Here is a 41,185-nt window from a genome sequence, read left to right on the forward strand (position 1 = left end):
GATCCGCTTGCGCATGCCGTCCATCGTGAAGCCGCGCGGGTCCTGCTTGCCCGGCTGCCACTCCTTGTGGCCGATGACCGACCGCTCGCTCCAGCCGTAGTGACGGCAGATCGCGGCGGACACCTTCTCGATGGCCTCCTTCTGCGCCTCGGGCCAGGTGTCCTTGCCGTCACCGAGGTTGATGCACTCGAAGCCGTAGAAGTGCCGGTTTCCGTCGGTGTCGGCCTCGTTGTCGTGCGGCAGCTTCGACTCGTTGACCACGGCGCGCAGGACGTCGCTGTCGCCCAGCCCCGCATGATTGGCGCGGCCGTTGCCGACGAGGTGGATCTCGCCCTTCTTGTCGATGACGCCGTGACACAGCGGCCCCGGCAGGCCCGAGTAGCCGTTGTAACAGATGTTCACGGAGGCGTCCGTGCCCGAGGTGACGGTGTGGTGGATCATCACGCCGTTCACCGGGCCCCACGGACCCTTCGTATTGCGGTTGTGCGTACGCCAGTTGCGCACCTCGTGGACCGTCAGACCCTCCTTACGCAGGATCTCCACCAGCTTGGACGCGCTCAGAGGTGTGGCCATCACTCGTCTCCTTCCACGGCGGACTCCGCCTCTGCGGTGGTCTGCGACCTCCCGTGCGAGGGGTCTTCGGCCGCGAGCTCCTCACGGTGTGCCTGTTCCTCCGCCGCGAGGGTCGCCTCGTCCGCGGCCGGGATGCTGGTCGCGAGCGGGCCGAAGGCGAGGCGCAGGTCGACGGCGCTCTCCTCGCCCTTGACCAGGGCCAGCGGGGCGAAGTGGCGGGCGATGCCGGCGGCCCCCTGGAGCAGCGGACGGCGCGCCGCGTCCACCGGCCATTCGACGCTGCCGGTGGCGGTGCGGGCGGGGACGAGCCAGTGGTCACCGGTGCGGTAGGTGCCGCCCTTGGCGAAGTACACCTCGACACCGTCCTCCAGGGGCAGCCACTCCCCTTCCGCGACGGGGACGGCGCCGCCCTTCAGGGCCGCGGTACGGCCCTTGCGCTTCGGGCCCTCGCGGTGGTCCCAGCGGCGCACGAACGGGTGCAGGTGGGGAAGCCTGCCGACGCCCGGCTCGGGCTCGGCGGACAGGCGGACCCGGCGGCCGGGCAGGTCGAGTTCCTCGACGCGCAGCAGGGGCAGGGCTTCCAGGCGGGAGGCGTAGGCGGTGTCCGTGAACTCGACGAGGTCGCCGACGTCCAGGTCGAGCTTGTCGTCGTGACCGAGGGACGCCAACTGCACCCAGGCGCCGTCCAGTTCGTCGACCGGGAAGACGACCGAGCCGTTCTCGCGGGACCACTTGAAGGTGGCGTCCTTCGCCTCGCCGCCGGCATGGACCTCGACCCGGTACAGCTGGTTCTCCGGACCGCGGTAGCGGGCGTCGGGCCTGACCAGGCACGGGTCCTCGTCGGCGTGGTCGGGCCGCTCGCTGCGGGCGGCCAGCCGGGCGGTGGCCGCCGCCTGGCCCTGCGCCCACTTGTCGAAGGCCGCGCGGACGACCTCCTTCGACGGGTCGGCGTCCTCGATCGCCAGCGTCGCGAGGGACAGCGGCAGCACCTGCCAGACCACCTTGACGCGGGCCGCGGTGTCCGGCATCGCCGCGCCGAGGGCGACCTCGCGCAGCGCCGGGTCCTCGGCCGCGTTCACCGACCGCTCCCACACGTTCAGGTAGACCACGAACGGCGACTGCGCGGGCGAGGGCAGCCGGTCGCCGGGCTTCTCCGGGTCGCGGAAGGCGTCGGGCTGGTCCCAGTAGGTCCAGTACGAGGGCGGGGTGGCCGTGTCCGCCGCATCCTCGGCGCTCTCGGCGTCCTCGTCCGGCACGGGCGTGCCGGGCGCCGGGCGGTCCGCGTCGAGCAGGATGCCGTCGACGTAGTAACGGCCGCCGTGGATGTAGAGGGTGTCGATGTCGTGCTTGCCGCCCACGTACTCGATGCGGAAGCCCGCTGCGTCGCGCGGCCCGCCGTAGCGGCCGATCAGGTCCGCGGCGAGGGTGCGGGCCTGGTGGAGCTGGATCGCGGTCTGCTCGTTGGCGTCGGCGTCGAGCTGGACACGGCCCTGCTGGGTGACGACCGCGGAGTAGTGCCGCTCGGGGTGGAAGGTGAGACGGGAGAGATCAGCGTGCATGAAGGGGGTCCCCCTGGTTCAGGAAAGTGCGGGTGGGTCGTACGGCGGCACTGCTCATGTCACGAAGAAGATTCCGGCGTCCGTGCCCGCGGGCGTGTACTCCGCGAGCCGTGCGCGCAGACCGTCCTCGCGCTGCGGCCGGTACAGGTCGTGGAAGGCGCCCATCTCGGCACCGTCGTCCGCGCCGCGCCGGATCTCCTCGGGGGAGCCGTCGGCCAACTGCCCGTACCAGGGCGTCCCGTAGCGCACGGCGGCGAACAACGGCTGTACGCCGGGGGTGAGATCGGGCTGGCAGCGGTGCCGTCGTGGCGTGCGCGAGCTGGCGGGGACGTACGAGTACCGCAGGCAGCCGATGCCGCGCCGGGCCACCTGCAGCCTGCCCGTGAAGACCGAGTTCTCGGCGATCTCCACCGCGTGCGTGTGGACTTCGCCGATGACGGTCGCGCGGTGCGCGTGCAGCACGGCGTGGGCGAGGCGGCAGTCCGGGGCGGACAGGGCCTCGCGGTCGTGGCCGGTGGCGTCCAGGATGCTGTCGCGGAGGTGGATGTCGAGGGGGTCCTCGCCGACCTCGTCACCGATGACCTCGATGGTGCCGAGAACGCTGTGCTCGATCTGGAGGCAGGCGGTGGTGCGGTCCAGGACGATGCTGGGCTCGTCGGGCGAGTGCGGCTCGCACTCGGGCTCCAGTGACCAGCCGGGTACGAGGGTGGTGTGCCGTACGACGACGGCTCCCATCGGCCCGGTGACGTTGATGCCGCGCCCGGCGACCAGCAGCCCGTCGAGGACGATGCGCGGCCGCTCGTACGGGGCGCAGTCGTCCGCCACGGCACGGATGTTGAGGGCGTCGGGCCGGTTGCTGTACCAGTCGAGCAGGCGCAGCACCGGCCGCGTGCCCTCGGCCGCCCGGAGCTCCAGCCGGTCCCCGGGGTCGAGGTCGAAGTCCAGCTGCTCCTGGTAGGCGCCGCTGTGCGTGATCTCGATGATGCCGTCGGGGCCGGTGCGCTCCGCACGGCGGTCGTGCTGCCAGGCCCGGTACGCGTCCATGATCTGCCGGTACGGCTGTCCGGGGCCGACCCGGTAGAAGGCGGCGTCGGGCCGGCCCACGCGGTCGGGCCGCTCGTACTCGCCGCCGCCCATGTCGGCGCCGGACGCGTAGTGGTAGTCCACCCACACGCCCTGCCGGGGCGCCGAGCGCGCACCGAACGCGATCCGCCCGAGCTCCGGGTCGACGGCGATCTGACCGCGCTTCGGCCGGTAGCGCCAGTCGGACAGATCGGTGACCACGATGTCGGACGGCGGTACGGGCTTGTCCTCGCCGTCGCGCCGGATGACGAAGCTCTTGCCGGGGCCGTAGTAGTCGAGGAGACGGTCGTGGAGCAGGCGGCGGGTGATGAACGCGGGGACGTTGTCGACCGTGGCGATGTGGGTCGGCGACGGCTCCGGGACCGGCTCGGTGACCAGGGGACTGTCGTGGCCGAGGATCGAGAACGTGTAGAGGTTGCGGGCACGGTCGATGCAGTACGCGGGAGAGGACGTCAGCGCGTACGCCTTGAGCCGCCAGACGAAGAGGCCGACACCCGACGGGGTCCAACCACCCTGCCTCCTGGCCGAGTTGGCGCGGCGGATGTCGACGGTGCGGGCGGTGCTGTCGAACGGGCCGCCGGCGAGCGCGAGCGCCGAGCCGTCCCGGAGGTCGAGGAGGCGGCCCCTCTGCCCGGCCGTGTCCCGGTACAGCTTCACCGACTGGTGGTGAGCGACCAGCCGCGACAGCTCGACAGCCCGCGCGGGCCAGCCCGCGACCTGCTCGGAGATCTCCTCCAGCAGGTGCAGCGTCCCCTTGCGGCGGCGGGCCGCGACGGTCGCCGCCACGTCCGCGCGCGGCGCGACGGCCTCGGCCAGCGCGGCACGCCCGCCCTCGTGCAGCCCTGCGGTGAGGACGCGTTCGTAGCCCGGCAGGGTGCGGTATCCGACCAGGTCGCCGAGGTACGGCAGCACCCAGGGGGCCGCCGTCTCGACGAACAGGTCCTCGTAGCCCTGCTCGACGCCGTCGCGGACCCGGTCGAGCTGCTCGGCGACGACCGCGAGCAGCGCGCGCAGCGGCTCGCCCTCCTCGGCGTCGCGCAGGAGGTGCCAGCGGGGCAGCAGGGCGGCGAGGCCGTCGGGTTCCCGGTTCGCTGTGTGGGCTGTCGAGTCGAACTGGACATCCGCTGAATGCGCGGTCATCACTTGACCTCCGTCAGGATCAGGGTGTCCGCGGCTCGCGGGGACAGCAGGGCGAGCTGGGCGGGGCGGATGCCTCGGAAGACGAACACCGACCGGCCCTTCGCCAGGCGCCGGGTGTCGGTGATGTCGGGGTTGAGGCGCAGGAGTTCGGCGAGCGGAATGCCGTAGCGTGCGCAGACCGCCGACAGGGTTTCGCCGTCGGCGTCACGGACGGTGTGGATCTTCTCGTCGTACGTCGCCTCGTGCGCCAGAACACTCGACCGCGGCGGGCCGGGGTCGGCGAGCAGCTCGGCGAGCTCTTGTGGGGTGGCGGACGCGGGGACGCCGTTGAAGACGTCGACGTCGACGTAGTCGACGCCCGGCACGGTGTGGGCCGCCGCGAGGAGGTCGGAGAGCCGGGCCGGCTGCCCCAACTCGCCTCCCTCGTAACCGAGTCGGCGCAGCAACACCTGCCGCAGCCGCGGTTCGACGAACTCCCAGGCGTGGTCCGGAGCGACCTTCACCCTGGCGGCGACGAGCAGCAGGACCAGTTCGCGTACGTCCACACGGACGGGCAGGTTGGCGTCGCCGTACTCGGTGAGCGCCGCGCGCAGGGCGCGCAGGGTGTCCGATTCCTGGCTGTCGCCGTCCAGGGGCACGTCGTCGGTGCCCGCGACCGTCACGTGCAGCACGCGCCGTCGTCCGTCGAAGAGTTCGCGTGCGGCGGCCCGGCCGATGCCTGCCCGGGAGCGGGCGAAGTCCTCGTAGTCGGCCGCCGAGACGAGCCGGTCGAGGGCGGAGACGGCCAGCGGGATCGTCCGGCGGGTCAGGCCCGGACCGTCCGCGTCGGCGCCGCCCGTCGCCGGGCGGGGGTTCGTGACCGCGGTGACGCCGAGCGGGCGGGTGAGGGGCTGGGTGAGCCGGTCGGCAGGGACGTCGGCGGCCTTGCCGGTGCCGAAGCGGTAGCGGGCGTGGACGTTCTCGTGACCGCTGGGCAGCCGGGCCCCGTGCACGCCGTCGCCGAAGGTGACCGTCGTCCGGCCGTCGGAGGCGGTGCCGGTGATGTAGATCCGATCGCGCGGGCCGCGGCCGGCGAGGCTGTCGACCTCGTGCCACAGGACGCCGTCGATCCGGATCTCCAGCACCGGTGTGGCGCCGAGGGGGTTGTCGTCGGCGAGCCAGGTCAGCGGGGACTGCCACAGGGCGAACGTCTGGTTGACGCGGTCCGAGTCGCCGCTGCCGATGGCCTCCTCCCGGCTCTCGCCGTGGGTGGCCTCGACGACGTTTCCGAGGATGCGGACCGTCTCGCGGCGGTAGCGGTGGGCGAGGTCGGTGGTCAGGGTGAGGTGGGTGTGGACGCGGTCCCCCGGCAGGTGCGGGTCCACGGTCGCGTCGGCGGCGGCGATCGTGACGACCTCGGTGGCGGTGACGCCGACCGTCCCGGGGATGTCGCTGCGCTCGCCGGTCACGACGAGGGTGCGGCCGGCGCCCAACCCGTCGTACAGCTCGGCGAGTTCGATCCCGTTGCCGTGGACCTCCTCGCCGAGCGGCTCGTCGGCCAGGCGCAGCGGCGCGCCCGCCGCGTGCACGGTCGTGTCGCGGATGTGCGACAGCAGGACGTCGAACTCGTCCAGCCAGGGGTCGGCGAGGGTGAGTTCGGTGCCGCGGCCGGTGATCCCGTAGTTGGCGTACGCCGCCGTACGCACAGCCACGACCTGGGTGGTGACGAAGGCGAGCGCGGCGTCGCCGGGTATGCCGTCCTCGGCACCCTTGGCGGGGCGCTGGATCGCGACCCAGCTGCCGACCGTGATGCCGGTGTGCACGGCGTCGAGCTGCAGCACGCGCCGGTTGACGGGCGCGGGCTTGTCGGCGATGACGATCTCGACCTTGGGCTCGCTGCTGCCCACCCCGTAGCGCAGGCTCACCTCGTACTCACCGTGGGTGAACTGCTCGGTGGCGCCCGGACGCAGGGAGATCTCCTGCGTGGCGCCGTTGTTGATGCCGACGTGGATCAGGCCGTCCTCGTCCGGACGGGACACGAACAGGGTGCATTCGGGCAGACCGTCGCGCAGGCGCGCGGTCACGCCGGGCTCCTGGGAGTCGGCCGGACCAGGGGTCCCCCCGCTCGATCGGGTTCGGGAGTGGGGGAGGTTGAGCCAGCTCAGCTCGCGGTCCTGGGGGGAGCGCGTCGACAGGTCGACCTGGCCGGGGCCGAGCGCGAAGGTGATCTGCCCGGGGATGGGCAGGGGTACGGCCCGCTGGTCGGAGCCGTTGCCCTCGATGTACTGGAACTCCGCCCGGACCGGCGTCTTGCCCGCGGTGTCGTGGACGACCCTCAGGCTGGTCAGCACGGCCCCGGTGAGCGGCCAGTCAGCGCTGCGGATGACCCGGCCCTTGTCGTCCTGGACGGGCTTGAGCGGGGCCGTGGCGCCGAAGGGGGCCGCGGTGACCCGCATCGCGAGCAGGTCGCGCAGGAACTGCGCGCTGCCGGGGGCGACGGCCGCCCTGCGCCAGGCCGGGTACAGGCTGCCGAGGCCGGGGTTGAGCGCTGCGATCAGGCGGGCGGTGTCGGTGCCGGGCCGCCGGCTGCCGGTACCGGCGCCGACGGGTTCGGTCGGCGCCGGGGTGCGCAGGGCGGGAAACACGGCCGTCAGCGCCTTGAAGGCAGCGGTGCGCGGATCGCCCCCAAGGGGCGCGGGCCGTGTCGATATGCGGCTTTGCCGCGTGGGCGCGACCAGCCCCGACGGCGCCGCAGACGGAAGACCACCCTTCGCGGCACTCTCATCAGTCTGAGCGGGAGCCAACTCCATTGCCCGCTCACCGAGTTCGTGCAGCACCGCCTGCAGCTGCTCGAACCATCCCGCCACGTCCCCCCACGGAGTGGCCAGCACCTGCGCCTCACCGAGGCGGGCGACGGGCTCCGCGAGGCAGGCCGCGAGACTCTCGGGTGTCTTCACGTCGTCCAGCGCCGCACGGAGCGGGGTCAGCACCTGGTCCTCGAAGTCCTCGATCAGCCGGCTCACCGGCCGCGGGTTCGGGACCTCCGGCGTAGGCGGCTCCTCCCCCGGCTCACCGGGAGCCGCGGGCTCGGCGATCCACCGCCGCACCTCGTCGACCAGCTCCTTCAGCGTGGGCGGTGCCGACTTCTGCAGGGAGATCGCCGTGATGTCGTCGTCCCGGTCGACGCGCACGGCTGCGACGGGCAGCAACTTCCTCTCTCCGCCCGCCTGTTCGCCGAAGACGAAGAGCAACTGGTCGCCGGTCTGCAGGGAGTTCACGGTGCCTTCGACGAAGAGTTCGGAGCGGCGCTCCAGATCCTGTGGGGTGACCAGGGACGGCCGGCGCCTGCGCACCTTCAGCTCGTTCCAGTCCCAGCGGGCCATCAGGTCCCGGCCGGTCTCGAAGGTCACGGACTCCTCGTCGGCGGAGGCGGGCACGCCGTGGGTGCGCGCGCCGCGCGGGATCAGCACGGGCAGCGTCTCGGCGCGCGGGTCGCGTTCGAGGGTGTACGCGAGGTGGGTGGCGGCGGCGACGCCCGGCCGCGGGCGGTGGCCGACGAGCCGGCCCAGCAGGACCAGCGACCGGTGCTCGCCCGCCGTGCGCAGGTAGGCCTCGTCGGCGATCCGTTCCGAGTGGAACGTGAGCAGGTCGCCGAGGACGGCGGTGGCGTCGAGGAGGCCGATCGCCGGGTCGTCGGGGGTACGGACGGTCAGTCCGCCGAGCGCCGGGTACGCCGGTGAGGCGAGCCGGTCGAGCAGGGCGGCCAGGAAGGAGCCGTACTCGCCGACGCGGTAGTCGAGGGCGGTGCGGCCGGGCGGGTTGTGCAGCGGGGCGGGCGCGAGACGCTCGTCGTGGCCGCCGCACGCGCCGCCACAGGAACAGGCCTGGCTCATCGGGCACCTCCCAGGGATATCGCCAGGTGGCCGTTCTCCGGCCGGTCCGGGTCGTTGTCGCACGTGGCGATCTCCAGCGGGCCGAGCCTCAGCACGCCGTCCTCCCTCTCTCCTCGATCCTGCTCGAACAGTCGCCGCAGACGGTCGACCTGGACGTTCTGCACGCCCGGCACGGCCGCGGCGACGGCGACCAGACGGCTCAGGCGGACGGGTTCACCGAAGGTCAGCGCGTCCGGGTGGAAGAACCCGAGCCGTCCGCCGGAGAGGCGGCCGCTGCCGAGGACCCGGTACAGCTCGGCCAGCACCTGCCCGTGCTGATGGCCGGGCGCGGCGCACACGCTCAGCGCGATGTCGAGCGGCACCAGGCGGGCGGGGCCGACCACGAGGTCGTGGCCGATGCGCCGGTACGCCTCCAGGGACTGCTCGACCCGGGTGAGCAGCTCGGCCGACGGCTGTGCGCTGCCGTACGCGTCGATCGCGACGTGGGCCTCCTGGACACTGCCGGTCCAGCGGATCTCCGCCGCCGCCCGCTGGACACCCGGCAGGGCGCGGGCGAGGTCCGCGTAGTCCTCGGCGGTGACCGCGCGCAGGCGGGTGCGGCGCAGGTCGAGCGGGGCCAACTGGCGTGCCTGCTCGACGGGTTCGGGCTCGACCCCGCCGGTGGCGGGCAGCGGGTTGCGGACCACGGTGGCCCGCGGGTGTTCACAGTCGCTGTGGACGACCAGGTGGTTGATGGCCTCCGCGCCGACGTTGCCGGCGATGCCCCCGCCGAGCCGGTGGTGCAGGGCGAGCCGGCTGCCCGGCGTCGGCCTGGCGCCGTGCCGGCCGTCGCCGAAGCGCAGGGCGACGCGGCCGTCGTCCTCCAGCTCCCCGACGAAGTGCCGGTCGCGGGGCCCGCTGTGGAGCAGGTCGCGGCGGGGCGTCCAGGTCAGATCGCCGTCCTCGACGTGTACGGCGGGCAGCGCCTTACGCGGGTCCTGGCCGAGCGCGGCGGCCGCGGACCCCCGCAGCACGGGCTCGTCGGGGTGCAGTCCTGCCGCGTACGCCGGGCCCCAGCTGTGCGCGATCTCCCAGGCGATGTGCCCGTCGAGGACCGCGCCCGCACGGGCCCGGGACGCGAGGATCTCCGCACGACGCAGCTTCGCGTCGAGCAACTCGTCGCTTCTGTGCAGGAGTTCGCGCAGGGCGCGGACGGGATGCGTACGGAGTTCGAGCCGCTCCAGGACCTTCAGGCCGTAGAGGACGGCGAGTTCTTCGACCTCCTCGTTCCCGAGCCCGTCGCGGTCGCGGGCGCTGCGCCACAGCTCGACGAGCCGCTGTCGCACCCGCCCCGCGATCGCGGCGATCCGCTCGGCCTGCCCGGCGGCCACGACCTGCGCGTCCGGGAACGGCACCGCCTGCACGACCGGGGAGCGGCCGAGTACGGGGCGGAAGCGGGGCGCGATGCCGGGGTAGACGGATTGCGCGAGCAGGGTGCGCAGAGCGGCCGTCTGGGCGTACGCCGTGCCGGGTGTCACACGCTCGTGCCGCTGCCCGGCGCGCTCCAGACCGATTCCGGCGCGGACGGTCGCCGCCTCACCCACCACCTCGAACAGTTCGCGGACGTCGTCCGGTACGAGTGCCTGCCCGTTCGCCGCCCGGTCCGTGAGGGAGTTGATGAGCCGGGCCGGTGCGTTGCCCTCGTTCCGGTCGCCGCAGCCGAAGGCGGGCTCGTCGCAGGGCGCGACGACGGCCGGGCCGGGCGGCACGGTGGCCGTCTGCGGGAGTCCGGTGAGGGTGCGGCCGTGGTCGACGAGGACGACGTTGCCGCGGGCCAGGCTCACGTCCTCGACGGGCAGGCAGTCGCGGCCGCCGCGCGTGGTGAGGCAGAGCGGGAAGCGCAGAGCGTCCTCGGCGGCCCAGGTGACCTCCAGGACCGGCTGGTCCTCGATGCGGTCGACGCCCGGGGTGACGGAGGTGAGGCGCACGGCCTGGCGGTGGCGGGGATCGGCGTCGCCGGGGGTGCCGGTGCGCGGGCCCTTCACCTCCTCCAGGACCAGCACGTCTCCGGGGCTGAGGGCGAGCCGGCGCTCCCGGCAGGTCTCCGGGTCGTCCCACTCGTCGCGCAGGGTGGCGGAGGTGGCGCCCGCGGGCAGGGTGCACACCTCGCCGCCCCAGGTCCACAGGCGGATCCTGTTGTGCGCGGCCTTGAGTTCCAACGGGTCGGCGGTGACGACCGGTTCGAAGACCTCCACCGAGCCGCGCTCGTCCAGGTCACCGAGGTCGCTCTCGTCGATGACCGTGCCCGGTTCGGGCCGGTCGTGCGGGTCGAGGGTGCGCACGTCGACGGAGGCGAAGCGGAACGTGCCCGGGGCGAGGGTGGTGTCACCGGCGGTCTGCACGGTGACGTACGCCCGTGCGGTGCAGCCGTCGTTCATGGCGTAGTCGATGAGCCGGACGTGTCGCCGTACGGAGACCCGGCGGCGCGCGGTGTCCAGGTAGGCCTCGGTGGCCACCGCGTCCTGCTGGTAGCTGATCTGGTCGCCGGTGTACGCGAGCAGCTCGACGAGCGTGACGCCCAGGTCGGCGGGGTTGCGCTCGACCCAGTCCGGGGTGGTGAGCGCGAGCCGGTCAAGGAGCAGCTTGCGGATGGTGTCGTAGTCGCGGGCCGTGTAGTCGACGACGGGCGCGTCCGGGAAGTCCGCCTCCTGGGGCTCGGGCTCCTTGCAGTCGAAGGGGGTCGGGCAGTCGGGCCGGAAGGAGAAGGCCGCGCGGTGGTAGCGCTGGTCGAAACCGCGGAAGGGCTCGGTGCCTGGCCGCCCGTACGGGTCGGCCTCGACGAGCGAGAACACGTACTCCGAGGTGTCTCCGGCCCGGTCGAGGGTGACGTAGAGCCGGTCGTCGAGCTCCGGGTCCTCCTCGCGCTCGATGCTGACGTCGACGACTGTGATGTCGGTGAGTCCGGTGATCCGGCGGCCGCCGTCGATCCGGACGTTCTCCGGCCCGAGGCCGTGCGGCGCCTTGCCGAGAAACATGACGGTGAGCAGCAGCCCGTCGTCACTGACCTCGACGGAGTCGACTCCGTTGAGCTGAGCGGCTCTTACCTTGACGCGGCGGGAGGTGGTGGTAGCGGTGGTCACGCCGCCCTCCCTTCGAAGACGTCGTCCGCACGGGTTCCGGTGGCGTGCAGGACGTACGACAGGTGGACCCGTACGGCGTCGTCGGCGCTCTCCACGTCGAGGGCCACCACGTCGATGAGGTCGCCGAGCCAGCGCTGGAGCGAGGCCTGCACGGACAGTTCGAGTGTGCTGACGAGTTCGGGGCTGTTCGGGGTGAAGACGAGATCGAGGAGCCCGCAGCCGAAGTCGGGGCGCATCACCCGTTCGCCGGGGCTGGTGAACAGCAGCTGCTCGATCAGGTCGTGGACGTGCTCGCCGTGGGCGGCGTGCGCGGTGCGTCCCCGGCGGTCGGCACGGAAGGGGAACGCGATGTCGCTGCGCGGGCGGGTTCCGCGGCTCGTCGGGCTCATCGGACGGTCACCTTTCGCTGTGCGGCCTGGACGACGGGCGGCCCCTGCGGCACGAACGCCGCGGTGAAGCACTGGGCCGCCGAGGTGTCGAGCAGCACGGGTGCGCCGTCGACCGTGATGCCGGTGCCGTCGGCGGTCCAGCGGACCGAGACGCAGGGCGTGTGCACACCGGCGACGGTGTGCGGGCAGCCGGTGACGATGTACGCGTGCGTGGCCGACGCGACGGCCACGCCCCCGATGCGTACGCCGCCGGAGGGTGTGGTGGCGGCGGTGACCCGGCCGCCGTGCGGGCAGCCGATCACGGCGCCGGCATCGAGCAGACTCCCGGACACTTGGTGCTTCCCCCGTCTTCTATCGCTTCGAGAGCACGGTCAACTGGCCCTCGTTGATGGTTACTTCGTTGCCGCGGAGCACGACTTCGGCGCCTGCGCCGGTCGCGATGACCACGGCCTCCTTGGTGATACGGATGTACGCGCCGCCTTGGGCCTGGAGCAGGATTCCCTGCTCGGCGCCGGCGGTGTCGTTCATGACGAGCTTGTGCGCGGCCGGTGTCTGTACGACGACCGGCTTGCTGGGCGAGTTCGCCGCCAGCTCACGCCGCGCATCGGGCGGCAGTTCCTCGGCGGCGCCGTACCAACACCCGGTCCAGACCGGGAAGCTGGGGTCTCCCTGCTCGAACTCCACCCACACGCCGGCGCCCGGCGGCGGCACCACGAACTGCCCGGCCTCGGGCCCGGTGAACGGCAGGCACGGAAGCGCCCAGGTGGACGCCTCGTCACCGAGGACGTCCGGGACCTCGACCGTGATACGGCCGATGCGCAGCGGATCGTTGTTGTCCACGACCCGCCCGCGGAACTTGCCGAGGTAGCGATTGCCGTCTGCCGCCATGCTGAACTGCTCCTGATCAAGGGGTTGTCGTTACGGACGGACGTAGTTGCTGCGCGCCTCGAGCCCCTCCCTGGAGAGGGTGAAGTTCTGCTGGAACGACCCCGGGCGCAGGTTGTGCGTGACGGACTTGACGTAGTAGTCGCCGTCGTAGGCCCGCCCGGAGCCGCGCACGCCGACCAGCTGTCGGGGTTGCAGGATGTACCCGTGCCGGTTCACGTCGAGCGAGCCGGACCCGGAGACGACGTCGGCGGAGACGGCGGCACGGGCGAGGAGTTCGGCCTCGGCCTGCTCGCGCTGCTGCTTGGCCGTCCCGGACAGGGTCCTGCGCTTGAGGGCCGGGGTGGGCCGGCGCCCGAGGGGCGGCCGCAGGGGGCTGATCGGTGGCTGCGGAAGAAGAGTCGACTGCCGGGTCCCCGGATCCTGCCACCGCGCCTGCGGCTCTTCCCGCGCCGTCCCGTCGTAGGCGAACGTCAGCTGGTCCACGGTGCTGTTGGCGTCCATATTGACGTTGAGTGCGTGCTGACGGATGCCGAGCCGGACCTCGGGGCCCCAACGGGCCGAGGACTGGCCGGGGTTGGGCCCCGGCTCCAGGTAGAAGGTGTAGCCGTTGGCGCGGGCGAGATCGGTGACGTACTGGAGGTCGGTACCGGTCTGGTAGTGGACGCGCAGGTCCTGGTGCGGGGGCTGGGCGATCTTCTCGGCGTAGACGTCGGGCCGGATGCCGTAGTCGGAGTACCGGCGCAGGATGGCCAGCACCCGCTCGGAGGGCGGGAGATTGGGGTACCGGGCGGTGCGCTCCTCCAGGTCCATCAGCAGCGTCAGGTCCTCACCGGTGACGGTGAGGGTGGAGTGTCCGGGCTGGTTGCTGGCACCGACTTCCTGCCGCACGACGAGTCCGTCGAAGAGCACGTCCGGGGTACCCCGGACGCTGACCGTGACGATGATCCGGGTCTTCGGGTCGAAGAACCCCTCGGGCAGCAGCCGCTGGTTGATGATCCCGGTCTTGGTGAGGTCGAAGGCGATCTGAAAGCCGCTGCGCTCCCCCGCAGTGGCCGTGATCTGCGCCGACAGCAAAGCCTCGGTCACCTCGGCCGGCACCGGCCGGGCGAGCTTGGGCCCCATGAGGAGCGTGATGTGGACGGGGCCCTGCCCCACGGGCTGCTCAGACACGCCGGTCCCCCAGCGGCAGCGCGCCCGGCTCCGGTATGTCGACGACCCGTCCGGCCTCGTCCGTCAACTCCCGTGGATCGAGTACGGGGTTGGCGTCGGCGATGCGCCACCACTGACCGACGTCGCCGAAGAAGCGCTGGGCGAGCAGATCGGGGCGCTGGCCGGCGCCGACGACATGCTCCCGGGTCTCCTGCGTGTCCAGCGGCGGCAGCAACCGGCGCTTCGCGTAACGGACTTCGGTGCCGTCCGCGAGCCGGTGCACCCCGATCTCGGCGTCGTGGTAGCGGCTGCTGCGCGGGTACGGGTGCGCGCCCGGTATCGCTCCCAGCGCACTCTCATAGGACTCGATGTCAGCCATGGCGGTGTTCCTCAGCCCCTTCCGCTCAGTACGTCTGCTCCCGGCAGCCCGAGGGCCCCGAGACTGCCGCCCCGCGCGGCGGCGGCGAGCCGTTCCTTCTGCGCAAGGTGCGCCATGTACAGATCGGCCCCGCGGTGCCCTGCGGGCAGGTCGCTGACGGTGAGGATCTTCATGCCGATGCCGAGGGACGCCCGGATCGGGTTGAGATTCACGTCGAACGCGGACTCGTTGACGGACAGTTCGGTGAGCCGCACGGGCATGACCCGCTTGCTCCCCCACGTGAACAGCGTCAGCGGCATCTCGATCGGGCTGATCTCGATGGTCCCCTTCTGCGACAGCCTGCTCGCGGCGCGCAGCTGCGCGGTGGTCGGCTGCACCAGCATTTCGAGGGTCGCCAGCTGCGGGTGGATCCCGTCGGGCGCCGCGATCTCCAACTGGTCGGTGGCATCGATCTCGGCGGTGAACTTCCAGGTCTCCTGGGCCGGCCCCTTGAGACGCAGCGCCTCGTTCCGGTCTCCCCCACCACTGCCTCCGCCGCCACCGTCGCCGCTGTCGCCGGCGGTCTGGGGCGCGATGCTGCGCTCCAGGGTGTCGGGGTTGAACTGCAGCACGATGACGCGCTGGGGGGTGCCGGTGTCGGGGTTGACGACGACTATTCCGGAGCGGATGGGCTTGGGGATGTCTGCGTAACGGGTCATGGGGATTCCTCGTTCTGCCGGGTCGGGTGGTCAGGCCTGGTGCCGCACGCTCGAGACCTGGCACGAATCGCACCAGAAGCCGTAGAGCGTTCCATCGAGGTTCATCCGGCCGAACGGGCTCGGGCCGCTGTCGATCGACGCGAGGAATCGCATGACGCACGTGCATTCCGGGCAGCGCGGCTGCGGTTCCGGAGTGATCCACCTGGGCAGCCCACCCACCTGATGGCGGGCGTTGCCGCCGGTCGCGTCCAGGCTGATCCCCAGCTGGTTGGGGTGCGTCTCGAGTGTCAGGGTCCGCGCCCCGGGAACGATGTACGCGTCCGTCTCGCCGCTTCCGCACGGTCCGTCGAAGACGCCGAGCCCGTCCGGGGTGATCTTCACCGTCACGGAGTCCGCCGCATAACAGCGGCAGGTGTACCAGAAGAAGGAGGGATCACCGCTCAAGGAGTAGGGCAGGTCCTCTGCGCTGAGCGTGAGGACTCGGGCCGTAGGCCGGGCGCAGAGTGGACACAGCGGAACCTCTCCCGGATACGTGCCACCCATGCTGTGCGGACTGTCGCCCCGGTCCGCCACGAATCCCATGTAGGCGGGCTGATGGCCCGCCCTCTCCGCCGAATCGGGCAGCCGGCCGGCCATTTCCACGAAGGTTTTCCAATCGGCAGGCTCGGAGATCTCCTCACGCAGGCCGAGCAGTGCCTGTGCCGCCGCTTCCGTACGCATCCGGGCCAGCAGGTCCAGAGCGCCGATCTCGTCTTCCTCACGCCACTTGTCCACGAGCCCCGGTACATCGCCGTCCGGTGCGCCGGACATCATGCCGAGCCGAATGTCGGGGTCCTCGATGCTGCTCAAGTAGGGGCGCAGCAGGCCGGGTTGATACAGCCCCACCTCGTAGACGACGTCGACCGACGGGGCGTCCGGGTCTCCCCCCTGGACGTAGTCGCTCACCATCTCTTCGAGCAGCTCCGTCCGCAGCCAGGGGACCAGCCGTCCTGCCGCGGCCACCAGGTCCTCGTGGTCACGCAGCCGCCTGGCGGCGCGGGTCTTCTCCTCGTGGAGTCCGGGGAGCAGGGCAAGGTACAGGGCGGCGCATTCCGCGACGCGTCGATCCTGCGTGGAGAGAAGACAGGCCACCGCCTCAGCTGCCCCCCGGTCCGGTTGAGCGGACAGCCAGGCGGCGATGCGGTCCGTGGTCTCGGCGACCGAGAGGGAATCGTCGTCGATGAGTTTCCGGGAAACGAGTTCGAGGTTCATCGGCGTTTCACCTTTCTGGGTCGACGACGACCGTGCCGGAGCGGATGGGTTTGGGGATGCATGGCTCATCCCATGAGGAGGGGTGGCAAGCACCCCGCGCGCAACCTCCAGAACGGTCGGCTCGAGTTCCTCGAACGGGTTGTCCCGACCGAACCTGGTGAGCGATTCCTCATATCGATAGTGATCGAGAGCCACACCTACTGCCACAACAGAGTCACTCCGCAACAGTTCGAAGAATGTGTCGACACCTCCCTCCCCGGAAGCACGCTTGCGGCGAAGTTCACCGAGTCTCGGGTCAGGAATATCCCATTCATGCCAGTAGTAAGAGTCGAACGACATGCCGTCCCCTTTTACCCGTGAACCGCCTTGATGGCTTTCGGCGGAGTTATTCCATGAATCAGCACCTCCTGCGGTACGAGACGGGAACAGCCCTACATACCTGCAGCCTCGTATGCACGCAGGACAATGGCGGCCCTCGCTCGCACTTGATCTTCTGGGTCGTGTTCCCTGATCTCCTCCAGCAGGGGTTTGAACTCCGGCCACTCCATATAGACAAGAGATGAAATGGCAATGTCCCGAACGCGGTAATCATCGTGTTCGCGGGAGGCCTTGGCGAAGGCATCGAAGAAGCCCTGATCGAACTCGCGCGGCGCCCCGAAGCCCGCACGCACCAATGACTGAGCGAGACGTCGTGGATCCTCCTCGTCCTGGATCGCGCGCAGCAGGTCGGCGACGCTTTCGATTTCACCTTCCAGGTCATCGTCCATCTGCCGCACGACCCGTTCGGGCAGCTCGAGACTATTGCCGACGGCGACAATGCAGCAGTCGTTCGAGATATGGCTTTCCAGGTAACCGAGCACCACCTGCTCGGTCACTCCCCAATTCACCTCACGACCCTTGCCCTTGTCGAAGTCCCGGTCGGCTTCGTACACGACAGGCCAACCGTACGACTGCGCCAACTCGTTGATTTCGTCGGCCATCGGGCAGTGCCGTAGAACTCGCCGTCGTGTCCGGTACACCATGTGCTGCCCCTTGCTCTGTCTTGCCACGGTCTTGTCTTCAACGCCCGTAGAGATCTTCCATCTTCTCCCGGATCACTTTCTTTATCTTCTGCAGCACTTCCTGCTTCGAGGCCGGATCGTCCACTGCTACGTCCAGCTCATTGATCCATGCCTTGATGATGGCCACTTCCCGGTCGGCGATCGAATCCGCTCTGTCGATGCTTGCCTGCGATTTCAGCCCCCTCTTACCGAAGAGCTGAGACTTCAAGTTGTCCGATTCCTGAACGGCGCCCGCCTGGGTTTGGACCCAGCGTGGCTTCCCGTTCTTGGAGAGCACCGGGTTGCCCTCCGCGTCGAGCAGGCGCTCACGCTTGCTGGCCTTGGACATGGGCATCATATCCACGGCATTGCCCCAGTCCATCTTTCCTTGCGTGGCCAGATCGACGGCCATCGCCTGGGTGACCATTGCGGCGGGGTTCCTGGAGCCCTCTGCCAGAACCACCCAGGTGCCCACCCCTCTGACGAAGTCATCATCGACGCCCGAACCGGTTGCGTGCGTCGTGTTCTTCAGGAACTGCCGGAGGCCGTCATTGATATTTCCGAGGCGCCCTGGATTGTTCTTGAGTTTTGCCATCCACTTCTTCAACTGGCCGTAACTTGGATCCGTCAGTTCGCCGGTGAAGGGATCGCGAACCGAGATGAGGAAGTTTCTCGGATTTCCGCCCTGCTTCAGGTTCCGCTCCACGCGGGAGGTGGACGACTGCGGCGGGTTGCCGATGAAGTTCAGGTTGTCGATGTCTCCCTGGCGGCGTCGCTTTCCGAGATCAGTGCCCGTGTGCGGATCGCTTGCCGTATCGAGGTGCTCGGCCAGTGCTCCGGCCGAGGCACCGCGCACTTCGCGTTCCACATCGCGGTTTGCGCCCCGAGAAGTGACCCCACCGAAGCTGACCGGATCGGGAGAGCCTGGCTGGCCGTTGCGCTCGCGATCTGTCCTCGTCCTCAGCTCCGCACCAAGTTCCCTGATGTACTTGAGCAGTTCATCGCGGTCAACCTCGGCACATCCGCTGAGAACCTCGACATCGGGATTGAGCCGGCCCCTGATGTTGAACACGGCGGATCCGACGACGTCGAGACCAGTGAGCCGGTACCAGCGCTGCAAGCCGGCGAGAGCCAGCCGCAGCACGCGCTTGTCGGTCCCCTTGTCCAGGCGCTGCTTCAGGATCGGGCGAATCCGCGCGGCAATCTTCTGCAGCCGCGCCTCCTTCGACTCCTTCGACTTCTCGTCCTTCTTCCGTCGGTCCTGGTTCCGCCTCTTCTGCTCGTGCTGGCGCTGCTTGTCGTCGCGCAGCCGGTCCTTCTTCTTCTTGAAGAAGTTCCGCAGCTTCGACGCCCCGTTCTTCAGGGCCTTGCCGAGCTTCGACTTCTTCAGCTTCCGGCCGAGGGTCTTGGCCGCGTTGCCGACCTTCTTCAGGGCGGACTTGACGGCGCCCTTGGCCTTCGACAGAGCCTTGCCCACCGGGGACTTGGGCTTCTTGGGCTTGGTCGGCTTGGGGCCGTCGATCTCCTTCTGCTTCTTCTTCGGAGCGGACTCGGGGGTCTTGTCCTTGGCGGGAGCCTGTTCCTTGTCCGGAGTCCGGTTCTTGGAGGGGTCCTGTTCCTTCTCGGGTGCCCTGTCCTTCGGCTTCGTCTCCGCCCCGTCGGGCTTCTTCGCCGGGCCCTTCGGTGTCGCGTGGTCCTTCGGCTTCACCGGGGACTTCGGGTCAGGTGAAGGCCTGCCCTTCGGCTTCCGCTCGGTGCCGGGCCTGGACAGCGCCTGCTTCGCGTTGCGCATCGCCCCCCGAGCCTTGTTGACCGCCGAGCCCGCCGCCTTCTTCGCCCCGCCCCCGACCTTCTTCAGGCCGTCCATGATCTTCTGCGCCATGCCCTTGAGCCGCTTGCCGACGCCCTTCGTCGCCGAAGACAGCTTCTGGAGCAGGAAGTTGGTGATCAGGTCGAGGAGGGCGACGACACCCGCGGCGACCGCCTCCGCGAACAGGCAGGCCGCCGGCCCCGCCTTCACGGCCTTCAGGTACGCCCAGAACTTCGAGAACGCGGACAGGATCGAGCTGATGCTCTGCCAGGCCGACATCAGGCCCTGGACGATCGTCAGGATCGCCCCCGCCGCCGGCACGATCATCGAGACGACCTTCTCGATGACCAGGGTCGCGATCATCATCGGGAGGGAGGCGATGATCGCGTCCCAGGCCATCTTGCCGATCTGTTTGATCGACACGCAGCCCTTCACCAGGACGTCGATCACTGCCTTGCCGAGGCCGAGGATGCCTTCGACCTTGGTGTCGAACCATCCCTTGACCGCCACCTTGATGGCGCCCCAGAGGTGGTCGGTGATGCCGGTCTTCGCAGAGCTGCCGGCCTTCGAGATCCAGCCGCCCGGGTCGGGCGCGATGTCGGCGACCAGCGCCGCGAACTTCCCGAGCGCCTCGATCGCCGCCTGCGCGAACTTGATCGCGCCCATGATGACGGCCTGGTAGGCCTTGATGACCGCCTTGACGCCTGCTTCCAGGACGTCCAGCAACTTGTTCAGGCCGGCCGCGAGCGCGTCCAGCAGGCTGTTGACCGCCTTCTTCAGGCTGTCCGCCAGCTGGTTGACCTTCGCGATCGCCGCGTCCCGCAGGCCCTCGATCGCCTTGCGGAAGCGGTCCCGCAGCTCCGGGAAGGCCGCGAGGAGCACGTCCCCGATGGCGATCAGGACGTCGGCGAGCGCGTTGATCGCATTGATCGCCAGATCGCGTACGAAGTCGATGGCCTGGTTGGCCCACTCCTTGAACTTGTCGATGATCCCGTTGACGGCCTTACGGGCCGCGTCGAAGACCGCGGTGACCGCCGCGAGAAGACCCTTGAAGAAGTCGGCGACCTTGTCGGCGATCCAGCCGAACAGGCCGCCGGAGGGCTTCTTCTCCTCCTTCTTCTTCTTGGCCTCCTTCTCGGCGTTCTCGCGCTCGGTGTCGATCTGCGAGTTGTCCTTGTCCTTGCGCGCGCCGACCTCCTTGTCCTTGTCGTCGCGCGCCTTGACGATCTCCTTGTTCTTCTTGCCGTGTTCGTCGTCGGACTTCTTGTCCGCGTCGTCGACCTTCTTGTCCTGCTCGGTCCGCCAGTCCTCGCGCTGCTTCTGCGTTTCGCGCGCGACGCGGCCGCGCTCGCCGGTCTGCTGCTGGGTGCCCCGGTCGACCTCACGGTCGATCTCGGTCTGCTTGTCCTGCTTGGCCCGTTGCTCGCCCTGCTGGTGCTGCTTCTCCTTGGACCCGAGGTCGCCCTGCGCCTTGCCGGCGGCGCCGGTGATCTCGGAGCCCTTTTCCTGTTTGGCCACAGCGCCGACGCCGGCCTTCGGCGCGGGCGTGGCCTCCAACGCCCCGCCCTTGCCGCCGCCGGAACCACCGGACGCCTTGCCGGTGAGCTGCTCCCGCGGCGCGTTCGGGAAGACCTGGTCCTCGCCCATGGGCTTGGCCGCGTCGGCCCGGCCCGTCGACTGCAGGTCGGACTGCTTGTCCTTCAGCGCCTTGGCCTGGTCGTCGGTGCGCTTGGGATCGCTGGCGCCCTCGAGACGGATCTTGGGGGCCGGGCCGACGGTCTTGTTCTCGAGTTGTGGGTCGGTGGTCGGGACGGCGTCGGCCGCGGCTTCGACGCTCTTCGCCTCGGACTCGCTGAGCCCCTTGTCGGGCACGGCGGGGGCCGGCGGCGGAGACACGTTGTCCGTGGGCTGCTTGCCCTCGGCCTTGTCACCGCCCTTGGCCTTCTGCTTGTCGCCCTGGTCCTCGGGGCCGAGCTTCTCCACCTTGCCGGTGACCTGCGGCGCCGCGGGAGCGGCCTGCGGCGGCGCCGAGCGCGTCTGCGGCGCCCCCGAAGGACGTTCCCGCGTCGGCGGGGCCGCGTCGAGCCGCTTCTGCTCCTCGCCGATCTTCTTGTCGGCGGCCTTGTCGACCCCGGGCATGGCGGCGGCCGCCTGGTCGGGCGCCAGTTTGCTCACGGTCTGGACCGCGGCCTTGGGGTCCTGCCCCGAAACGTCCGGCGGTTCCTCCTGCTTCTGCTCGGGCGCGGCCTCACCACCGCCCCCTCCGCAACTGCCCTGCCCGCCCTCGTCCTTCTCGGGCGCGGGCGCGGGCGGCGCGCAGCCGCCGCCGTCCTTCTCCAGGGACGCCTCGGGCCGGGGCGCGGCCGTGTCAGCAGCGGTCTGGCCGGGCCCGTCGGTCTGTTCGGCGGCCGGGCTGACCGCCGCCTGAGCGACGGAGGGCGCGGCACCCGGTCCGGCGGCGACGTTCGGCCCCGTCTTCTCGGCAGCACCGACCGGTCCGCGCGGCACGGCGCCCGGCCCGGTCTCCTTGGGCACCCGGCTCTTGGCCTGCGGCGCCTCGCGCTCGGACCGGGGCGGTTCGGCTCCGCGCCGGGCGGCGGGCGAGGGGTCACGGTCCTCGACCGGGGTCTTGGGAGTCTGCGCACCGGCGGGCCGGGACACGGCCGCCGTCACCGGACTCACCACGGTGGGGGCGGGGCCCGCGGCCGACGACCGGGACTCCACGGTCGTACGGTCCTGCTGGTCCCGCTTCTCCTCCTGCCCGTCCTTGGCGTCCGGCTGGTCGTCGTCGCCGTCCGCCTCGGTGCCCTCGTCCTCCTGTCCCTTGGTCTGCTCCCTCTCCTGCTGCTGTTCCGGGTCGGGCTTCTCGGCCTCGGGTTCGGGCCGCTCCTTGTCCTGGGTCGCGAGATCCGGGCCGACCTCCTGGTCGAGCGGCTTCTCGGTCTCCTGGAGGTCCTTGGTGCCGCGGTCCTGGGCCTGCGCCGCGGGCCCGTTCTCGGGCTGCGGGGCCTCACCCTCGACGGGCCCCTCGTCCTGGCCGGGGGCCTTGGCCTCGGGCCCGGCACTGTCCTCGTCCTCCTCCTGGTCCCGCTTCTCCCGCTCCTGCTCGATCTTCTCCGCCTTCGTCGGCGGCGGGGCGGGGAAGGAGGGCAGCGACGGTTCGGAGGCACCCGGCTGAAGCTTGTCCGCGGTCGGTACGGCGGACAGGTCGAGGTCGGCGTCGGGCAGGTAGTCCTCGGGTCTGATCGCCGGCTCATCCTGCGCGCCCGGCGCCCCGTCGCCGTCGTCCTCGCCGCCCGCGACCTCCTGATCGGCGCCCGCCTCGAGGCCGAGGGGCCGCTCCTCTTCCCGCGGCTCGGCCTCGGCGCCGCCGTCCTCATCCTGCTCGTTCAGCCCGTGCTCGGACAGCGCCGAGTCGGACCGCTCGGCCCGCTCGTCGACCTTCTCGGGGCGTACGGGGCCGGGCTGGGCCTTCTGCTTCGGGTCCGGTTCCGCGTTCTTCGACCCGGCGCCCGGCTGGGTCTGGTCGTCCCGCTCCTTGCGTTTGTCGGCGCCCGGCGCGCTCGCCTGCTGCGGATCGGCCTCCTCGCGGTCGCGCTGCTCCTTGCGCTCCTCCTTGGCCTGTTCGGCGCCTTCCTGCTGCCCCTGTACGCGCTCGTCGGAGGCCTGGTCGGTGCGTTCGCGGTCGGCGGCGCCCTGCTCGTCCTCCTGCTGCTGCTCCTCATCGGCCTGCTGCCGGGAGACGTTGCGCTCGTCCTCCTGCTCGGTGCGCCGGGCGGTGTCCTGCTCCTCGGTGGCGGCGTCCGATCGGGCCCGGCTGCGGTCGCTGCCGCTCTTCTCGTCGCGGGCCTTGGCGTCCTGCGTTTCCTCGCGGGCGTCAGCGGCGCGCTTCTCGTTCGCACCCCGGTCGGACTCCTGCGCCTTCTTCCACTGGGTGCGTTCGACGCCGAGCGCTTCGAAGAGGTCGGTCTCGGGCAACGGCGTTTCGGCGGGCTGGAGTTCGACCGGGCCGGGGCGGGCCTGGTCGGCGATCTCCAGGAGACGGTCGTACTCGGGTGTCAGCAGACGGTTCTCGAGGCGGTCGACAACCGCGTCCTCCAACTCCTGCGACATACGCGCCAGTTGGAGCCGTACACGGCCGGAGGCGTCGGTGGGGTCGCCACGCAGACTGCGCAGCACATTGCCCGCGAGCCGGTCCACGAGGGTCGCCGGGTCGACGGCCTCGGCGCGCATCCGGTCGGCGTCGACGGTGGCGTAGCGCAGCCAGCCGGGTGTGGCCTGCCCCTCCTCGACCTGCGGGGCGGACTCCTCCTGAACTACCGCCTGAGCGGCTTCTTCCGCCTCCCGCTCGATGGCCTGCTGCGGCAGACTCACGGCGCCGAGCTCGCGGCCGGCCCGCAGCGCGCCGAGGCCGTGCGGGTTCTGCACCGTGTGCTGCAGCTCGTGGGTGAGCAGCCGGCGGCCCTCGTCGGTGCCGGGCCGGTAGGCGCCCTCGCGGAAGAAGACGTCCTGGCCGACCGCGACCGCGTCCGCGCCGAGCAGCTCGGTCAGCTGCCCGGCGTCCCGCCCCGTGTGCAGCCGTACCCGGCCCAGATCGTGACCGAGCTGCTCCTCCAAGTCCCGTCTCAGGCCGGGGTCGAGAGGCTGTCCGGCGCCGCTGACGATGTTCTTCGGCTCGGGCGCACGGGACTTGGCGGCCCGCTCCTTGCGCTTGCGGCGCCGCTGCTCGGCAGTCTGCTCCGAACGGGCGTCCTGGGTCCGGGAGCTCACCGGCCCACCTCCCCGTGACCGCTCAGTCCCTCGTGCACGGCACGCGCCAGCTCCTGTCCGAGTCGTCGCGCGGACAGTCCGGCGGGCAGGGGCGGCAGCCCGGACAGCGCGTCGACCGAGAGGGGACCGTCCGCCGCCAGGGGTACGCCGTGCAGCCGTACCAGCCGGGTCAGTTCACTCTCGAACGCGGCCGAGACGCGCTCCGGATCCGCCCGGAAGCCGTCGAGGACCAGCTCCCCGATCTCCACGCGGATCGCGCTCGGCTCCTTGCCTCGAGGGGCACTCACACCCATCCGCGCACCTCCGTGGGCGTCAGCGAGCGCTCCAGCTTCAGGTACTCGGTGCGGGCGGCGGCGAGCATGTGCCGCATCTGCAGCCGGTCGCCCTCCTCGGCGGCCAGGAAGGCCCCGGACAGGGCGATGTTGCGGATCGAACCGCCGGCGACGGTGAGCTGGGCGAGCAGCGACGCGTCGATGTCCTTCACCGGGGCCTGCGGCGGCAGCACGCGGCGCCAGATCTCGGCGCGCTCGTGCTCGGCCGGGAAGGGGAAGTCGACGACGAAGCGGATGCGCCGCAGGAAGGCCGTGTCGAGGGCGTTCTTCATGTTGGTGGTGAGGACGGCCAGACCCCGGTAGGCCTCCATCCGCATCAGCAGATAGCTGACCTCGAGGTTGGCGTACCGGTCGTGGCTGTCCTTGACCTCGCTGCGCTTGCCGAACAGTGCGTCGGCCTCGTCGAACAGGAGCAGCGCGCCGCCGCGTTCGGCGGCGTCGAAGACCCGGCGGAGGTTCTTCTCGGTCTCGCCGATGTACTTGCTGACCACCTGCGACAGATCGATGACGAACAGGTCGAGGCCGAGTTCCTTCGCCATGACCTCGGCGGCCAGCGTCTTGCCGGTGCCGGAGCCGCCCGCGAACATCGCGGTCACGCCGAGGCCACGGCGCAGGGTGGCCGCGAACCCCCACTCCTGGTGGACGGTCGCCCGCTGCCGCACATGCGCGACGATCTCGCGCAGCACGCTCGTCTGCCGCTCGTGCAGCACCAGGTCGTCCCAGCCGGCCTGTGGCGCGATCCGCCGCCCCAGCTCGTCCATGCCGATCCGCGCCTCGTCGAGCCCGGCGTGCCAGGCGAGTTCGGCGGCGTCCAGCTCGTCCTCGTGTGGCAGCCGGCGGTGTACGGCGGCGGCCGCGGACCGTACGACATGCGGCGGCAGCTGGAACTGGGCGACCAGGGAGCGTAGTTCGCCCTCGTCCAGGTCCACGCCCTCGAACGCGCCGGTCCACAGGCCGAGTTGTTCCTCGTCGTCGAGTCTCGGCACGACCACCCGGGCCCCGTACGACCGCTCCGAACGCAGCGGATCCTCGCTCGACACCACCACCGGTACAGCGGCCCCGGCCAGGAACGACTCGGTCGCCGCGCGTTGGTCGCGGTCCAGTTCGCCCACCTCGACGAGCAGCGCCGAGGGCAGCAGGACCGCCTCGCGCTGCCACAGCCGGCCGAGCCGGTCGCGCTCGACCGGGTCGGACGGCACGTCCTCGGCGCTCATCGAGTAGAGCCCGAGTCCCGAGCGTGCGGCCGCCGCGGCGGCGAGGTCGGCCCGGCTGCGCAGGTCCCCGCCGGTCACCTCGACGAGCGGCGCCTCGGAGTCCGCCGCGCTCGCCCAGCCCTCGGCGAGCCGGCTCGCGACCAGGTCGTACGACGGCGTCAGCTCCGATGGCGCAGGCGTGCGGCGCAACTGGCCGTGCAGCCGTGCGTCCAGATAGGGCGAGCCCAGCAGGAAGTGCAGGATGCGCTCGTCGAGGCGCAGCCGGGAGGTCGTCAGCCGCGACTCGTCGTCCAGCTCGACGATCCGCCAGCGCCTGAGCGGCGCCACGGGCGTCAGGGCACTCCAGTGCGGCTCGGCCAGCGCGGCCAGCGCGAGCGAGAAGGTGGGGTACGTCCGCTCGGGGTCACCACTGGCGGCGGCACACCGGGCGGCGGCCGTGGGCTCCAACTCGTGGGCGGCGGCGAGGAGTACGAGGTCGCGCTCGAAGGGCGTGATGCTGAAGCAGGAGACGAGGGCGTCGAGCGGGGCGGTGCCGGGGCCGCCGGGCGCGGTGGCGAGTTCGGCCCCGGGTGCACCGCCGCTCTCCTTCGTGACACGTGCCGCATGCGCGTCGACGCGGGCCAGGACGCGCCGGATCTCCGCGGTCAGCGTCGCGCCGCCCGGTCCGGCGTCCGCCGCGCTCTGTTCGTACGTCCCCATGTCCTCACCTGCCCCCGTCGTCTCCATGCCGTGTCACTCCTGCGCGGGCTTGGCGGCCCGGGGCGTTGTCTTGCGCGTGCGTGCCGGGGCCTTGGCCGGGGATTTCGCGACGGCCTTCGCAGGGGCCTTGGCTGCCTTCTTGGCGCTCGGGCGGGCCGGGGGTTCGGCCTCCCGCTTCACCGCATCGCCTGGGGAAGGCTCATTCGACGGCGCGTCAGGCGTCGGCTCCGCCCCCGGCGGGACCGGCGCGCCCGGCGCCCCGAACGGCAGCACCCGCACCTCCGGCCGCTCCACCGGCTTGCCCGCCACCGGAGTCTCCCGGCCGTCGATGAGGACGAGGGCCGCCTGGTAGACCACCGACAGGGTGTAGGGCGTCTGGTAGAGCATCCCCCACAGCTTCGACGTCTCGTCGACGTCCATCACCGTCGGCGTGAACCGCACGCGCTGCGCCGACTCGGCGAGATTGCTGCCCGCCAAGTACGGCCGTTCTCCGGCGAGTTCGATGACGTCCTTCGGCAGGACCGGTATCTCGTGCAGCGCGCGTACCACGGAACCGATCAGCCGCTGCCCGACCAGTTCCGTCTCGTCGCCGTACGCGGTGATGAGGAAGTGCAGGTCGAGTGCCGCGACGGGCCGCTTGACCAGCGTGCCGTCGGCCGCACGCGTCGGCAGGTCGTTGTTGCGCTGCGAGGTGTCGGGCGTGACCTGGTACAGGAACACGGAGATGGTGGGCTCGGTCGGCGGGTCGGCCGGCGGCTTGCGCGGCTCGACCTTGACGGCCATGTCGATCTCGGGACCCAGGTTGGACTCGATCAGCAGGGCGAGGGCCTGGGTGACATGCGCGAGGGCAAGTGCGTTGCTCATGGCGTCAGTTCCTCGGTTCCTCTCGGCCTGCTGGTCGTCGTACTGATCCGTGTCCGCGGGTCACTCGCGCCCCCGCGCCAGGTATTCCGCGAGGCTCAAGGTCGCCCCGGTCCTCCCCGCGGCAGGCGTCCGGGGGCGTCCGGCGCCGGGTGCCTCGCCCGCCGTCACTTCGAGCCGCCCGATCTGCACCTGCACCACCTGCTCGGTGGCGCGTGCCGGCCTCCGGGCCGCGGCCTGCCGTACGGCGTCGCGCGTTGCGGCCGGGCCGGCGGCGCTGGGGGGCAGCGCCGCCGACCCGGCGCGCGGAGCGGCGCCCCTGCCCGGGGGGACGGGCACGGACACCGCGGTCTGTGCCGGTTCCCGCTCCGCGCGCACCGCCGCGCGCCGCCCGGTGTCGGGCAGCAGTGGCGGCGCGGGCGCGACGGACGTGGCGGGACGCAGCAACGGCGCCTCGACGCGGGCCGGAGCGGCCGGACGCGGCCCCTGCGGCTCAGCCGCCCGCTCCGTGTGGACAACGGTGCGCTCCCGTTCCGTGTGCGTCCGTGCCGCCACGACCGTCGGCGACTGCGCATCCGGCGGCGGGACGGCCGGCGGCGTGGTCGCGGGCCACAGCAGCGCGTCCTCGCCGGGTGCCGGTGCGGCGGCCCGTACCGCCTCGACCCGCTCGAACGGGCCGGGCAGCCGGGGCCGGACCTGCGCCGCGTCCGGTCGCGGGGCGGTGTGCCGCGCGAGCAGCCGATCGAAGAAGTCGGCGCCGTCCGGCGAGCCCCCGGGGCCCTCGGAGTCAGACATCCGCACACAGCTCCAGGTAGTAGCGGCGCCGCGTCGGGCTGAGCGCCAGGATCTCCGGCTCGCTCCAGCCGTAGGCGGTGGCGAGCAGATGGACGTCGAGCAGCACGTCCCGTGCCCAGGCGTCCAGTTCGGTCCACAGGTAGGAGGCGATGTCGAGCTCGGCCCGGGTGGCCTGCCCGCACTCGGGGCAGGCCACGTTGAGCGCCAGGTCGGCGCCGGGGTCGGCCGCCTCGACGGCCTCGACGATCCGGCGCTGCACCGGCGCGGGCAACTCCCCGGCCGTCACCGCCGTCCCGTCGTGCACCGCAGAGACCAGGCATCGCGCGAGCAGTGCCGTACGCGGGTCCGCCGTCCGGGCCGCCGCCGTCAGGTCGGCGACGCCGGGCAGCCTGAACTCGACGTCGCAGCCGTCCTGTTGCACCCGCACGGCCGACTCGCCGCGCCCGCCCAGTGACCCGGCGAGCTCCCCGGCGTCCAGGTCGAACTCCATGTCCTGTCCGCAGGCCTCGCACGCCAGGCGCACCTGCATCCGCTCGCCGAACAGCGCCCGGCGCAACGCGAACAGGTCCGCCTCGCGCTCGCCCACCGGCAGTGCCGGCAGCCGTTCCGCCCCGACGTCCGGTCGTGCCGCGCGGTGCAGCAGCAGCGCACGCCCGACCGGAGCCTCGCCAAGGCCCGTCTCCCAGGCGGCCAGCAGTTCGGCCGCCCCGGTGATCACCATGCCCACTCCGTTCCTACTGCCGGCGGAGCGCTCAGGCCGGGTTGAGGAACGAGGGCTCCTCCGGCTCGGGCACCTCGTAGTCCCGCTCCCAGCCCTCGCACTCGAGCTTCAGCGACTGGATGGCCACCGCGTTGGCGTTGGCGTCCAGTTCGCCGAGGACCTGGTACTCGCTGGGCCAGGTCCGGTACAGCTTGTGCGACACGGCGACTTGGCCGGCCTCGTTGAGGACCTGGATGACGAGGTCCTTGCGGAAGTCCGCGAGGGACACCTCCGAGCCGAGGCCCGCGCCGACCTGCCAGACCTTGTTGGCCCAGCGGTCGAACTCGGGGTCGTGGGTCACCCCGCGTTCGAGGGTGATGCCCTCGAACTCCGAGCGCCCCGGCGACTTGCGCGGGGAGGAGGGGTCACCGCCGTGGCGGTGCTTGACGACCTCCGTGGTCCGCTTCAGCGGACTGATCTTGCTGATGCCGGCGACCGTACGTCCGTCCCACAGGACCAGGAACTTGAAGTTCTTGTACGGGTCGAAGCGATGGGCGTTGACCGTGAACTCAGCCATCGATTTCCTTCAGCTCTCCCTGGATCCCGGGCCGCTAGAGGGCGAACTGCCCGGACGTCTGCTGGATCTTGACGACCACGAACTCGGCCGGACGGACCGGCGCGATACCGACGAGCACGTTGACGATGCCGTTCGCCACGTCCTCGTCCGTCGTGGTCTCGCTGTCGCACTTGACGAAGTACGCCTCCCGCGGCGTGCTGCCCTTGAAGGCGCCCTGGCGGAAGAGCGTGTGCAGGTACGAGGAGGCGGACAGCCGGATCTGCTGCCACAGGCTCTCGTCGTTGGGCTCGAACACGACCCACTGCAACCCGCGCTGCAGGCTCTCCTCCACGTGCAGCGCGAGCCGCCGCACGGGCACGTACTTCCACGCGCTGTCGAGGGCGTCGGAGCCCTCCAGCGTGCGCGCGCCCCACACCAGCGGACCGGCCAGCGGGAAGGTGCGCAGGCAGTTCACCCCGAGCGGGTTGAGCAGCCCCATCTCACGGTCCGTCAGATCGACGGTCAGCGAGCGCACTCCGACGAGCTGCGCCTCCGTACCGGCCGGGGCCTTCCAGACACCGCGCTCGGAGTCGGTCCGTGCGATGACGCCGGCGACCGCGCCGGACGGCGGGAAGGCGCGCAGCCGCCCGGTCAGCGGGTCGGTGAGCTGCAGGTGCGGGAAGTACAGGCCCGCGTGGTTGCCACGCACGGCGTCGAAGGCGGACAGTCCCGCCCGCGCCGAGTCCACGCTCACCCAGGTGGCGGGCGCGTCGACCAGCAGGAAGATCCGTCGCTCCTCGCACAGCCGCTGAGCGGCGGACACGACGGTGAGCGCGTCCTCGGTCTTCTCGTACGAGGCCAGCTCCGGCAGCGAGAGCAGGTTGACGTCGGCGACCCCGCGCAGCGCCTGGATGCCGGTCTTGTCGGCCTCGGAGCCGATGAGGTCGCGCGGGCCCGGGGCCTCGCCGTCCTCGCCGCCCTCCAGCGGGAACACCGGCGGATTGACCGAGGCCTCCAGGCCCAGGTCGTTGGCGCACTCGCCCAGGAAGCGGACGACGTCCTCGGGGTCGGTGGAGCCCGCGACGACCTGGAGGCGCCGGCCGAACGCGGTGACCTCGACGCCCGCGAAGGCGTGCCGGCCCGGCGCGTCGGGCAGCGCCCGCAGCTTGCGCTCCAGAAGCAGCGCCAGCTCGGCCACGGAGGACGGGGCCTCGCCGTCGCAGTCGGCGTCGTAGAGCTTGAACTCCCGTTCCACGTCGCCGATCTTCACCGTCACGTCGACGGCCAGGTCGGGCAGTTCGTGGCCGAACGGCTTGGAGACGGTGCCGGACGGGTCGGGGCGCCCCTCGCCCACGGCGTCGACGCGGATGAGGCGCGACCCGGCGTTGATCACGGTGGGCGCGTAGGTTCCGCTGCCGGCGTCCATGGACAGGCCGGTGAAGCTCTCGCGGGCCTCGCCCCGGGCGTCGTGGACCCGCAGGTTGAAGGTCTCGTCGGGGCACGTCGTGTCGTAGTCGACGGCGACCCGCAGACTGTTGCCCCATACGCCGGGTTCCTTGGCGTGGACCTCGAGCACACGGCTCTCGCTGCGGCCGTCGGTGGACTCCAGGACGACGCAGGCGGTCTTGCCGCTGCCCGCCTTGGCGACCCGGACGATCACGGCGACGGAGCCGCCGTTGCCGAAGAACTGGTGCACCGCGTAGGCGAGCGGGCTCTGCGCGCTCAGCCCTCCGAAGCGCCGCTCGAACTCGGTGAATCCGGTGACGCGCACCGGCTCGTTCAGCGGGCCGCGCCGGGTGTGCCCCACGAACGCGGTCACCGAAGTCGTCACGGCGGAGATGGCGCGGGTGCTGCTGGGAAGTTCTTCGACGTAGACGCCCGGGTAAGTCGGCCTCGCGGCGCTCACGGCATTCGTCGGCATTCCCCCTCCTATCCCTTTTCGGGCACCGGGTGAAAGGCACCAAGAGGCGACAGAGGGGGAGGTGTGGCAAAAGGCGGCGCGCGGCGGTCTCCGGACGCGTCATGCCGCGCCGGTCCGCACACCCCCGAATCAGCTTCCCCCGTCAATGCCCCGGACGGACGGCCGCCCGGGTCAAGCACGCATGCTTGTGACTCCTGATGCTCAAGTGCCCACCCACCTTGGGGAGTTGAGCCTTGCAGGAGCAAGACATGTTTACGCCAGCCCGAAAGTCGGTTCGATGAAGAGGGCTCTGTGCGACCTGCACACGATGCGCACGTGTCGGAACAGGTGGTTCACGAATCCCACACAGCAGATGGTGCAGCGGACGGCACCCCATGTCCTGACCTACCTGATAATTCCGGCGGCGACATGGCTCCGCGCCAGTCCACAGGACCCTCCTGCCCTTGCGGCCTTACGGAGCCGTACGAAGAACGCTGTGGCCGATTCCACCGGGGTGAGGCCGCGGCGCCGTACGCCCTGCCCTGCCCGCGCGCCGGCGCCGCGCGGAACCTCAAATGAACCTCTGAACGTCCCCTCCCCTGGGTTCGGCGGCGTCCGCCGGGGTCATGACACCGGCATCGCACGGCATACGGCCGGGGTGGAGGAGGGGAACCATGCAGCGCATCGAGCGTCTGGGTACGGGCATCGGCTGGCGTCCGGAGATCGCGGAGGCCGTGGAGGCGATGCCCGGCATCGACTGGGTCGAGGCCGTCGCGGAGAACGTGTGCCCCGGGCACGTCCCCGACTCCCTGCTGCGGCTGCGCGAGCGCGGCGTCACCGTCGTGCCGCACGGCGTCTCGCTCGGCCTCGGGGGCGCCGACCGGCCCGACGAGGCCAGGCTCGCCGACCTCGCGGCCCGCGCCGAGGCCCTCGGTTCCCCGCTCGTCACCGAGCACATCGCGTTCGTACGGGCGGGCGGCGCCCTCACCGCGTCGCAGCCGCTGGAGGCCGGCCATCTACTGCCGGTCCCCCGCACCCGGGACGCCCTCGACGTGCTCTGCGAGAACATCCGCATCGCGCAGGACGCGCTGCCCGTCCCGCTCGCCGTGGAGAACATCGCGGCCCTGTTCTCCTGGCCCGGCGAGGAGATGACGGAGGGCCAGTTCCTGTACGAGCTGGTGGAGCGCACCGGCGTCCACCTCCTGATCGACGTGGCGAACCTGCACACAAACCACGTCAACCGCGGCGAGGACCCCGCCAAGGCGCTCGGTGAACTGCCGGTCGAGGCCATCGCCTACGTCCACGTGGCGGGCGGCTTCGAGCGCGACGGCGTGTGGCACGACAGCCACGCGCACCCCGTGCCGCGCCCGGTCCTCGACATCCTCGCCGACCTCGCGTCCCGGGTCTCGCCGCCGGGAGTCCTCCTGGAGCGCGACGAGAACTTCCCGGCTCCACAGGAGCTGGAGCGTGAACTCGCCGAGATCAGGGGGATGTTGACGACCGCGCCCGCCGAGGGGCGCACCGTGCGCCTCCTTTCGGGCAAGGCGGCTCAGGGCACCGACCCCGCCCGTCAGCGGCTGGCCCTCGCGCAGGCCGCGCTCCTGTCCGCCCTCGTCGCGGGGACGCCCGCGCCGGAGGGGTTCGACCGGGTGCGGCTCAGGGTCCAGAGCCGGGCGCTGTGCGCCAAGCGGGCGGACGTCGTGGCGAAGGTCGCACCCGAACTGCCGGAGATCCTCGGCGCGGCCGCGTACCGCCCGGCGTTCCTGTCGTACGCGCAGTGCCGGCCCATGACGGCCGGCTACCGCCGGGACGCCCTCGACTTCGCCGAGCACCTTCTCGACTCCGGTGGGCATCTGCTCGACTCCGACGGGCCCGCGGACACGGGGGCGCGGCGGGAACTGGAGCTGTGGTGGCGGGAGCGGTCGGGGCCGACCCCGCCGGCCGCGCACCCGGGGGCGCGCCTGGCGCGCGCGGCCCGGTCCGCCCTGCACCGGCGGCGTCCGGCTCTCCGGTCGGCCTGAGCGCCACCACCCCGCTCCCGTACCGCAGTTGGCGTATTCCCGGGGGTACCCGAGCCCGCGTCCGTGCAGCGGACTAGCGTGCGGTGCCGCACCAGGAGGCACCATGCGCACCCGATTCGTCAACGGCACCGGACTCATCGTCGCCGGGCTCGTCACCACGCTCGCCGCTCTCGTGTTCCCGGTCTGGTCGTACGCCGACCGCTCCGGCACGGGCGTGGACCTGCTCGACGAGGGGACCGTGTCGACCAGATTCGGCCCCCTGTCGGCCCTGGACCGCGAGTTCGTGACGAAGGTGCGGCTCGCGGGCCTGTGGGAGCTGCCCGCGGGCCAGCAGGCCGAGGCGAGAGGGACGAGCACGGCGGTGCGGACCGCGGGTGAGCACCTCGTCGAGGGGCACACCTTCCTGGACGCGCGCGTGCGCGAGGTCGCCGCGCGGCTCGGCCTCGAACTCCCCAACCAGCCGAACAGCCAGCAGCGGCACTGGCTGTCCGAGCTGAGCGCGGCGCACGGCGACGACTACGAGCGGAAGTTCGCCAACATCCTCCGCCGGGCCCACGGGAAGGTCTTCTCGCTGGTCGCCCAGGTCCGCGCGACCACGCGCAACTCGCTCGTACGGGACCTGGCGGACGACGCGAACAAGACCGTGCTCGACCACATCAAGATCCTCGAGTCCACGGGCCTGGTCGACTTCGACGCGCTCGCGCGGGACGCCGCGGGCGCGAGCACTCCACCGGAGACCCGCTCCCCCGCCCCGCCGGGTCCGGTGGCGTCCCCCGCGCCTGCGACACCGCTCTCCCCGTCCCCCTCCTTCCCACTGCCCCCGGCGGCCTCCCGACCCAAGCCCTGACACCGCCGGACATGACCAGGCACAACAAACGGAACGTCACATACCGACAACGCTCTGTCCATATGGTGAACAAGCCGTGGCGCCACCCGAACACGTGACATAGAAAAACGCCATGTTCTGGCTCCTGTTCCTGCTCATGGCCTGCTCCGCCGCCTTTCTGTCCTGCGCGCGCCTCTGCCTCGCCGCGGTGCACGCCGCGCACAGCGAGCCGATCGGCGACGGGGCACACGAACTGACCCTGTACGAGGCCGCGTTCCTGTCGGGCGGCCCCTTCCGGGTCGCCGATCTGACCCTCGTCTCGATGGCGCGCAGCCGTCGGCTGCTGCTCGCGCACACCGGCTGGGCCACCGTGGTCGACCCGGTCGGCGGTGACGACATCGAGCGCTCGGTGATAGGCGCCATCGGGCCGGACGGGCAGTCGCGGATAGGGACGGTACGCCGGGCGACGGCAGCCGCGGACGCGGTGCGGGCGCTGGCCGACCGGCTCGTCGCGGCGGGCCTCGCCGTTCCTGACGGAGCGCGCGGCGGGGTCGCGGCCGCGGTCCGTCAGGTGCGGGCCGCCGCGCTCGCCGTCGTGGTCCTGGCCGCCGTATCGCTCACGATGCCGGGCGGGGAACCGGGCGACGGCGTGCTGATCGCCGCGTGGTTCGCGCTGCCCCTCGTCCTCACGCTGTCCTGTCTGGCGATCGCCCGCTTCGAGGTCCACCCCTACACGCGCTGGGCCTCCCCCACCGGGCAGCAGCTGATCGGCGCCCTGCCGAGGGGCGTACGCGAAGGGGTCGGGGAGGCCGCCCTGTTGACCGCCGTCGCCGTGCACGGCGTCCGCGCAGTATCCGACCCCGCGCTGCGCTCCGCATTCGGGACGGCGCAACGGGGTCATTGAGCCGACACCGGCAGGCCGGTGCTTTACTTCGCCAACTGCCGCACGAAGTATCCCTTTTGTTCCCGTCTGCTCCCGGCAGGCGGGCGACAGCCCCGACAGGCCGCGCGAGACGGCCGCACCAGGGCCGGACGAAAGGGACCCACAAGAGCCATGAAAGCAGCCCCCGCCGTCTACGCGGCCGCCGGTTCCCTGGTCCTGACCGCCCTCGTCGCCGCCCCGGGCCGCGCCGACACCCAGGCACCGCCCGGCACCGCCGAACTGCGCGGCACGGCCGTGGCCGCCGCCCGCGCCGCGGCTGCCGGGATCACCTTCGGCACCTGCGCCGCCGCCGAGACCCTCCCGGACTACGTCAAGTGCGGCACGGTCTCCGTCCCTCTCGACTACGCCCACCCCGACGGCAAGCAGATCAAGCTCACCGTCAGCCGCGTGAAGGCCACCGGCAAGACAGCGCGGAAGGGCGGCAGCCCGGTCCGCAGGCAGGGCGCCTTCGTCTTCAACCCCGGCGGCCCCGGCGCGTCCGGCATGTACTTCCCGCTCGTCGGGCTGATGCCGGAGTGGAAGCGCATCGCCTCGGCATACGACCTGGTCGGCTACGCACCGCGCGGCGTCGGCCGCTCGGCCCCGCTGTCCTGCGAGGACCCGAAGCGGTTCGCGATGGCCCCCACCCCGGCGCCGACGCACCCCTCCGCCTCGTACAAGCTGGAGCGGATCGCGCAGGCCAAGGCGTACGCCCGGGGCTGTGCGAAGAACGCCGGGTACGCGCTGCGGCACTACACGACGCTCAACAACGCCCGCGACCTGGACGTGCTGCGCGCCGGGCTCGGCGAGCGGAAGCTGAACTTCATGGGGTCGTCGTACGGCACGTACTTCGGGGCCGTGTACGCGACGCTCTTCCCCACGCATGTGCGCCGCATGGTCTTCGACTCGGCGGTCAACCCCGACCCGAAGCAGATCTGGTACGGCAACAACCTCGTGCAGTCGGCGGCCTTCGAGCAGCGCTGGGCGGACTTCCGGCGCTGGGTGGCCAAGCACGACAAGACGTACCGCCTGGGCGCGACCGCCGCCGATGTGCAGCAGAGCTACGAGAAGGTCAGGGCGCGGCTCGCGAGCGAGCCCGCGGGCGGCACCGTCGGCCCCGGCCAGCTCCAGTCGGCGTATCTCCAGGCCGGGTACTACGACGACTACTGGGCGACGCGGGCGTCCGCGCTGTCCGAGTATCTGAAGGGCAATCCGAAGCCGCTCGCCGAGCAGGCCGCGCCACAGGCCGCGGCGGCCGCCAGGAACGAGAACAGCGCCGCCGTCTACACGGCCGTCGAGTGCAACGACTCGGCGTGGCCGACCGACTTCCGTGTCTGGGACCGCGACAACACCGAGCTCGCGCGCCGCGCCCCGTTCGAGACGTGGGACAACGCCTGGATGAACCTGCCCTGCGCGTACTGGCCCGCCCCGCGCCAGCGCCCCGTCGACGTACGGACCGCGCCCGGCGCGCTGCCCGCGACGCTGATCCTGGCCGCCGAGCGGGACGCGGCCACCCCGTACGAGGGTGCCCGTGAGCTGTGGCGCAGGCTTCCGGGGTCGGTCCTGGTCACGGAGCGCGGCGCGGGCACCCACGGCATCGCCGCCGGCGCCAACAAGTGCGTCAACAGCCACCTCGACGCGTATCTGATGGAAGGCCGGATCCCGCTGACGCGCGCCGCGTCCTGCGCCCCGCACCCCGAACCGGTGCCGCTCGCCGTGAAGTGACGGCGGGTACACGCGCGAAGGGGCCGACCGGTCGTCGAACCGGTCGGCCCCTGCGCGTACGGACTCCGTGCGAACTACGCGAGACCGGCGACCAGTTCGGCGACGCTCTTGCGGCGGCCCGTGTAGAACGGGACCTCCTCGCGGACGTGCATACGGGCCTCGGAGGCGCGCAGGTGACGCATCAGGTCGACGATGCGGTGCAGCTCGTCGGCCTCGAAGGCGAGGAGCCACTCGTAGTCGCCGAGCGAGAACGAGGCGACCGTGTTGGCGCGGACGTCCGGGTAGCCGCGGGCCATCTTGCCGTGGTCCGCGAGCATGCGGCGGCGGTCCTCGTCGGGCAGCAGGTACCAGTCGTAGGAACGCACGAAGGGGTAGACGCTCACGTAGTTGCGCGGCGTCTCGTCGGCGAGGAAGGCCGGGATGTGCGAGCGGTTGAACTCGGCGGGGCGGTGCAGCGCCATGTTCGACCAGACCGGCTCGAGGGTGCGGCCCAGCTTCGTGCGGCGGAAGAGGTTGTACGCCTCCTGGAGCTGGTCCGCGGTCTCCGCGTGCCACCAGATCATGACGTCGGCGTCGGCGCGCAGGCCCGACACGTCGTACGTGCCGCGGACCGTCACGTCCTTCGCGGCGAGCTGGTCGAACAGCTCCTGGACCTCGTCGGCGTAGCCGGCCCGGTCCTCGGGGAGGACGTCTCGGAGCTTGAAGACGGACCACAGGGTGTAGCGGATGACCTCATTGAGGTCCTTGGCCTTCTTGCCTGCGTTCGGGATCTTGGCGGGGGCGTCGTCACTCATGGGGCTATTCTCCCGCGCCGCCGTGCAGACTCTGCACCGGGTGCGCGGTGAGCTCCTCCACGCCGGTCAGGTCACCGTCCAGCTGGTCGACGGCCGCGTAGGCGCTCGCGATGCAGGCCGGGATGCCGACGCCGTCGTACGCCGCTCCGCACACGGCGAGTCCGGGGATCCCGGCGACATGGCCGCGGATCCGCGCCACGCGCGCGTGGTGGCCGACGGGGTACTGGGGCAGGCCCTCGTGCCAGCGCGTGACGCGCGTGGCGACGGGCGTGGCACTCAGGCCGGTGGCCTCCCGCAGATCGTGGCGCGACACCTCGACGAGCCCGTCGTCGTCGCGCGCGAGGTCCTTCTCGTCCTGGTAGCGGCCCACGGAGGTGCGTACGACGACCAGGCCGGGGTCCTCGGCCGCGATCCACCCCCACTTGTTGGAGGCGAACGTGGACGCCTTGATCGTGTGGCCGTCGACCGGCGGCACGAGGAAACCGGAGCCCTCGGGCAGCTGCGCCTCGTCGCGCCGGAACGCGAGGGTGATCAGGGCCATCGAGGCGTACTCGACGGTGCGCAGCTCCGCCGCGGCGGCCGGGGACTCGGTGTCGAGGAGCCGGGCAGCCTTCTGCGCGGGCACGGCGAGGACGACGGCGTCGGCCTCGATGACGTGGTCGTCGACCCGGACCTCCCAGCCGTCGGGGGTGCGGCGCAGGCCGTGGGCGGGGCTGTCGAGGAGGATCTCGCCGCCCCGCGCGCGCACCGACTCGGCGACGGCGAGCGGGAGCTGTCCGATGCCGCCCTCGATGCCCATGAAGACGGGGCCCGTCTGCTGGTTGTGCGCCGCGCGCTCCTGGATGGCGCGGACGGCCTCGGTCAGGGAGCGATGGCTGCGGGCCGCCTCGAAGAGCTGGGGGACGGCGCTGCGCATCGAGATGCGGTACGCGTCGCCCGCGTAGACGCCGCCGAGCAGCGGCTCCACGAGCCGGTCGACGACCTCGCGGCCGAGGCGCTCGGCGACGTAGGCGCCGACGGCGACGTCGTCGCCGAACTCGGTGGCGGGCAGGTCGCGGTCCTGCTCGATGCGGGCCAGTCCCTCGTCGGACAGGACTCCGGAGAGTGCGGCCGCGGTGCCGGGGACGCCCATCACATGGCCCTTGGGCATTGGGCGCAGCGCGCCCCTGGTCCAGAGCGAGGCCGTCGCCGTGCCCGGCGGCTGGAGCCGGTTCCCGAGCCCGACCTCGCGGGCGAGGTCCACGGCCTCGGGACGCCGGGCGAGCATCGACTCGGCGCCGAGGTCGACCCGTACGCCCGCGATCTCACCGGCGTGCAACTTGCCGCCGAGGCGGCCCGACGCCTCCAGGACGGTGACCTGCGCGCCCGCCGCGAGCAGCCGGTGGGCCGCGGCGAGCCCCGCGATGCCACCGCCGATCACGACCGCCTTGGGGGCCTGTCCCGGTCCGGTTCCCGTGCCTGTGTCCGCTTCGCGCATGCCCCCACTGTCTCAGACCGGCGAGTCCCGACCGTGACCGCATCGGGACCCCTCGGCAACCACCGAAAGGGGGCGCCGGACCGTCGAAGGAGGTGGCCAGGGCCTGTCCTTGGACCGGCCGTCCCACTCAACCTCCGGGGGTACGTCGCATGCGGACATCAGGCACCAGCACCACAGGGAAGTGGCCGGGGCGCCGCGGGATGCGGGCGGCCGGCGCCGTCCTGCTCGTGGCGGCGCTGGCGCTGACGGGGTGCAGCGCCGGCGCCTCGGACAGCGGCGACTCCAGCAAGGCCGCGGGCGGCGAGGCAGCCGCCGCGGACCAGGGCTCCGCGAAGGAGGCGGGCGGAGGGCAGTCGGACGCGAAGTCGTCCCGGCGCGAGCCGCCGAAGCTGACCGGCGTCCACATCATCCGCACGGCGACGCTCACCGTGCAGGTGAAGGACGTCCCGCAGGCGCTCGACAAGGCGCGCACGGCGGCCGAGGACGCGGGCGGCATCGTCGGCAACGAGTCGACGGACCGCGACGGCCGGGGACATGAGCGTTCCCGTGTCGTCCTGCGCGTGCCGCAGGAGCGCTACGAGCAGGTCCTCTCGGACCTCGCGGGCGCGGGCCGCCTCATCTACCGGAACCAGAAGGCGCAGGACGTCACCGACCAGGTCGTCGACGTCGAAAGCCGCGTCAAGTCGCAGCGGGCGAGTGTGGCGCGGGTGCGCGAGCTGATGGACAAGGCGACGAAGCTGAGCGATGTCGTCGCCCTGGAAGGGGAGTTGAGCACCCGCGAGTCCGATCTGGAGGCCCTGCTCGCGCAGCAGGCGTCCCTCAAGGACCGGACGAGCCTCGCGACGATCACGCTGTCGCTGACCGAGACCCCGGTGAAACCGGCAGGGCACAAGGACGACGACCCGGGGTTCACCGACGCGGTCGCGGGCGGCTGGGGAGCGTTCGTGACGATGCTGCGCTGGGTCGCGGTGGCCGTCGGCGCGGTGCTGCCGTTCGCCGTGGTGGGCGGCCTGCTGGTCTTCCTGTGGCTGCGGCTGGTGCGTCCGCGGCTGCCGCGCCGGTCCGCCGCCCCACAGCCGCCCGCGACGGCGCTCGGCCCGCTGCCCGCGCATCCGCCGGCCGGGGAGCGGGGCGAGGAGGAGTGACAGGGGCGCGGACGTAGTTTGGTGGGCATGAGCCCTACACGTGAGCGACTGGTGGTCATCGGCGGCGACGCGGCGGGCATGTCCGCCGCGTCGCAGGCCCGCAGGATGCGCGGCCCCGACGAGCTGGAGATCGTGGCCTTCGAGCGGGGGCACTTCTCGTCGTACTCGGCGTGCGGCATCCCGTACTGGGTCGGTGGCGAGGTGGAAGGGCGCGACGAGCTGATCGCGCGCACGCCCGAGGAGCACCGGGAGCGGTCCATCGACCTGCGCATGCGCACGGAGGTGACCGAACTCGACGTCGAGGGCGGACGGGTCAGGTCACGCGCGCTGGACACGGGGGCGGAGGCCTGGACGTCGTACGACAAGCTCGTGATCGCCACGGGGGCCCGGCCGGTGCGGCCGCGGATTCCCGGGATCGACGCGCCGGGCGTGCACGGCGTGCAGACCCTCGACGACGGCCAGGCGCTGCTCGACACGCTCGCCGCGACGCAGGGGCGGCGGGCCGTCGTCGTCGGCGCGGGCTACATCGGCGTCGAGATGGCGGAGGCGCTGATCCGCCGCGGATACGAGGTCACGGTCGTCAACCGCGGGCCGGAGCCGATGTCGACGCTCGACCCCGACATTGGCCGCCTGGTCCACGAGTCGATGACCGGCATGGGCATCACCATGGTCGACGACGCCGAGGTCACCAAGATCCTCACGGACGACGACGGGCGGGCGCGGGCGGTGGCGACGACCACCGACGAGTATCCGGCGGACGTCGTCGTGCTCGGCATCGGCGTACGCCCGGAGACCTCGCTCGCACGCGCCGCGGGGCTCCCTCTGGGCGAGCACGGCGGACTCCTCACCGATCTCGCGATGCGGGTGCGCGGCCACGAGAACATCTGGGCGGGCGGCGACTGCGTGGAGGTCCTCGACCTGGTCTCGGGCCGCGAGCGCCACATCGCGCTCGGCACGCACGCCAACAAGCACGGGCAGGTCATCGGCATGAACGCGGGCGGCGGTTACGCGACGTTCCCGGGCGTCGTCGGGACGGCCGTGAGCAAGGTGTGCGAGCTGGAGATCGCGCGCACGGGCCTGCGCGAGAAGGACGCGCGGCGGGTCGGCCTGCAGTTCGTGTCCGCGACGATCGAGTCGACGAGCCGCGCGGGCTACTACCCGGGCGCGGCCCCGATGACGGTGAAGATGATCGCCGAGCGCCGTACGGGCCGTCTGCTCGGCGTGCAGATCGTCGGCCGCGAGGGCGCCGCGAAGCGGGTCGACATCGCGGCGGTCGCGCTGACTGCGGGCATGACGGTGGACGAGATGACGGCCCTCGACCTCGGCTACGCGCCACCGCTCTCACCGGTGTGGGACCCGATCCTGGTGGCGGCCCGCAAGTCGAGCGCGGCGGTCCGAAGGGGCTAGGTGTATTGCCCTGAAGCGTTGTTTGCGCGGCTGATGGGGGGCTTGCCTGCGAGTGCGGTGTGGCATCGGTGGTGGTTGTAGGTGTGGAGGA

General features: G+C 71.7%; 29 protein-coding genes (1 of these 29 only partly in view). 6 read left to right on the top strand and 23 right to left on the bottom strand.

Annotated features, from left to right (window positions below; genetic code table 11):
* From AC07EJ_RS20430 to AC07EJ_RS20530, 21 genes are all read right to left on the bottom strand, one after another.
* Positions 1–573: the 5' portion of a peptidoglycan-binding protein gene (locus AC07EJ_RS20430; RefSeq protein ID WP_393583022.1), read on the bottom strand. Its footprint begins 321 nt before the window's first position; only the first 573 of its 894 coding nucleotides appear in the window; it begins with the start codon at positions 571–573; its stop codon lies beyond the left edge, outside the window.
* Positions 573–2,132: a DUF6519 domain-containing protein gene (locus tag AC07EJ_RS20435; protein WP_389480364.1), complete on the bottom strand. Its 1,560-nt coding sequence runs from the start codon at positions 2,130–2,132 to the stop codon at positions 573–575. Before AC07EJ_RS20435 ends, AC07EJ_RS20430 begins: the two co-directional genes overlap by 1 nt.
* A 54-nt stretch (positions 2,133–2,186) precedes the next feature.
* Positions 2,187–4,355 (bottom strand): hypothetical protein, encoded by a 2,169-nt coding sequence (locus tag AC07EJ_RS20440; RefSeq protein WP_478884643.1) that lies wholly within the window; start codon positions 4,353–4,355, stop codon positions 2,187–2,189.
* Positions 4,355–8,227 (bottom strand): putative baseplate assembly protein, encoded by a 3,873-nt coding sequence (locus tag AC07EJ_RS20445; RefSeq protein WP_478884644.1) that lies wholly within the window; start codon positions 8,225–8,227, stop codon positions 4,355–4,357. Before AC07EJ_RS20445 ends, AC07EJ_RS20440 begins: the two co-directional genes overlap by 1 nt.
* Positions 8,224–11,346, bottom strand: a complete 3,123-nt coding sequence (locus AC07EJ_RS20450; protein ID WP_478884645.1) for a putative baseplate assembly protein — start codon at positions 11,344–11,346, stop codon at positions 8,224–8,226. Before AC07EJ_RS20450 ends, AC07EJ_RS20445 begins: the two co-directional genes overlap by 4 nt.
* Positions 11,343–11,735 (bottom strand): GPW/gp25 family protein, encoded by a 393-nt coding sequence (locus AC07EJ_RS20455; RefSeq protein WP_389480356.1) that lies wholly within the window; start codon positions 11,733–11,735, stop codon positions 11,343–11,345. The genes AC07EJ_RS20450 and AC07EJ_RS20455 overlap by 4 nt, the downstream gene beginning before the upstream one ends.
* Positions 11,732–12,067 carry a hypothetical protein gene (locus AC07EJ_RS20460; protein ID WP_389480354.1) on the bottom strand — a complete coding sequence of 112 codons (336 nt, stop codon included), beginning with the start codon at positions 12,065–12,067 and terminating at the stop codon, positions 11,732–11,734. Before AC07EJ_RS20460 ends, AC07EJ_RS20455 begins: the two co-directional genes overlap by 4 nt.
* A gap of 19 nt (positions 12,068–12,086) precedes the next feature.
* The gene (locus AC07EJ_RS20465; protein ID WP_393583028.1) at positions 12,087–12,623 is read right to left on the bottom strand and encodes a phage baseplate assembly protein V; all 537 of its coding nucleotides are present in this window, start codon (positions 12,621–12,623) and stop codon (positions 12,087–12,089) included.
* Between the two features lie 30 nt (positions 12,624–12,653).
* Positions 12,654–13,793: a hypothetical protein gene (locus AC07EJ_RS20470; RefSeq protein WP_393583030.1), complete on the bottom strand. Its 1,140-nt coding sequence runs from the start codon at positions 13,791–13,793 to the stop codon at positions 12,654–12,656.
* Positions 13,786–14,151, bottom strand: coding sequence for a LysM peptidoglycan-binding domain-containing protein (locus AC07EJ_RS20475; RefSeq protein ID WP_389480349.1), 366 nt, complete (start codon positions 14,149–14,151; stop codon positions 13,786–13,788). The genes AC07EJ_RS20470 and AC07EJ_RS20475 overlap by 8 nt, the downstream gene beginning before the upstream one ends.
* A gap of 11 nt (positions 14,152–14,162) precedes the next feature.
* Positions 14,163–14,849 (bottom strand): hypothetical protein, encoded by a 687-nt coding sequence (locus AC07EJ_RS20480; protein WP_389480347.1) that lies wholly within the window; start codon positions 14,847–14,849, stop codon positions 14,163–14,165.
* 30 nt (positions 14,850–14,879) lie between these two features.
* Positions 14,880–16,439 (bottom strand): hypothetical protein, encoded by a 1,560-nt coding sequence (locus tag AC07EJ_RS20485; RefSeq protein WP_478884646.1) that lies wholly within the window; start codon positions 16,437–16,439, stop codon positions 14,880–14,882.
* 92 nt (positions 16,440–16,531) lie between these two features.
* On the bottom strand, positions 16,532–17,080 hold the full coding sequence (locus AC07EJ_RS20490) for a HEAT repeat domain-containing protein (protein ID WP_389480343.1): 549 nt from the start codon (positions 17,078–17,080) through the stop codon (positions 16,532–16,534).
* Positions 17,081–17,159: 79 nt separating this feature from the next.
* Positions 17,160–23,720, bottom strand: a complete 6,561-nt coding sequence (locus AC07EJ_RS20495; RefSeq protein ID WP_478884647.1) for an eCIS core domain-containing protein — start codon at positions 23,718–23,720, stop codon at positions 17,160–17,162.
* A complete protein-coding gene (locus tag AC07EJ_RS20500) occupies positions 23,717–24,007 on the bottom strand; it encodes a hypothetical protein (protein ID WP_478884648.1) in 291 nt (96 codons plus the stop codon). The genes AC07EJ_RS20495 and AC07EJ_RS20500 overlap by 4 nt, the downstream gene beginning before the upstream one ends.
* A complete protein-coding gene (locus AC07EJ_RS20505) occupies positions 24,004–25,965 on the bottom strand; it encodes an ATP-binding protein (RefSeq protein WP_389480480.1) in 1,962 nt (653 codons plus the stop codon). The genes AC07EJ_RS20500 and AC07EJ_RS20505 overlap by 4 nt, the downstream gene beginning before the upstream one ends.
* 33 nt (positions 25,966–25,998) lie before the next feature.
* The gene (locus AC07EJ_RS20510; RefSeq protein WP_478884649.1) at positions 25,999–26,829 is read right to left on the bottom strand and encodes a Pvc16 family protein; all 831 of its coding nucleotides are present in this window, start codon (positions 26,827–26,829) and stop codon (positions 25,999–26,001) included.
* Positions 26,830–26,889: 60 nt separating this feature from the next.
* Entirely contained in the window at positions 26,890–27,621 is a 732-nt protein-coding gene (locus AC07EJ_RS20515; RefSeq protein WP_478884650.1) for a hypothetical protein, read from the bottom strand.
* A complete protein-coding gene (locus AC07EJ_RS20520; protein WP_478884651.1) occupies positions 27,614–28,342 on the bottom strand; it encodes a T4 family baseplate hub assembly chaperone in 729 nt (242 codons plus the stop codon). The genes AC07EJ_RS20515 and AC07EJ_RS20520 overlap by 8 nt, the downstream gene beginning before the upstream one ends.
* A 31-nt stretch (positions 28,343–28,373) precedes the next feature.
* Positions 28,374–28,898, bottom strand: coding sequence for a phage tail protein (locus tag AC07EJ_RS20525; RefSeq protein WP_100591276.1), 525 nt, complete (start codon positions 28,896–28,898; stop codon positions 28,374–28,376).
* Positions 28,899–28,932: 34 nt separating this feature from the next.
* A complete protein-coding gene (locus AC07EJ_RS20530) occupies positions 28,933–30,798 on the bottom strand; it encodes a phage tail sheath subtilisin-like domain-containing protein (RefSeq protein ID WP_478884652.1) in 1,866 nt (621 codons plus the stop codon).
* A 653-nt stretch (positions 30,799–31,451) separates the two neighbouring features.
* On the opposite strand from AC07EJ_RS20530, the gene AC07EJ_RS20535 reads away from it, so the two are divergent.
* From AC07EJ_RS20535 to AC07EJ_RS20550, 4 genes are all read left to right on the top strand, one after another.
* Positions 31,452–32,798 carry an MbnB/TglH/ChrH family RiPP precursor modification enzyme gene (locus AC07EJ_RS20535; RefSeq protein WP_478884653.1) on the top strand — a complete coding sequence of 449 codons (1,347 nt, stop codon included), beginning with the start codon at positions 31,452–31,454 and terminating at the stop codon, positions 32,796–32,798.
* Positions 32,799–32,901: 103 nt separating this feature from the next.
* Positions 32,902–33,645 carry a DUF4142 domain-containing protein gene (locus AC07EJ_RS20540; protein WP_389480328.1) on the top strand — a complete coding sequence of 248 codons (744 nt, stop codon included), beginning with the start codon at positions 32,902–32,904 and terminating at the stop codon, positions 33,643–33,645.
* Between the two features lie 112 nt (positions 33,646–33,757).
* Positions 33,758–34,528 carry a TIGR04222 domain-containing membrane protein gene (locus AC07EJ_RS20545; protein WP_478884654.1) on the top strand — a complete coding sequence of 257 codons (771 nt, stop codon included), beginning with the start codon at positions 33,758–33,760 and terminating at the stop codon, positions 34,526–34,528.
* Positions 34,529–34,678: 150 nt separating this feature from the next.
* Positions 34,679–36,271 carry an alpha/beta hydrolase gene (locus AC07EJ_RS20550; protein WP_393583046.1) on the top strand — a complete coding sequence of 531 codons (1,593 nt, stop codon included), beginning with the start codon at positions 34,679–34,681 and terminating at the stop codon, positions 36,269–36,271.
* A 74-nt stretch (positions 36,272–36,345) separates the two neighbouring features.
* Here the strand turns inward: AC07EJ_RS20550 and hemQ are convergent, their stop codons facing one another.
* Both hemQ and hemG read right to left on the bottom strand, forming a co-directional pair.
* Positions 36,346–37,065: a hydrogen peroxide-dependent heme synthase gene (hemQ, locus tag AC07EJ_RS20555; RefSeq protein ID WP_389480322.1), complete on the bottom strand. Its 720-nt coding sequence runs from the start codon at positions 37,063–37,065 to the stop codon at positions 36,346–36,348.
* Between the two features lie 4 nt (positions 37,066–37,069).
* Positions 37,070–38,542, bottom strand: coding sequence for a protoporphyrinogen oxidase (gene hemG / locus AC07EJ_RS20560; protein ID WP_393583048.1), 1,473 nt, complete (start codon positions 38,540–38,542; stop codon positions 37,070–37,072).
* Positions 38,543–38,691: 149 nt separating this feature from the next.
* On the opposite strand from hemG, the gene AC07EJ_RS20565 reads away from it, so the two are divergent.
* Both AC07EJ_RS20565 and AC07EJ_RS20570 read left to right on the top strand, forming a co-directional pair.
* Positions 38,692–39,687: a DUF4349 domain-containing protein gene (locus AC07EJ_RS20565; RefSeq protein WP_478884655.1), complete on the top strand. Its 996-nt coding sequence runs from the start codon at positions 38,692–38,694 to the stop codon at positions 39,685–39,687.
* 27 nt (positions 39,688–39,714) lie between these two features.
* Positions 39,715–41,094: an FAD-dependent oxidoreductase gene (locus AC07EJ_RS20570; RefSeq protein WP_478884656.1), complete on the top strand. Its 1,380-nt coding sequence runs from the start codon at positions 39,715–39,717 to the stop codon at positions 41,092–41,094.
* Positions 41,095–41,185: the final 91 nt, after the last annotated feature.

This window comes from Streptomyces sp. NPDC045026 (genome assembly GCF_056432625.1).

Excerpts from the sequence above, each read along its gene's own strand:
- AC07EJ_RS20435 (WP_389480364.1), bottom strand. The coding sequence starts at position 2,132 with ATGCACGCTGATCTCTCCCGTCTCACCTTCCACCCCGAGCGGCACTAC.
- AC07EJ_RS20440 (WP_478884643.1), bottom strand. The coding sequence starts at position 4,355 with ATGACCGCGCATTCAGCGGATGTCCAGTTCGACTCGACAGCCCACACA.
- AC07EJ_RS20445 (WP_478884644.1), bottom strand. The coding sequence starts at position 8,227 with ATGAGCCAGGCCTGTTCCTGTGGCGGCGCGTGCGGCGGCCACGACGAG.
- AC07EJ_RS20455 (WP_389480356.1), bottom strand. The coding sequence starts at position 11,735 with ATGAGCCCGACGAGCCGCGGAACCCGCCCGCGCAGCGACATCGCGTTC.
- AC07EJ_RS20465 (WP_393583028.1), bottom strand. The coding sequence starts at position 12,623 with ATGGCGGCAGACGGCAATCGCTACCTCGGCAAGTTCCGCGGGCGGGTC.
- AC07EJ_RS20475 (WP_389480349.1), bottom strand. The coding sequence starts at position 14,151 with ATGGCTGACATCGAGTCCTATGAGAGTGCGCTGGGAGCGATACCGGGC.
- AC07EJ_RS20480 (WP_389480347.1), bottom strand. The coding sequence starts at position 14,849 with ATGACCCGTTACGCAGACATCCCCAAGCCCATCCGCTCCGGAATAGTC.
- AC07EJ_RS20485 (WP_478884646.1), bottom strand. The coding sequence starts at position 16,439 with ATGTCGTTCGACTCTTACTACTGGCATGAATGGGATATTCCTGACCCG.
- AC07EJ_RS20490 (WP_389480343.1), bottom strand. The coding sequence starts at position 17,080 with ATGGCCGACGAAATCAACGAGTTGGCGCAGTCGTACGGTTGGCCTGTC.
- AC07EJ_RS20505 (WP_389480480.1), bottom strand. The coding sequence starts at position 25,965 with ATGGGGACGTACGAACAGAGCGCGGCGGACGCCGGACCGGGCGGCGCG.
- AC07EJ_RS20510 (WP_478884649.1), bottom strand. The coding sequence starts at position 26,829 with ATGAGCAACGCACTTGCCCTCGCGCATGTCACCCAGGCCCTCGCCCTG.
- AC07EJ_RS20515 (WP_478884650.1), bottom strand. The coding sequence starts at position 27,621 with ATGTCTGACTCCGAGGGCCCCGGGGGCTCGCCGGACGGCGCCGACTTC.
- AC07EJ_RS20520 (WP_478884651.1), bottom strand. The coding sequence starts at position 28,342 with ATGGTGATCACCGGGGCGGCCGAACTGCTGGCCGCCTGGGAGACGGGC.
- AC07EJ_RS20525 (WP_100591276.1), bottom strand. The coding sequence starts at position 28,898 with ATGGCTGAGTTCACGGTCAACGCCCATCGCTTCGACCCGTACAAGAAC.
- AC07EJ_RS20530 (WP_478884652.1), bottom strand. The coding sequence starts at position 30,798 with ATGCCGACGAATGCCGTGAGCGCCGCGAGGCCGACTTACCCGGGCGTC.
- AC07EJ_RS20535 (WP_478884653.1), top strand. The coding sequence starts at position 31,452 with ATGCAGCGCATCGAGCGTCTGGGTACGGGCATCGGCTGGCGTCCGGAG.
- AC07EJ_RS20540 (WP_389480328.1), top strand. The coding sequence starts at position 32,902 with ATGCGCACCCGATTCGTCAACGGCACCGGACTCATCGTCGCCGGGCTC.
- AC07EJ_RS20545 (WP_478884654.1), top strand. The coding sequence starts at position 33,758 with ATGTTCTGGCTCCTGTTCCTGCTCATGGCCTGCTCCGCCGCCTTTCTG.
- AC07EJ_RS20550 (WP_393583046.1), top strand. The coding sequence starts at position 34,679 with ATGAAAGCAGCCCCCGCCGTCTACGCGGCCGCCGGTTCCCTGGTCCTG.
- hemQ (WP_389480322.1), bottom strand. The coding sequence starts at position 37,065 with ATGAGTGACGACGCCCCCGCCAAGATCCCGAACGCAGGCAAGAAGGCC.
- hemG (WP_393583048.1), bottom strand. The coding sequence starts at position 38,542 with ATGCGCGAAGCGGACACAGGCACGGGAACCGGACCGGGACAGGCCCCC.
- AC07EJ_RS20565 (WP_478884655.1), top strand. The coding sequence starts at position 38,692 with ATGCGGACATCAGGCACCAGCACCACAGGGAAGTGGCCGGGGCGCCGC.
- AC07EJ_RS20570 (WP_478884656.1), top strand. The coding sequence starts at position 39,715 with ATGAGCCCTACACGTGAGCGACTGGTGGTCATCGGCGGCGACGCGGCG.